This is a genomic window from Pseudoalteromonas sp. ND6B (genome assembly GCF_000764215.1).
GTDB lineage: Bacteria > Pseudomonadota > Gammaproteobacteria > Enterobacterales > Alteromonadaceae > Pseudoalteromonas > Pseudoalteromonas tetraodonis.
The window spans coordinates 57,672-115,342 of sequence record NZ_JQFL01000021.1 but is presented as its reverse complement, the minus strand read 5'-3'; the positions used below and the strand labels follow the sequence as shown (position 1 = coordinate 115,342).

The window sequence follows — 57,671 nt, the reverse complement described above, 5'->3', positions numbered from 1 at the left end:
TGGTCTACCAACACCAAAAGCAGCCATAAGCTCTCTTTCTGATGGTAAGGCATCACCCTCTGCGATTTCACCTTGCCTGATCATCCGCTCGAGTTCTTCTTCAACGGTTTCAGATAATTTTTTTCGTTCAACTGGGCGAGTAACTTTTAATGTCATTTAAAAACCTATCAACTATTTGGTTATTTACCTATTGTACCATAGCGCGATTATTTCGCTAACTCTACCTAAAATATACCTATTTAAGGGAAAGTTTAATTAATGCAGTCTTTTATCATTGCTAGCGTTTTTTGTATATATTTTATTCTGGTTGCTAACGATTGTTTATTAGGAAGTAATGATATTTTACAGCCGACAAAGTCTAATTTCGTGCCTGCTTGTAATTGCATACAGCGTTTAACTTGTTCTTCATTTAACACAGAGTCTCGATTATTTATACAATCAAAGTCATTGAATTGAGGTGGCATATGGCTATCTTTCCATACACCATAAACATCAGAAGTGTCGCTGGCACCTGAAAATATAAGCCCAGTTAATAAATCAGCCTTAATACACTGCTTTATGTGTTCTACAGGACCATTACAACTTTTAGCCTCTATTGCCGAGCGTCCCCAGTTGATAGAAATGCCGAGCCTCTGTTTAGCATGCTTATTAACCGTTGTGATAGCATCAATCTCATCTTCAATGCGCATAAACCCCTTTTCACTGTGTTGTGTATTTACTTGAGCATCACAATGTTCAATTACTAGTTTAGCACCATGCCAATCCCATTGTTGTAATTCGTTAAGCGACTTAACTAAGGCGCGAACTGAAGAGGGGACTTGCTCATTAATTGTCGGTGCACTATGGATTAAAACATGGGTAACCATTTGTTTATTAAAATAACTATTGAACTGTTGAATTTGTTGATTCGCTTGTTGGTAAAATTTAATGGCTTTACTTCGGCCTACTTCATTGTCTGAAGCAATACCAAAATAGGGATCTTTACTAAGTTCGGCCATTGTCCCTGGGATACAGGTAATTACACTGCGCCAATTTGAATTTAACTGTGCATAAAACCATTCATTACCAAACCTGTTGAGCTGCCCCGAAAATGGAATTTCCAACCCACTAATAGCGACGTCTTCTTTTAATGTTTTATAGAAAAGTTGCTCGGTTTGCTGATCCCAACTTGAGTCAGCGGGAACAGATGCGTATGCGCCTGAAAGTATGTCCATATTAATTCCTTTAGTTGTAGTAAAGCGGTAGCAGCAGAGCATAATCAATTTTTATTAGCCTAATTATTATTCTGTAGAACTAAGCATTTGATGTATTGTGGTGTAGCTGTTATACCAGTGGTGTATGGTTAACACAACTACTGATTTTTTAAATTAATAGATAGGTTTAAAAGTGAATATATATAAATACGGTGACGATTCGCAGCAATATGGCCAATTAATTAGACCAAAAAACAATCATTATTTACCTGTGGTTATTGTGATTCATGGCGGATATTGGAAAGATAACCACAGCTTAGACACTTACCCAACGAAGCATATTGTTGAGTATTTAAAAGACTTCAATATCGCTATTTGGAATTTAGAATATCGAAGGATGAATAGTCTAGGGGCTAATGTAACAGCGCCATGGCCAAGCATACTGAACGATGTTGGCGAAGGGGTCGATTTCTTATCAAGTTTAGCTGAACAGCATAAACTTGATTTAAGCAACGTGACACTTATTGGCCACTCTGCAGGTGGGCATTTAGCAACGTGGGCAGCATCGAGGGCTATGATTAATCCATGCTCGATTTTGTATAGGCCGAACTATTTAACAGTAAAGTCGGTGATTTCAATTGCTGGAGTCCTAGACTTAAGACGTGCAGAAGACTTAGGACAGCCAGAGCAAGTAAGTAAATTGTTAAACAAAAACAATAATATAAAAACAAGTGTGGCAAACAGTAATCCTGCTCAGCTAGTCGATGCCAATGTTAGGTATATCATCGTTCATGGTGATATGGATAAAGAAGTAAATATAAACCAAGCCTTGAGTTTTATAGAGTGCGCTTGCTTGAGTAAAGTGGTGCTGCACATTTTAAAAGAAGATGATCATTTCACGATGTTTCCTGGTTTTGCAAAAAATCAGCGGAGTTGGGAGCAGCTAAAAGAGATAATTTATACGGAGTTGCAGATAATAAAGGCTGGTAATTTCAAAGCCAGTGTACTTCAAAAGTAATGTGTATTTTACGCATATTTTCATGTCTGCTTTAGCATGTAAGCCCCTTATTAAATAAAAAAATTAAAAATAATCCAAAGATTGTTCGTTGAGCAATTACTGCTTGGCTTATTTTTGAGCAATAAATGAAATGTTTTTGCAGTTATTAAGTGCTTACTTTTATTTTCATATAACCAAATTATTTATTTAATGTGATTTAAATGTTAATTAAAATCTTGTTGAAGGTGTACTGGTATGATAGGTTGACTGTATAATATTTATTCACCTAGTTATATTACATTGTTATAATGAGAGAAAACCATGAAAAAAAATAAAGTTCAGCATCACTTATCCGCTTTATCGGTCTGTATTGCAGCCGTATTAAGCTCGCAAGTTATTGCGCAAGAGTCAGAGTCAAAAAAAGATATTGAGCGTATTAACGTTACTGGCTCAAATATTTTTAAAGGCAGTGCCAATTTTAGTTCGTCTTCACCGGTTGTTGAGCTAGGTAAAGAAGCTATTGAAGGGGTGGCTGCTATTTCAATTTCCAATACATTGAGCCGATTACCTTCAGTAACTGCCGGTACTAATGATGCATCGAATAATGGCGATGGCGGTGGCAGTTCAGGTATTAGTACCACGTCATTAAGAAATTTAGGCACAGCGAGAACGCTTGTATTAGTTAATGGCCGTCGATATGTGTCGGGTACATCCGCAGGTGATGGCTATGGTGTTGATTTAAATTCCATTCCCACCTCGATTATTGAACGAGTTGATGTACTAACCGGTGGCCAATCTGCAATTTATGGCTCTGATGCAATTGCAGGTGTAATAAATATTATTACCAAAAAGAATTTTGAAGGTGTTGAGGTTAATGTGTTTGGTGCTGATTCAGATGAAGGTGGCGCAGCTAGACAAAACATAGATTTTACTTATGGCAAAAACTTTGATTCTGGTAATGCATGGTTTTCTGTTGGCCTTGCTAATCAAGATGATTTAATGGCTAGGGGCAGAGATTTTTCAAGAAATAGTATTAATGTGCATGATGAAGACGGTGATGGTCTGCGTGAAACATTGCGTGTTAGAAACGGACCAATGCACGTAGATGGTGGCGCATTTCAGTTTGCTGATGTGAGTATTTTTGGTAACGGTGATGAGTTTAGCCAATTTGCGCCAAAAATAACCGCAGATGGGCAGCTTGATGGTGAGAGTGATTTTTATAATCAAACTTTTTATCGAAAAGCGATTGCACCTTATAAGCGACAATATGCAGCAGCAGGCATGACATTTGATATTTCAGATAAAGTATTTGCTGAGCTTGAAATTAATTATTCTGAAGTAAACTCTTCTACCAATATTGAAACTGCACCTTTGAGTATAGTAAATGATGTATTTGCTGTTAACCGAGGGGGAGTGACGGGAATTGATGTTGCTGATAGTCCATTTTTTAATGGTAGCAGTGCGCAAAGTCAATTATTACCGGCTTTACAAGCGTCGGGTGGAACGTCATTAGATCGGGTAAATACTTTTAGACGTTTAGCTGAGTTTGATAATTTAGGCGTAGAAAATCATCGTAGCACTTTTCGCATTGCGGGTAATTTAGATTATGAATTTGATAGTGGTCTCTTATTAAGCACCTCAGCAGTATATGGCACAACTAATCAAGTACAGAAAAACAGTGGCGATGTAAATTTAGTCGCACTTCGCTCGGCTTTGAATATTGAAGAAGATGGCAATGGTGGTTATCAATGTGCAGATGCTACAGATAGATGGCAAGGATGTGTGCCTATTAACCCATTTGGCACAACTGACAGTGAGTTAGGTTTAGCGGGTGTGACAGGTTTTTCTGATGAGGCAGTTGATTATATTGGTATTTCTACTGGTCAAACCGGGGTTATTAAACAGTATGTAGTAAATAGTGTTTTATCTGGTGAGTTACCTTTTACTCTTAATGATGAGTTTATCGGTTTTGCTGCAGGTATTGAATACCGCAAAGAAGAGGGAGCAGAAACGCCTGATGCGTTCCGTCAAGCAGGTATCACTCGAAGACTACAAGTGTTTCCAACAAAAGGCAGCTTTTATTCTTATGAGGCTTTTGGTGAAGTATTATTACCCGTTTATGATTGGCTTAATGTAAGTTTGGCGATGCGGGTTGGTGATTATTCGTCAATTGGCAATACCTCAACGTATCGTTTAGGAATTGATGCACCAATTAATGATTACGTGCGTCTTCGTGCAAGCCTTTCTAGTGCGGTAAGAGCACCTAATGTTAATGACCTTTACGCTGCAGGATCTGCAAGTGCAACTGGTGGTCATGATGTGTGTGATGGGGTAACTGCAAATTCTACAGGTAATGTAGCTGATAACTGTCGCTCAATAGATTCTATTGCACAACGTATCGCATCAGATGGCTCGTTTACACTGGTAGGCTCTGAAAGTCAGAATGAACGCTTCTTAAAAATGGGCTCTGAAGACTTACAAGAAGAAACAGCAGATACATATACCTTAGGTGCGGTATTCACGCCAATTGATTCACTTTCGGTTTCTTTAGATTATTACTCTATTGAAATTGAAGATGCAATTTTAAATGTAGGTGCTGGTGAGATCATTAATCGTTGTTACGATGTGTCGCCAACTGAATTTGACGCATCGTGTAATGGTAATGTGGTGCGTGCTGTTAACGGCCCTATTTTAAATATTACCTCCAAGGCAATTAATGAAAGTGAAGTTAGAACAAGTGGCGTAGACGTTGAAGTTTTTTACACCATGGATAAGTTAGACTTGGGTTTATCTGCATCTTACTTAGATGAGTATGTGACAACAAGTAAATCGGGCGTTGAGCGCGACTATAAGGGCGAAGTACTTTACCCTGAATTTAGATATACCTTTAACACGACTTATAACGTGACTGAAGACTTTAATTTATTTGCTCAAGTTACCTTTCGTGATGAAACACAAAATGATGTAAATAATGATGTTAATCAAACGCTATCTGATGACATAAATACATTGGATTCAGTTTATTACGTAGATTTACGTGCATCATATAGCTTTAATGAGTCATTTAATGTGTATGCAGGAACCAATAACTTGTTTAATGAAGAACCGGATATTATTCCTCGAGGCACTGTAACCGGTTCTGCTGCAGGTACTAACACTGAGCCAAGGGCTTACGACATCATTGGTCGTCAATTCTTTGTTGGTCTTAAATATAAGTTTTAATTCACTTTTTTTAAAAAAACCTAATCGCTTAGATTAGGTTTTTTTCATTTTAATTAAATAGTGAGGATGGTATGCATCGATTAATGATGTGGCTTAGTTGCTTAGTGTTAAGTGGTTTTTTTAGTGTGCCACTTGAGGCTAAAACAGATAGTGTGATTGCTAACTGGTCGAAAGTGGCTTCACTACCACTTTCAACTCAAAAAGGAGAACCGACGGGAATATCAGCAGCCTATATCGGTGTAATTGGTTCATATTTAGTTATAGCGGGAGGGGCTAATTTCCCTTATGGGCACCCTTACTTTGATGGTGCTAGCAAATATTACCATGACACTATTTATGTATACGATATTAGTGACAACCAATTTAAGTTAGTGGCTACCTCTAAGCTGCCTATGGCAATGGGTTATGGCGCAACAGTAACTAAAAACAACCACTTGCTTTTGGTGGGCGGTAAAAATAATCAACAGACGTACGACACGGTTATAGAGTTAACGCTAGATGAAAATCACATACCTCAAACCCAAATAGTCGCTAGACTGCCATTTGTTTGGTCTGATGGTGCAGCCGACATACATGATGGTTTTTTATATCTATTTGCAGGTAATGTAGATGGTAAAATTTCAAATCAGGTCTGTAAATTTTCTTTTGTCAGTGCGCGATGTGACACTGACATACCTGCATTACCCGCCATTGCGCGTACGCAATTTCCGGCGATAAGTATAAACGATGAGTTTATGTTATTTGGTGGGTTCAATCCGCAAGCAACCTCGCATAATTTTGCACTCACAGACGCTTATGCTTTTGATTACAGCACAGCGAGTTGGCATGCATTACCCAATACCCAACTGAATAATAAAGACGTCACCCTTGCCGGAGGTAGTGCCCTGCGTTTAACCAAAAATAAAATATTATTTTTAGGCGGTGTAAACAAGCAAATATTTGATAACGCAGTATTAAAATTAACAACATTGCAAGGCCAAGTGTTAGCGCAATTTAAACAACAGTACTTTTCTATGTCAGTAGCTGCATTTAAGTTTAACCGTAAACAAATCGTATTTGATTTAAAAAGCGGTACTTGGTCAGCACTCAAACAGCTTGTCCCCTTTGCTGGTGGTGCCGGGCCCCTCCAAACTGCGCAATATCAAGACACCCTATATTGGGTATCAGGTGAAGTAAAAGCCGTACAGCGTAGCCCTTATATATACAGCGCTAAAGTCACACATAATACTGAAAAGTAATCAATATATGGCATTCAATTTCTAATCGATATTTAAGATCAGGTCGTTGGCCATGTCACCACCATTATTCGAACGTTTTTGTTCGTTATGATTGGATGCTTAACCTATGGGGCTGTTGGTAATATACATTAATTTAGAGATGGCTCAGCTGCAACAATAAAGTTTAGCTAACGATATCTATATTAATAATAAATAGTTATTAAATAAAGGCAATGTTGAGTACTTTGTACTGCATTGCCTTTTTGTTTTAATTTGAAGCTAGTAAATGGGATTACCTAGTCATATCGGTAAGTTATTTACAATGCGGGTTTAGCCAATAAACGGGGATGAATATTGAATAAGTTTAACTTATTAGCTTATTAAATAGCCGCATTTATGCGGCTCATAGGGAGATATTAAATTTATTAGTGACTGCTTACTTAAGTTTAGTATGCAGCGCTTTAATAAGTCTTTATGACGGTTGATGATCCATAAAACCTGCGTGGCTCATTTTGGTCACAACATCTTGTTTTTCTTGCTCGCTTAATGCGCGTATTGGTAGACGAGGGTTACCCACATCAATGCCATGTAGTTGCATAGCGGCTTTACCAGCTGCAACACCGCCGTATTGCACTAGCGGGCGGATAATACTAATTACTTTATCCATCAGGGCAGTGACTGTCTCTTGGTCACCGCGTTTAAAAGCGTCAATAATATCGAGGTAAAGTGGTGCAGCATAATTATAGGTACTGCCTACAGCACCAATCGCGCCGACAGCCAACCCACCGGGTAAAAACTCGTCAACACCAAATGGAATATCGAATTTACCATCGCAAGCGCGTTTACAGCGCTGAAATTCGTACAAATCAACATGGTTAAATTTAATCCCTGCAAGATTAGGAATAACCTTGTCGGCTTTGATTAAAAACTGCTCCATATCAAACATCACGCCCGACATGCCTGAGTGATAATAATAAAAGGCTTTGCTAGGAGCTGCTGCTGCAACGCTCGCGCAGTAATTGACTAAATCATCAACAGAACCAGGTTTGAAGAAGCAAGGCGCAATAATTGATGTCGCAAAAATATCTAGTGTTTCAGCGTGTTTGGTCAGTGCTAGCGTATCTACAATTGAGAGTGCGCCGGTATGAACTGTAATGCTTAATTTACCTTTTGCTGCACTTACCCAACGCTGTGCAATTGCTTTACGTTCGTCAACAGAGCAATTAAGGCCTTCGCCAGTAGTGCCACAAATGTAAACGCCTTCAACGCCTTGTTTAATAATTAATTCTGCTAATTGATCAATAACCGGTAAGTTAACATCTCCATTTTCATCAAACGGGGTATGAGGGGCGGCGATCAGTCCTGTTAATTTATTCATAGTAAGCCTCTGAAATTTTAAAATATTGCTCTGCCGCTGATCCATGTATTTACAACATGTGGCGACGAATGTGTTGAAGAAAGTAGGGTTAAATCGGCATTTGAACCAACAGCTAATTGCCCGTAACAATCGGCAATACCTAAGAATTGGGCAGGGTATAAACTGGCCATCTTAAGCGCATCGATAAATGGGATATTTAGCATTTTTACAGCGTTATTTACTGCAGTGATCATATTTAATGCAGAGCCCGCTAATTGACCGGTATTGCTAGTTAGTTTATCGCCGGTTAAGCTTATTTGATGACCATCAAATTCAAGATGTGTTTGTTCACTACCTATGGTCGACATTGAGTCGGTAACCAACATCATTTTATGTGCAGCTTTGACTTTATAGGCTAATTTGGCTGTGCTTGGATGTACATGATGACCATCGAGAATAAGCCCACACCAGCTCTGCTCATCGAGCAAGGCTGCTCCAACCATATTTGGCTCGCGTGACTCGAGTGCAGACATTGCGTTAAATAAATGAGTAAAGCCGCTAGCACCGGCTGCTAATGCCGCTTGTGTTTGTGCAAACGTTGCATTTGAGTGCCCTAGGCAAACGTGTACATTACTTGCAACTAAGGTTTTGATAATGTCACAGTCGACACTTTCAGGTGCGAGAGTAACGACTTTAATACCTAAATCGTCACGACAATAAATATCTAATTCTTGCTGACTTATACCGCGAATTTGTTGGCTACTGTGAATGCCTTTTTTTGGCTCGCTAATATGCGGCCCTTCAAAGTGAACACCAATAATGCCGGGTGTATTTTGTGCTAAAGCAGTGCTTATTAAGTTTGCTGTTTGCTCTATCTTATTAACATCGCTGGTAATTAAGGTAGGGAGCAAGCTACTGGTACCAAATTTAGCATGCGCGTTAGTCATTGCCTTTAAAGTGTGTAAATTGGTGTCTTGATTAAGTAAATAACCGCCGCCACCGTTTACTTGTGTATCAATAAATCCGGCAGTTAATAAACCACTTACTTTATTCTCAATGGCGCCTTTAATGGTATCAAACGCAATGATTTTGCCATCTTCAATACTGATAGGGTGATTTTCATATAGTGTTTTACCATCAAACAGTTGCTCGGCTATTAGTGTGGTTCTCATGAGAGGGCTCTCGGTTTTTGCTGAAGTTGAGAAAAAGGGCTGAAAATTCAGCCCTTCTTAAATTGATACGTTAAATATCAAATTATTGGCTAAGTTACTGTTAAAATTAAAAATTCAACTTAACCCCAGCATAATAAGCGCGGCCGACTAAATCATAAGCGGTGCCATTTGTAAGCGTACCTTGCTGCTGATATTTATGACCTGCGGTTAAGTGAGGAGGTTGCTCGTCAAATAGGTTAGTAATACCAAAGTAAGCGTTAATTTGATTAGTAAGGTTATAACTAAAGCGAACATCGTTATAAACTTGTGAGTCAATAGAGTTAAGCTCTTCAGTGAGAACTGTATTGTCGTTACGGTCTTTAGCTTCATCCCAATAACGTAGTTGCCAATAAACATTGAAGTCATTGATGGTGTATGAAGCATTTATATTAAAGCGTAGCTCTGGAAATAATACTTCACCGGCCAGTTCTTGTTTGTCACCTGTTTCAAGGCCTGTAATACTGTAAGTATCTAAAATATTTGCAGCAAAACCTACGTATAAGTCACCATCACCTAAGTCGGTCATGTATGACACATCAATATCAAGCCCTTTGGTTTCAATTAAGTTCTCATTGCCTGAGGCTGCGTTTACTTCAAGGGCTGCACCTGAGCGTCCGTCACGTCGTACTAAGCCACCACAATTAGCGTCAAAGTCACTTGGATCTGCAGAGTAGCAACGATTTAAAATAACGGTTCGGTCAGTTTTTGCAATCGCATCATCTATTTCAATATCGTAATAATCGAGCGACATTTGCAGACCAGAAAATGATTCTGGAGTAAATACGATACCGGCTGTGAACGTATCTGCTTTTTCTTCTTTAACATCGGTAGAGCCGCTTAATAAGCCTGAGGTATTTTGGCGTTCTACTTGGGTTAAATTGAATGCGCCGTCGCTATCAATACGATTTTGGATTGCATTTATTGACCGACAGTTACTGGCAATATTCCCGTTATCAGTATTAGTAATACCATCACAAGGGTCGGTAACTAGTGCTGCGGTGGCCGTTCCGCCAGCGAATAAATCGCTTACGTTAGGTGCACGTACCGCTGTTGCTAAAGCACCACGTAAACGTATGCTATCTGAAATAGGCGCATCTAATCCTAATGTCCAATTTGTCGTACTGCCTACCGATGAATAATCACCAAAGCGGACAGCTGCTGATAGACTTAGTTTTTCGTGTAACGGAATATGTAATTCACCGAACACATCAACAACGTCAAAAGAGCCGCTTGTTTTGGCAATTGCCGCGCCACGTACAATACCAGCTTGGCGTAATGGATCAGGAGTTTCATGGCCTTTCTCTTCACGATATTCAACACCACCCGCAAAACCGATGTTGTCAACGTTATCACTAATTGCATAATCGAGTGTACCGGCCAAAATAGCGGTAACAACCACTTGCTCTATACTGCCCTCAAGGTTAGTGTCAGCCGCTAAGTACTCGACTGCTTCAGCTGAAATACCATCTAGAGCAAATGGATTAAATACAACACAGCCATTAATTCGTGCAATTTCATCTGCACATTGATTACCACCTGCGCCATCGTCTTCTACATTTAAGGCAAAGCGAGCACGGTCTAGGTTTATATCACCATGGTTAGTTTGTTGTTGATCAGTAACGCCATAGGTGCCACTGACGGTTAAATAAATATCATTAGATATATCGTATTCATATTCACCAGCAACTCTAAATGTGCTTCGAGTATTTTCAGCGCCACGATCACCAAACTCATAAAGACGTCTGAACGTTAAGCTTGCATCATCAAGATTTGTTATACCATCTGCAAGTAAGTTATTGCCAAGTTCTGTTCCAGCAAACCAAGGATGGCTGGCGATATCTATACCCGTAGAGCCTCCTTTAGAGAGCTTAAAAATATCATTTCGTGTATCTAGAGGGATTGGTTCAAAACGTGCACGAGAATCTACACGAGCGTAATTAGCAGTGAAGTTCATACGTGATTTATTACTTAGATCAAGAGATAAACCACTGGCAACAAAATGCCGTGTTAGTGGTGCTATCATTGAACGATAATCATGAAAGTTAAACGCATCAGAGGTGGCCGGATCGTCAGTACGAGTGAATAAGCTGCCATCACCGTTATATTTATCTATACGGCCGCCAAAAACATGCGATGAACCAACGTAAGCAGAGGTATCTCTAATACCATCACCATCAGTATCTACAGCATCTTTGTGTACACGAGAGTAATCACGATCACTTGCCATTAAGCCATCGTCTTCTGAGTAGCCCAAAGATAACCATGCATTGCCGTCATCAAAGTTTTTACCAATAGAAAACTCAATATCAGTGGTGTTCTTATCACCTTCGCTACTTTGTCCTGCCTGTGCTTTAAATGCAACGCCATCAAAATTTTTCTTGAGGATAATATTGACGACACCGGCAACGGCATCAGAGCCATAAGCGGCAGATTGGCCGCCAGTAAGTACTTCAATACTTTGGATCATGGTTGTGGGGATTGTGTTTAAGTCTACACCATAGCCAGACCCTACTGACATACCAGATACATAGCGCTTGCCGTCAACCAATACCAGTGTCCGTGATGAACCTAGATTACGCAACGCGACAGTATTTAAACCAGAGTCTTGCTCACTGATATTAGAGCTTGCTGAGGTGGTGTCTCCAACAACTGAAGGTATTTTAGCCAGTAAATCCCCAACATTGACTGCACCTACGCCTTCGATGTCATCTGCGTCTAAAATTTTAACGGGTGAGGCGGACTCAAAATCACCTTTGCTAATGTGTGAACCAGTAACAATTATTTTTTCAACTTTTGCATTTACTTTGATGTCCTGCTCATCAGCAGCAACTGCAGCGGTAGTTAGAGACGCAATACTTATCGCCAGTAGTGTCTTAGCAAACGTTTTTGATTTCATCATGATATCCCCAAGTAATATTTATATTTTTTATATGTTTATTTTTAATCAGATAAATGAATTACCTTGAAATACTTTAACGCAACAATGATGCAGTTAAAGCATACCATCAACCTGTTATACCAACATACCACTCGGGGATTTATATTGTCAAAGCTAAAATTGTTTTTTTACAACCATCCATTTACATTTTTTGCTAGCGTCTTAATTTTATTAATTTATTTGTATTTAAATATGAGAACCGGATTTGCAATGAGTTAGGGGTAAAAAGGAAATTATGATTGGTTTAATTGTGCCTTTGTGTAACATACCGATTAATTGTATTGATTCGAGTCGTAAAATGTTAAGTATTTCTCTTGGGCCTTTAGTTATTTCCATTTCTCAGTTGATCATTTTTTTAGGGTTAGGCATTTTTTGGGGGCTTACCTATTTATTAACACGCCAACATCCATTACAAAAAGCGATTTTAGACACTGTTTTTAAAGCAATTGTGGTGGGCTTTTTAGTCTCGCGTTTAGCGTTTGTGCTTACTATGTGGGATGCCTATCAAGGTAACTGGTGGCAGCTTTTTAATATTAGCGATGGCGGCTTTATTGGTTATTATGGCTGGCTCAGCGGTATAGTGGTTTTAGCATTTTATGCACGTGGTAAAAAAGCGGTAATGAAAAACTATGCTATTGCTGGGTTTGTTGGTTTTTGTTCAATGATTATTCCTAATTTTGCGCTGTCTATTTACCAAACGGGTGTGCAGTTACCGCAGTCTGTTGTGCATAATATTCAAGGGCAGCAAGTTAACTTACAAAACTTCAAAGGTAAGCCGGTGGTGATTAACTTTTGGGCGTCGTGGTGTCCGCCGTGTCGAAAAGAAATGCCGGTACTGCAAGCGGCTCAAAAAAATAACCCGAATATCACGGTGGCATTTGTCAATCAAGGCGAAGACTTACACACGGTAAAAGCGTTCCTTGATGAACAGCAACTCGACCTAAATCATGTGTTTTTTGATCAAAGTAGTAATGTGAGTCGCGAATCAGGTGCTGCGGGCTTACCAACCACTTTGTTTTATAATAGCCAAGGTGAGTTAGTTACCAGTCATATGGGAGAACTTTCTCATGCGAGTTTAGGCTATTATATTCAGGCTATTAGTGATAAAAAATAACGGTGTATTGCTGTTTAATCGCGTCATTCCTTTTTTATGCTCATTTAATAAGCAGCTAAATAGCAATTTTGCTGCTTAACTTCCTACCTTTATTCGAATTGACTATTTTTTGATAGTTTATTCAGTTGCTTATCAGTTTACATTAACAAACTATTAAGTTTGGTTGTGTAAAATGCAGCTACTTTTTTCGTATCAGCTTTAGCCGGTACGCTCATCTTTAAGTATTAACTGTATTTTAAATGGAACTGTTAAAACTATGACCGCTCATCGGATAACCCACGCTGCACATCACTCTCTTCCACTTTTTATTAAATCAACGCTATGCGTGTCTATTCTATCTGTTGTCAATCATGCATATGCTGATGAAGCAGAAGATAAAACATTAAAAAGCAAAGATATGGAAGTCATTGAGGTGCGTGGTATTCGTTCCAGTATGGCGGCTAATTTAGATATAAAGCGTTTATCGAGCTCTGTGGTTGATGCCATAACAGCAGAAGATATTGGTAAGTTTCCTGATAAAAATGTCGCTGATTCATTACAACGCGTACCTGGCGTGGTGATTGACCGTGACGGAGGCGAAGGCTCATCGGTAAGTATTAGGGGGTTATCATCTGAGCTAACCTTTTCTCAGCTAAATGGTAATTTTATTGCGTCATCACCAGGTGAGCCGTCTCGCTCATTTGATTATGCATTACTGCCCTCAGCCATGATTGAAAGCGTGGAAGTGTATAAATCGCCAGAAGCGCGTTTAGATGAGGGGGGCGTTGGCGGTACAGTATTAATGCATAGCCGCAAACCGCTGAGCATGGAGGCAAACTCTGGGGTAATTAACATTGAAAGCACCTATGCCGATGTGACTGAAGAGTCTGAGCCGCAGTTAACCGCGCTTTATTCTTGGAAGAACGAGGCTGATACCTTTGGCATGTTGTTTGGTTATACCTCACAAAAACGCACTAACCGAACTCTCTCAGGAGGCACAGATGCAAACGTATGGCGCTTTGCCGGTGATAACCCGGTAGATGCCAATGGCGAGCTGGTTGATAATAATAATCAGTGGGGTTCAATAAGTGATGCTCAGGGTAATAATTATAACGATGTTTGGTTTCCTCAAGTGGTTCGTGGCTCAATTGTAAACGAATTACGTGAGCGAGAAGGGGTGCAATTTAGCACGCAGTGGCGCCCAACCAGCCGTGTTGAAATTGGCTTTAACTATTTTGGATTTTCACTTGATAAAAATAGAACAGAGTCGGTGATTGATATACCTGAATGGTCTTTAAATCCTGACTTTTTAACCGATGTAAGTTTGGATGAGTCGGGCACTATTATCAATGGGATGCAATTTGATGCAGCTGCGAGTGGCGCAGAGAATGATATGCAATTGCCATGGATGCGAGGCCGTTATGTGCGTGAAGAGTCGACCTCAGACACCTTCGATTTTAATTTAACCTATGAAGGCGATTATTTTAAAGCCCGTTTTGTGGCGGGCAATACGCGCTCTGAAGGCGGGCCAAAGGAGAGTTGGGAAGCGGCGTATAAAAGTTCAAACGCCGGTGAAAATGAAAGCCGTATAGAAAATGCATCGCAAACAGCGGGTTGGCAAATTAATGAAAACGATATTAGTTTAAATATAGACCCTAATACGCTAGTTAACTTACTAAATGGTGTGGGCGGTGGGCGCGATCCAGGCTCGTCAAATTCAAGCTTTGTGCGCAGTGAACTCGAAGAAGATTACTACCAAGCTGACTTTGATATTTATACCGATTGGGGAATTTTAAGAACAATTAAAACCGGCGTAAAGTACCGAGAAGCTACGTTGCATCGCGAAACCGGTAATACCTTCTTTTTAGATCCTAATTTTGATATTGCTGCAGGAGAAGCCAGCGAGGGGGGGATCACACGTTTTGACAGTTATCAGTGGAACAACGGTATGCCACTAGCACAAGACGTGTTTATTAACGAAGGTAACATTGCTGGTGGTTTTAATATAAACCAAATGCCCGGTATTGATTGGCAAAAATATCGTGACATTGTGACCAGTCATTATGTGCCGTATACACGCAAAGAAGATAACTTTATTTATGATATTGAAGAGCAAATAGCGGCGTTTTATCTGCAAGGTGACTTTGAGTTTAATAGCGTGCGCGGTAATTTAGGGGTACGTGTTGTACGCACGAAAACCATGACATCATCAACCGACCTATATACTTATTTATTAGATCATACTGATGATGACAGCGGCGAGCCGGTAACCGGAGATGATCGATTTGTTGAAGACTATCAACTTATTACTCAAGAGAGTACCGATACTCAAATTCTTCCTAGCTTTAATATTGCTTGGGATATAAGTGATGATGTAGTGGTACGAGGCGCGGTTGCTAAAGTGATGTCACGACCTGATTATGCCGATTTAGGCGCACAACAACGCATTACGTTTGTCTCAGATGAGTGGGCAGACGATAGAGCTGAGTTTAATGAAATTCCGGGTTTTAGTGGCAGTGGCGGTAATAAAAACTTAAAGCCATTTGAGTCGGTGCAAGCTGATTTATCTATTGAATATTACTACAGCGAAGGCTCTGCCATTGGTTTAGCACTGTTTCATAAAACTGTTGATAATTTTGTTGTACCCTTAGTCATTGATGTACAACAAGATTTTGCTGGTAAAGAGGGCATAGTTGAGGCAGGAAATATTACTGTATCGCCATATAGCACAGTAGGTAATGGCACTGATGCCATATCTAAAGGGGCGGAAGTATTTATACAGCATGCCTTTGATAGTGGTTTTGGTTTTTATGCAAACTACACTTATAACAAAACCAATAAAGCCGATGTAGAAGTGGATGGTAAAGAGTTTGGTAAATCGCCACTAATAGGCAGTGCTAAGTATCAATACAATACCTCGATATATTATGAGGGAGATGCCTTTAATATTCGAGCTTCTTATAATAAACGCGGTGAAACTGTGTTGGGTTTAAATAGCGGCTTAAATGTATACCAAGACCCATACGAGCAAGTTGATGTAAATGCTTCGATTAATTTATTAGAGGATTTGAGTTTGACCGCTGCAGTTATTAATTTAACTAAATCTGAGTCGGTAAAGCGCCTAGGTAATGACACTGAGTCTCGGTTATTAAACTCAAGCTATTCGGGAAGACGTTATTATGCGGGCTTAAACTACCGTTTTTAAGCTGAGTGTGTTGAGTTTAGGTAAACAAGCTGTTTTGTTGCTGTTTTAGCTTTTTCTTGTAAGTTATTACTTTATAATGAGCGTTATAAAAATTATAGAATTAATATTAACAGGATTGAAATGAGTGATTTAACGGCAATAGCCAACTTATCTATTTTATTAGTTGAGCCTTCTGAAGTTCAACAAAAGCTAATAAAAAAATCACTGGCTCAGTGCGGTGTTACACAAATTGAAACGGCCAGCACTCAAGAAAACGCGCTGGCTGCTTTATCAAATTATCACCCTGATTTAGTCATCAGCAGCATGTACTTAAGTGATGGCACAGCTGATTCTTTATTACAGGCAATACGCAGTAATAGTAATACCGAGCAACAGGCATTTATGTTGGTATCGAGCGAGCGTAATAAGCGCCATTTAGAGCAACTTAGGCAATCGGGGGTATTAGCGATTTTACCTAAACCGTTTAGTGCCGACGAAATAACCCGAGCGCTTAAAGCGACTTTAGATATTATTAGCGAGCAAGAAGTGGAACTAGAGCACTTTGATGTGACGCTTCTTAGAGTGCTTGTAGTTGATGACAGCCGTTTTGCACGAAAACACATAATACGAGTGCTAGCGGGGATGGGAATTCCAGCACCGGTAGAGGCCGAAGACGGTAAACAAGCAATTGAAATGTTAAACAGCCAATCATTTGATTTAATTGTTACTGACTACAATATGCCAGAAATGGATGGTAAAGAATTAACTGAAACGGTAAGGCAATCGAATGCGTACTCGCATATTCCAATCTTGATGGTGAGCTCAGAAGCTAACGATACCCATTTAGCTAATATTGCTCAAGCGGGTGTGGACGCAATATGTGACAAACCGTTTGAGCCCGCTACTGTTCGCGATTTACTCTTTAAAATCATGAGCTAAAACATAACTATAAAAGCACTTTTAAAGTGCTTTTAAGTAACGCAATGAAAAATTGAGCAGCTTGGCGGCCGGCAAGGGCTTACTTAAATAAAATCCTTGAGCAATATCGCAGTTTAGCTCGTTGAGTAAATTTAGCTGCTCTTTGGTTTCTACCCCCTCAGCCACTACTTTTATTTCTAGGCTGTGTGACATAGCTATGGCCGCTTTCACTAAATTACAGTCTGCCTTGTTATCTGTTATGCCAGTAATAAAGCTGCGGTCAATTTTTAGCACATCAAAAGGGTATTCTCGTAAGTAACTTAATGATGAATACCCTGTGCCAAAGTCGTCCATTGACAGTTTTATGCCCAGCTCATCAATTTGCAATAAGGCATCATGAATTGACGCTTGGCTATTCATCAGCACCCCTTCGGTAATTTCCAGCTCTAAACATTCATTATTAATACTATTTTTATGCAGAGTGTGTTTAATTATATTGACCAGTTCAGGGTCTCTGAATTGGCGCGGTGATAAATTAATCGCCATGGTATAGTTTTGCTTGTTAATTGATTGCCATTCATTTAAAAAGCGTAAGGCTTGTTGAAGAACAAATACACCAATAGGCGTAATTAAGCCGGTTTGCTCTGCAATTGGGATAAACTCATCTGGTGTGATTTCCCCTAACACTATATTATGCCAACGAAGCAAGGCTTCAGCGCCAACGATGGTGTTTGTTTTTACATCTATTTGTGGTTGGTAATAAAGCTCAAATTCATTACGCTCCAGTGCACCATGCATTTGCTCTTCTATTTCAAAGCGGCGGCGCATGGCGACGTTCATTTGTGGGGTGAAAAAAGAGGACGTGTTTCGCCCCATGGTTTTTGCTTGGTACATAGCGGTGTCGGCATTTCGTAACAACACCGAGGCGCAGGTGCCATCCTTAGGGGAAATAGCAATCCCAATACTTAATGTCAGTATTAAGTCTCTACCTACAAGTTTAAAGGGTTTCCTAAATGCTTGAAGTAACCGCTCAGCAATCGCTAAAGCATCGTTTTCATCATTTAAATTGGATATTAAAACAATAAACTCATCGCCGCCCAATCGGCCTATTGTGTCACTTTTTTTAAGTGTTTGCTGTAATCTTGCTGCTGCCGCAATTAATAGTTCATCGCCCACTTCATGGCCTAAAGAGTCATTCACTTTTTTAAAGTCATCAAGATCTAAAAAGAACACCGCGGCTTTTTCGTGGCTCTTTTGTACTTCCAGTAATATTTGTGATAAGCGGTCTAGAGATAAAAAGCGATTAGGTAAATCGGTTAAACTATCAAAGTGGGCCTGATGACGAATTAGTTCAGCGGAGCGGTGTGGTTCGCTAATATCACGAATAATCACCATAATTTGGTTTTTTTTCGGCAGTAAACGCAATCTCGCTTCGTAATAAATTACGCCTTCAGGCATGCTTAATTCGTATTCAAAACTGACCATACTGTCTTGTGTTATCGTTTTTTCTATATGAACCTGAAACTTTTGCGCTACTTTTTCAGGTAATACATCCACCATTTTTTTACCAATAAACTGGTTAGGTGAAATATATAAATCGTTTTCATTATTTGCATGGTAGTCAGTAATAGTGCCATTTTGCTCTAGTACAAAAAATAAATCAGGAATTGCCTCAAATAAAGTTTTGAGCATGGTGGCATTAAATACGGCTTCTGCTTGTGCTTTGTGAACCTCAGACAGATCAATATCAATACAGTACATTTGTTTGGTATTGTACTGATTGGTAAACATAACATGGCTTGAAAATACGGCTACATCATTGCCATTTTTATGGCTGAGTATGAGTTCTGATGCGGGAATTTCAATATCATACTTAATCCAATTACTATGCGCTTTAATAACGGGCTCTCGCATTGGCGCGGGTATAATTAAATCTTCGAGTTTTTTGCCAATGGCTTCTTGGTGTGTATACCCATAAAGTAATTCGCTGCCTTTATTCCAATAAATAACACGTCGTTGCTCATCGTAACCTTGTACTGAAATAGAATCGACAGCATCAAAAAGTTGATGCAACGGGTCATTAGTAACATATTGATGAGCTGGCATATTATTAGTTTTATTGGGAGCCATTAAATGGGTTCCAGTTATTGAATTACTTTCTTTATATAATAGACATAAAGTTGTGATTTAGCATGGTAAGCGGCGTTTCAATAAGTGATTTTTTATTGATTGAATAGATAGTGATTTGGACAAAGCACAGGTAAGCACTTTTATAGTAAAGGCCAATAAATATTGGCCTTTATATTTTATTATTAGTTGGTGGGCATTAAATAGATTTCGCGTACGCTATTACGCTGATTAGCTTCAATGGCAAACAAAACGGCATCGGCCACGTCTTGAGGGTCGAGCTTATCTGGTTTTGCTTCATCAAAAAATGGTGTATTCACCATGCCTGGGGCTATGGTTGTACATCGGCCATGCCAAGGTTTCATTTCTTCCGCAAGGTTTTGACCAAAGCCATGAGCAAACCATTTAGTGGCACCATAAATAGAGCCATCAATGGGTCTTCGTCCTGCTGCAGAGCTGGTTAAAATAAAATGTCCTTGGTTTTCACGTAAATGAGGCAAAGTGAGTTTAGCAGTCCAAAGCAATGCTTTAATATTAAGGTCAACCATGGCTGACCACTCTTTAGGATCGCCATTCTCTGTACCAGGTGATGACACACCCATGCCGGCGTTAGCGAATGCTACGTCTAATCGGCCAAATTTTTCAACGCCTTTACTCACTACATTCTCAAGTTCATTAAATGCAGTGGCATCGGCTGAAACGCTAAATGCATTTTCATGGCCTAACTCGTCAACTAGTTTATTGAGTTTATCTTTGCTGCGTGCGGTTAAGATCACTTTGTGGCCATTATTAACTAATGTTTTAGCGGTTGCCTCGCCAATGCCGCTCGATGCGCCGGTAATTAAAATTACTTTCTGTGTCATAGTTCCTCCAAAACAAAAAGCCCGCAGGTGCGGGCTAGAATTTATAAAGTTGATGCTTACTGAGCAATATCAAATGTCACTTCGGTATCTTCACCGGCTATAACCGCTACCGGCTTAACTTGATATAGGGTAAACGCTTCATCTTGTAGTTCGGCATCATCAATATGTGCGTTACAGGTATAACCTAGCTGATAATCGCCAGGTGTAATAAATGCCAGTTCAAATTCATATTGGCTAGTTTGTGCGTTTAGTTCCACGTTTGCAGTAGCCAATGGCGCGTCTACAGGGGTTTCATCTTCGTTTACTTCGTAATTATCACGGGGTACTTCTACATCACTGTTATACAAATAAACAGCATGACCAAATGAGCCATCTTCTGCGGCAACATCTATATTATCGGTTTCACAATTGGCGAACAGCGATTCGCTAGTTGTGCCTCTAATATCTTGTGATTCCGCGAGGTTTTCAAGACGTACTCCGCGCGGCTTTAATACTATTTCGTCCCCATTTTGTGGCGCAACTAGTGATTTCTTAAGATCAAACTCAAGTACAAAAGTATTGTCTGTTTGATTAAGGGTAAAACCATCAAGTTGAATTTCGCCTATTCCGTCATTGCCTTTTCTATTTACAATTAACGGTGCAGTGCTGTCATCTTCATAAACGACATGCGAAGTTTCAGTTAGGTTGTTTATATCACCATTTATCACGTCGGCACGTATCCATGAGTATTCACCTGCAGGTACGTCTTCGCCTTCTAGTAAGCCAAAAACATCATCGCCGGTGTACTCTAATAAGTTAACCATTTCAGCTTTGGTTGAATCGCTGGCTTCACGGGTTTCGAAGCTAAAATCTTCGCCACCTTGTGAACGAAGGGTGATAGAGTCAAAAACTACATTAACCGCTTTTAAGCCGGTTACTGGCGCATCTGAAATTCCTAAACTGAACGTTGATTTTTGCGGATCGGTAGGAGTAATAGGGGAGTCATCATTTGATGAACCACAAGCCGTTAATGCTAATAAGACGGCGCTACTGAGTAATGTTGATTTTAAGTTCATGTTAGGTTTCCAAATACTTTAAAGTATCACCAAGTATAGATACAAAAACTTAACCTACATTGAATCAATTTTATTAGGACATTAAGGATGTAGGGTTTGCAGTAAGCTTGCAAACCCTAGTAGCCGAAAGCAATTAAGCTTCTAGTTGAAATGGGTATACCGATCCTAGGCTAAGTAACTGGGTTAACTCATCAAGCGCTTGATAACTTTCGGTTAATAACGCTGGATCGGCAAAATCGTTAGCACCGAGTTTATCGCGGTAATGGCGCGTAGCCCAATCACATAATTGGGTGTACTTTTGCTCATCTAAAATAACCTCAGGATTTACCGCTGCTAATTCTTGGCTATTAAGCGCCACGCGTAAACGCAAACAAGCAGGTCCGCCGCCATTTTGCATGCTTTGGCGTAAATCAAAAAACTGCACTTGATTTATGGGGTTATCGTCAATAATCATTTCTTCAATATACGCTTTTACAGCAGGATTACGCTGGCATTCTTGTGGGGCAACGAGCAACATTTTATCGTCACTAAGGCTAACCAGTTGGCTATTAAATAAATAGCTACTAACGGCATCTTGAATACTCACTTTGCTGGTTGGCACTTCAATAATATAAAGCTGTTTGTTACCTACATAGGCTTCGCGGATATCGTCTAATGCTTGCGTTTGATTTAAAAACGCCTGCTGATGGCATAATAAAACATTAGCGTTACCCACCGCGATTACATCATTATGGAACACCCCTTGGTCAATCACATCAGGGTTTTGTTGTAATAGTATTTGGCTGGTATCTTTTATATTGTGCAATCGACAAATGGCTTCAGACGCTTCCAAAGTTTGCCTTGCAGGGAACTTAACGGGTTTAACAAGCTGACTGTTGAAGGCACTTGCACCAAATACAAATAATTCTAGCCCGGTTTCACCATGGCTGTCGCACAGGCGAGTATGGTTTGCTGCGCCTTCATCACCAAAAAAACCTTGCTCAGGCAAATGTGAATGGTGTGCAAAGTATTGTTCGTTATTAAACATTGCTTTGAGCAAACGTGTAGTGGTGTTTGGCTCTAAAGAGCGATGAAATTTATTATTTAGATTAGCCGCAGTGAAGTGTACTTTGCCGTCGTTAGTATCAGGTGAAGGCGATACGGTGGCTGCATTAGCGGTCCACATGGCTGAGGCAGAGTAACAAGCGCGCAATAAAATAGGATCGGCTTTAAAGGCTTTATTAATGACTTGTGCATCGTTGCCAGTAAACCCTAAACGCCGCAATACATTTAAATCTGGGCGAGCATGAGGCGCAAATACCCCTTGGGTTAAGCCTTTATCGTGCATGGCTTTCATTTTAGCCAAGCCCTGCAATACTGCTTCTTGCGGATTTGAAAAGCTCGCCGCGTTGTTTAACGAGGCAACATTTCCATACGACAAACCTGCGTAGTTGTGAGTAGGGCCGACTAAGCCGTCAAAATTAACTTCTAAAGCATGCATACACGTTCCACTAACCAATTAAATAGTCTTTTACAATACAACGCTATGACTTAGCTTGCAAAGTCTGTTCAAAAATAGTTTTAACGCGAGTAGATACGCTCTTTCTCACTGGTGGTATGCGTATTTGTTGGCTCATTAACTTGCCACACTGTGATATCTAAGCGCCATAAAAAATAAAGAGTGTTGTATAAATTAGACATAATTTTTTTCCTTGGTGTAACTAATGACAATTAAATATAAGGAAGAAGTATGCCAATTGTTTATTGAATATTTTATGAATATAAATCAGATATTTACTATTATTTCTTTAATACCTAGTTTGGTTGAGGCACCAAATTGGGGGAGTAATTATAAAATATGCACTTTTTTGGTGTGATGTTATAAAGCCCTGCATTACATGACAGGGCTAGGGTAATTGCGTTAGGTTATTAACGACCTACTTTACCTTTTACAAGGGGCGTAAACGACATCACTTTAAACTTATTAGGGTTTTGAGTTTTATCATTGCTTAACACCAGCGAGTTGTGCAAATCGTTTACTGTAAAATATATTTTATGATCTGCACCATAACTAAAGCCATCTGGCCAGCTTAGGCGATCATCTTTAAATAACACTTCATAGTCGCCATTTGGTTTTACGACGCCAATTGCACCATTGGTTATATCGGTCACATAGACGTTACCGCCCCCATCCACCGTAATGCCGTCGGAAATGGGTTTAGTGCCGTAGCGCATTACTTTAGCTTCTAGCGCTTTTGCTGAAAGCTGCTCGTTGTTAATTGCGCTGGTGGCAATACGATAAACCGAAGTCCCCGACATTGACCCAAAGTAAAGCCAGTCTTCGTTAGGATCAAGCGTAATTGGGTTAACACCTAAACGCGCAGGTTGTCCGCCCAGGCGCATTGTTCGGCCATTAATAACCATATCAATATTTTCGGCGGTGGTGTATTGGCTATCTTGTAATACTCTTCGCGCTTCACCGGTTTTTAGGCTTACTATAATAATCGCAGCCTGAGTGCCTTGTGCTGTATCGGCAATGTAAATAACGCCGTGTTTATTATCGATAACTAAATCGTTTAAAAACGAGGTATCGGTAATTGTTGGCTTGGCTAGGTAAATAATTTTATGCAGTTGCTCTTGGTTGGTATCCCAACCAACTAATCGCCCCGCATGATCGGGCCCTGAGGTATCAAGCATCCATAGTATGCCGTCACTTGATACATTAACACCGAGTACCCCGTAAAAGCCCTTACTTTTGTTATATGCGTAAGCCCATTGCTCATTAGGGTAGGGTTTAGTGGTGCCATCACTTAATAGCTCCATGATTTTTTGATTTTGCCCATAAAAACCATGTATAGATAAAAACTTACGGCCAGATGGCGTAATGGCTATGTTGCCAGGCGGGTGTTGTGCATCAAATGTCGCAACAGTGGTTAATTCACTATTATTGGCAAGTGCTCCATTACTTACCAGTAATGTAATGCTGTAAGTAATAGCAATAAGTCGTTTTTTTAAATGAGTCATTAATTAACGCCTTGTTTGTTAAGTTATAGCTGGGTAAAGCTGGGTTTTTAGTCGGTCAGATCATTGACCACTAAGTCGAGTAACTGCATTAATTGTTGTGCTTGGGTTGTGTCGATACTGTCAAATTTGCAAAAAATCCTTTTTGGGATGTCGGCAGCTTCAAGTTTTAAAGAGTGACCCGTGTGAGTCAGTTGCACCAAACGCTTACGCTTATCGTGTTCGTCTTTTATAACGTTAAGTAATGACTTGTCGGTCATTTTTTTTAATATTTGAGTAAGCGCGCCACCATCAATTGCGGTTTTATCTATTAGCTCAGCGATGGTTACTTCATCTTGTTCCCACAGCGCCATCATAACAACATACTGAGGATAGGTAAGGTTAAGCTCAGCTAGAGGTTCTCGATAGGCACGGACTATGCTGTTGGACGCCATATATAAACGATGGCATAACTGATTTTTTAATTTTAACTGTTCAAACGACATCGCTTTATCCTTCATTTCAATACAAAGTATTTTAGTTTGCATACAAAGTATTTGCAATCGGAATTTAGTTGATCTATTATTTTGCATGCAAAGTAATTAACTTAAAAATTTTAATCTTAGGAGTTCACTATGAATGTATTACAAAATGTAGCTTATACAGCAAAAGCAACGGCAACAGGCGGACGTGAAGGCGTTGCTAAATCGGATGATGGTCGTTTAAATGTTAACTTATCAACACCTAAAGGGTTAGGTGGTGACGATGGACAAGGCACTAATCCAGAGCAATTATTTGCAGCAGGTTATGCTGCCTGTTTTATTGGTGCACTTAAGTTTGTAGCGGGTAGCGAAAAAATTGCGTTACCAAGTGATACTTACATTAACTCTGAAGTGTCTATTGGTGCGATTGATGCCGGTTTTGGTATTGCTGTAAAATTGGCTGTATCACTAGGTGATATGGACAAAGCAGCGGCACAAGCCTTGGTAGAGAAAGCACATCAAGTATGTCCATATTCAAATGCAACTCGTGGCAATATTGAAGTAGAGCTGTCGGTTATTTAATTAACCTCTTTATATTGTTTATAAAAACACGCCATGAGTGATCATTGCGTGTTTTTTATTGGGCACACCTCTAAAAGCCAAACTTGAGTTGACGCGGAAAATAGATAACTTTACCTGAATATATGGAATTTCATATATTCACTATTCCATATGTCTTTCTTTTCATATATTGTTGTTGTATGCAAAACAAGACTACACTGTATGAATCAACTAAATCCTCTGCATTTTTTTAAATGTATCGCTGACGACACCCGCTTAAAGACAATACTGCTTATTGCGCATGAAGATGAGTTATGTGTATGTGAATTAGTGGCGGCACTTGATGTAAGCCAGCCTAAAATTTCACGGCATTTAGCTGTATTACGTCAATGCGGTTTGCTTGCTGATCGTAAGCAAAATCAATGGGTGTTCTATAGCTTAAATAAATCACTACCTGATTGGGCGAAAGATGTAATTACAAAAACATTACATGCAACCCCTACATTTTATGAGCATCAATTACAGCGTTTAAATGTGATGGGCAAGCGTCCTGAGCGAATTTTAAAATGCTGTGACTAACTAAAGGAATTTTATAATGACAATTAAAGTAGGCATAAATGGTTTTGGACGAATCGGACGTTTAACCTTACGAGCGGCAATTGATTGGCCTGAGGTTGAATTTGTACATGTTAATGATGTGGCTGCTGATGCGAAAACACATGCTCATTTATTAGAATTTGACTCGGTTCACGGGCGTTTAAAATATGAGGTGCAAGCCGATGATAAAAGTTTTTCTGTAGCAAAACATACGGTTAAAGTAACGAATAATAAATCGATTGCAGAGACTGACTGGTCACAATGTGATGTGGTGATTGAAGCCAGCGGTAAAATGAAAACCACAGAATTACTCAACGCTTATTTAGCGCAAGGTGTAAAGCGTGTGGTTGTTACTGCCCCAGTTAAAGAAGAGAGTGTTTTAAATGTGGTAATAGGGGTGAACGATCATCTTTATAATCCGCAGTTACATAAAATTGTTACCGCGGCTTCATGTACAACAAATTGTCTAGCGCCTGTGGTAAAAGTATTGCAAGAAAAAGTAGGGATTAAGCATGGATCCATAACAACGATTCATGACATTACCAACACCCAAACCATTATAGATGCACCTCATAAAGATTTACGTCGCGCGCGCTCATGCGGAACAAGTTTAATTCCTACCACTACCGGCAGTGCAACGGCTATTACGCAGATATTCCCTGAGCTCAAAGGAAAATTAAACGGCCATGCAGTTCGAGTCCCCCTAACCAATGCATCAATTACTGATTGCGTGTTTGAACTAGAGCGTGGTGTAACCGAACAAGAAGTGAATGGATGGTTTAAGCAAGCGGCTAATAACGAGCTAAAAGGCATTTTAGGCTATGAAGAAAAGCCATTGGTATCTATTGATTATAAAACAGACCCTCGTAGCACAATTATAGATGCGCTTTCGACAATGGTTATAAACCATACTCAACTTAAACTCTATGCTTGGTATGACAATGAATGGGGTTATGCCAACCGGACTGCTGAGCTGATGCTCAAAGTAGGACAAAGTGATTTAGTAAACTAGTTCAGGGTATTGAAGATGTTTTCGCAAATCGCCAATTTACCATCGGCTTTAAAACAGTATGGTATTATTACGGGTAATTACTGGGCTTTTACACTAACAGATGGCGCACTTCGCATGCTGGTGGTGCTGTATTTTCATCAGTTAGGGTATGGCGCGCTCGCGATTGCCATGCTGTTTGTGTTTTATGAGTTATTTGGGGTTATTACTAACTTAATTGGCGGTTGGTTAGGTGCGCATTTAGGTTTAAATAAAACCATGAACATAGGATTAGGGTTGCAAGTTGTGGCTTTAGCTATGTTGTGTGCACCAAGCGATTGGTTATCGGTAAGTTATGTAATGTTAGCGCAAGCCTTAAGTGGGGTTGCCAAAGATCTCAATAAAATGAGCGCTAAAAGTGCGATTAAATATTTAGTTCCCGAAGGTGACAATCAGCAAAGCCAATTATACAAATGGATTGCTATATTAACGGGCTCTAAAAATGCATTAAAAGGAGTTGGCTTCTTTTTAGGGGGGCTATTACTTACTTTACTAGGATTTGTTGGAGCGTTAGTTGCTTTAATTATGCTTTTAACTATCGCTTGGATCATTAGCTTAGTGTATTTAGAGGGTGATATAGGCAAAGCTAAAAATAAACCAAAATTTAAAGCGTTATTTTCTAAGTCTAGGGCAATTAATTTACTCAGTGCCGCTCGGTTTTGTTTATTTGCTGCTCGTGATGTATGGTTTGTTGTTGCACTGCCTGTTTATTTAGCCTCGCAATTTAATTGGCCACACTGGTGGGTTAGTGGTTTTATGGCACTATGGGTGATTGCTTATGGGGTAGTGCAATCTCAAGCACCAAAAATTACAGGCAAGTCACTTGTCAGTAATGATGCGATAAAGAAAGCGTATTACTGGGGGGGAGTATTGGCGTGTGTCACCTTGTTATTAGCTTGTTTGATGCAGTTGAATATAGCTGTAAACACTACGCTAATTGTTGGGTTATTTATTTTTGGTGCTGCATTTGCTATTAACTCATCATTACACAGTTATTTGATTGTCAGCCTTGCTAAAAGTGATGGTGTTTCTCTGGATGTAGGTTTTTATTACATGGCTAACGCTGCAGGAAGACTGGTCGGGACAGTACTTTCTGGTTTTATGTATAAAGTATATGGACTGCAGGCCTGTTTGTGGGTAAGCGCTAGCTTACTTTTTCTCGTTTGTTTACTCACTCAACGGTTAACTAAACAAAGTTAGCCGAACACTAAATACTAAAATAAGTCACTAAACGGTATTTCTGAAATATTTTATAGTATGTTCTTTTAATTGGTCTAAACTAAAAAATACATATGTAAGGTAAGGTAATTTTAATGCGGGAAATAGCGTTAGCAAAAAAGTTATTGTGGATAAGTGTTGGAAGTATACTTTTAACGGTTGTACTATTTTCAGGAATATTGTGGTCTAAATTATCATCAAGTAATGCACAAACCTCTTCAGAGGCAGAAGCATTAATTGTCAGTGAAGTAGATGGTCGCTTAACCGCAAATGCAGCAGCATATGGTGAGAAAATTGCGGCATTTATCAATGAAGCTTATCGGATCCCATACTCTCTTGGCAGTATTTTAGAAGACGCCGATAAAACATCCATAAACAGAGAGTCTGTTGTTCTACTAAATCGCTCAATACTAGAAAGCAATGATGTTATTTCTAGTATTTACTCACAGTTTGAAAAAAATGGCTTTGATGGCAAAGATAGTGATTTTACCCAAGGGTACGATCATTCAGTTGCTGGAGCTGGCACACTAGAGGTTTATCTAACGAGAAGTTCGAACGGCGTTGTTGAACAACAAGTAGTAGAAGATGCCTCAGAAAAATATGTTGATAAAATTAATGAATTCGGTTTACGTGAAGCCGAATGGTACTTATGTGCAAAAGACAAATTAAAACCCTGCATTATGGAACCCTACCTCTATGAAATAACACCGGGTTATTCTGAAATGATGACCTCTTTAGTGGTACCTATTATTAAATCAGGCCAGTTTGTAGGGGTAACAGGCGCGGATATTACACTACCTGTATTTCAAAAATTGACAGAAGAGCTTTCAAAAGCGCTTTACGATGGTAAAGCAAAAGTAACGTTACTTAGTCATTTAGGTTTAATTGTAGGTACGAGCCACTACAAAGAAAAACTAGGTCGCCCTTTAAAAGAAGCGGTTAGCGCTAAAAGTTATGAGAGTTATAAAGCTCTAAAAGGCACCAAAGGAACAAACAAACAAGGCGCTGAAATAATGGTGTCTTACCCGATTGAAATTAAGCTTGCTGATGTGAAATGGATGCTGCTAATTGAAGTACCCGCTGAACTTGCCTTTGAAGGACCTATTCAATTAACTGCTGGGATGTCTGAGGCTGCAAAAGAGCTGGGTGTGATTATTTTGATCACGGGGACTGTGATTGCGGTATTGGCATTTATAGTAATGAAGCTTGTAGTAGGCAGTGTTGTAGCGCCACTTAAACAAATACAAGAACGTGTAGATAACCTAGCCAGCTCTGAAGGTGATTTAACACAAACACTACATGTTGATACGCATGCTGAGCTTATAGCTTTGGCCGGAGGATTTAATAAGTTTTTATCAAAACTGCGTGAACTTATTAGTGAGCTAAAAGCGGTCTCGGATCAAACCAAGCATCAAGGCGAAGTTACCTCAAATATTGCCGTAGAAACCAAGCATAATGTTCAGGCACAGTTTAAAGAAATTGAAAGTGTTGTGACGGCAATGAACGAAATGAGCGCGACAGCACTTGAAGTGGCAAAAGCTTCTGAGCAATCTGCGCAACAAGCTGATGAAATCAATACCTTAGTGGTTAGCAGCGAGTCGAGTTTATCTTCTGCGATGACCCAAGTTAAAACAATGTCTGAGGAAATCAAAGAAGCCAACCAAGCAGTCGAAAAAGTGGCCTCACGTAGTAATGATATTACGCAAATTTTGGATGTGATCCGAACTATTTCTGAGCAAACAAATTTACTGGCATTGAATGCCGCCATTGAGGCTGCACGTGCAGGTGAACATGGCCGAGGTTTTGCTGTTGTTGCGGATGAAGTTAGGGCTTTAGCGTCTAAAACTCGCTCATCCACCGATGATATTAGCAGCCTAATTGATAGCTTGTTATCAGAAGTAGGAAATGCCTCAACTGTCATTGAAAAAGGCGTTGTACGTGCTGAAAATGCAGTTGATGAAACTTCTACTGCCTTTGATGCACTGCACAGTGTTGTTGTAAAAGTGGATGAAATAACTAACCAAATCACCCATATTGCAACCGCAGCTGAAGAGCAAAGTTTGGTCACTGAAGAAATAAATCGTAATTTAACTATTATTTCTGATGCGGCATCTCAGCTCTCTGATTTATCTGCTCAGGCAGGCGATAGCAGCCAAGAACTCAATAAGTTGGTTGCACAGCAAGACGCTGAGCTGAATAAGTTGAAAACGTAAATTTTTATTTAGAGTTAAACAAGCGGCTAATTTAATACAGATTAGCCGCTTTTTTATACGGTGAATAATCAAACGGAATATAAAAAGAGTTTATTTAAGCGCAAAGACAAGCACCCAATAGGATTACAGTTTTTTGATTAGTACAAACATTTGGTTGATCATCGGCATCGCCAAATGCTCGACTGCAGGGCGATTAAAGTAACCTCGTAATCCTGTAAATTGCACTTGGAAAAATTGTGCGTATGCAGTTGCAGTTAAATCACCGCTTAGCTCACCATTTTCAATAGCGCGGGTAAACAATGTGGTTAAATAAGATTCAAATTTAGTCAGTAAGCCTGCGCTTAACTCACTTAAAGCCGTGTCTTTTTCAGCAAATTCGGTATTTGCTTTTACTAACATACAAATAGCACTTGGACTGCAGTCCTTGGTTTTAATAATTACATTTTCAACAAATGCCCGCAAACCACCTAAAATCGAATCAGAGTTTGCTATAAAGCCCTCAATTTGGCTTTTCATCTGTACGGTGTAGTCTTTTAAAGATTCGCTGTATAACCCCTCTTTAGAGCCAAATGCAGAGTAAATACTTCCTGGTCGCATATTTATAGCTTCCTGCAAATCGCGGGTAGAAGTGGCATGAAAGCCTTTCTCCCAGAACAGCTGACTTGCCACGCGAACAACATGTTCACGTTCAAATTTAATTTTATTGGCCATAATAGTTTCTATTAATTTGAGCGACTGTTCAATTTTAACTTGAGCGACCGCTCAAAATCAAATAATATGTTTCTCAACACGACTTAATACTATTTATTATATAGGAGCAAACTATGGCTGAATTTACCTTATACACGCAAGAAAATGCATCAGCAGAGGCAAAACCTTTATTAACAGACTCTGTCGCCGCTTTTGGAATGTTGCCTAATCTTCATGCTGTGATGGCTGAGGCACCAACATTGCTAAAGGGTTATCAAGTACTGCATGAGTTATTTCAAAAAACATCGTTTAATGCACAAGAGTTAACGGTTGTTTGGCAATCAATTAATGTTGAGCACGAGTGCCATTATTGTGTGCCAGCACACAGTGGTATAGCGGCTGCCATGAAGGTTGATGAGAATATTGTGGATGCATTAGTCAATAAAACCCCGCTTGCTGATCCTAAACTTGAGACACTTCGTGAGACAACGCTTGAAATGACACGAGAACGTGGTGTGTTAAGTCAGTCACAGCAGGAAAAGTTTTTTGCAGCAGGGTATACAAAACAACAGCTTCTTGAAATTGTGTTGGGTCTTGCGCAAAAGGTGATGAGTAATTACACCAACCACCTTGCAGATACGCCTGTTGATAATGCGTTTAAAAAATTTATAAAGTAACTTAAGATCAGTGTTCTAGTTCAAAATCGTAATTATTAATGGCTAGAACACTGTTTTCAAAGAACTAATACGTTTTTAGGTATTACAAGGCAATAAATAAAACTTATTTAAACTTTACTTCTTTATTGCTGCGATGGTAGGTGCGAATTTGCGGCTTAGTCCATTCACCTTTTTTTAAATAACTGGTGGAAACAACAAATTGCTCATCCTTGAATTCACTAGTTGATTTAACTTTAGTGATGCCCTCTTGGCTGCCAGTGACGTCTTCATAAGCAACAAATTGTGTTGGGCTCAACACTTTCATGACTCCTTTGGTATAAAAGCCAGCCGTAGTAAAATAATAAAATACTAATGACTGTTTTTTTCGATCATAGAAAATCATTGATTCGCCCCCATACTCACCTTCATTTATAGAATGCGTAGTGCGAATGGCTTTACCATTTAAGGTGCGCTCCCATTTGGTCACATCTTGGGTTGGAAGCGGGTTTTTATCTATATGAAAATCAGCTTGCCAAGTACCTAAGTAAGGAGTGAATACCGCAAGCTCAGGCTCTAGTAAATCCGTTTTATTATTTGCTTGAATACTGAATATACATAGTGAAAACAGCAGCATCGAAGCCTTTAAATATGTCATAATTTAACCTTGGTGTTTCTTTTAATTATCTTCATTATAGGCGATTATTTTTTGATAAAAAGTAGCTTAATTATATTTTCCAGCTTGTTTATAGCCTTATTTTGGTTAGCTTACTTAAATAATGAAGTTGAAATGTACTTACCCATATATGTTTCTTTGATCAGCTGTATTACATATATATATTACGCATGGGATAAGCGAAAAGCGGTACAATCAAACCATAAAAAAGTCAGTCGTATACCTGAACGACACTTACATCTATTGGCTTTATTTGGAGGATGGCCCGGTGCACTTATAGCGCAGCAAAGTTTACGGCATAAGTCACAAAAACGAGTTTTTATTGCAGTGCTATGGGTATGTATTGTAGTTAATATTAGTGTAATTAGTTATGCGTGGTTTGCCTATTACCGTATTTAAAATACCTTTATTGAGCGTAGTAAAGGCATTTTAAATTGATAATTCGCTTATTGCGCAGACTGGCTTAGCTGTTTTTCATCTAGCTCAATAGTTAAGATGGTTTTTTTGTCAACCGTTACCCATTTTCTATAAGTCACATAGCCTGCCTTACTTACTTCGATATCATATTTACCTGCATCTAGTTCTATAGCGTCTTGATATACAGGCACTATATTCATAATGCGTACTCTAGAGTCTGCAGGGTTAGTAATAACAGTCAGTGATATCGGCGCATTCTCTTCGCTAACTTGAGGCGTTGGCTCAATAACTACTTCCTCTGTTTTATTTACACTAGAAGTTGTCGAACAACCCGTAAGTATAACGGCTGCAGCTAATAAGCTTAAATTTTTCATAGGTACTCCATTAATTATAAAAAGTCTAAATATTTTAAAATCTTGGCGGAGTGTATGATGATGAAAATGCACTCGTCGTCCTTGACTTTATTATGTATATTTTGGGTTAGTCTAATAGCTAACTAATCTATATTCAATTATATCTGTGTTATTTTTGAGCAATAAATAAGAGTTGTTTAAAGCATATTGTCTAACGATTGCGTGATGGCCTCACTTTTTTCAACCAAACGTTCAGCTGCTTTATACATTCTTTTTTTCATTAAATCGTTCGCTGTACTAATGTAACGTCTCGATAATTCTTTTCTAAGTGATACTAAAAGAGAAAAATCGTTGGGTAGTGCTGTCGATTCGGATTTAATAAACTCTTCAAATTCCATTAAAGCTTTATGATCTTCAATAGTTTCTAATTGTGCAGAAAAGCGTTGAAACTTTGGACCATAAAAAATGACCGCATCGGCACGAGGAAACTCGGCTTGTTCGCCTAAATTAATCTTTTGTTGGTATGCGGTTAGTGCATTAATTGCAGACTCACGCTTCATTAAATTAGCAAGAAGCTCTTCTGCTTTTTTGTTATTTGAAAATACAATTTTACCCACATTTAAAAGTACTTTTTGTGAGATGACATCATCGCTTTCTATGGCTGTGTTTAACGCAACAGTAAAGTTATCAAGATGCAGATCTGTTGGTTGATAACGGTAAGTTTTATCTACTTCTTTTAGATCTTTAACGAGATGAGCAATACTATTGGGCTGGTCTTCGTTGTAGCGTGATTGTTCGAGTAATAAATCTATTCTCGCGGTAATATCAAAAATAATTGATTGGCGCTCTCTCAATACACTTTCTAATTGCATCGAAAGTTTTTCTGAATCGGGATAGTAGTTCAGTGCATTAGAATAGACCGCTATTATTTTATCAAAATCTTTAAATTTACGGCCCGCAATATTATTAAACTGGCTTGCTTCATCATTAAAGCTATCTAATATACTTTGCTGATTTGATCTGAGTAATCCTTGTTTAAGCACCTCATACTGTGGCGGAATTTGTTCTAGCTTGTTTAAAATAGTAGGGCCTTGCCAAGACATCCATGCTTCCACTTGTTGGTTGATTGCCTTGGCGTTATCAAGTTGAGCCTGTAATTGCTTGGTATTATCTGAGCTTGAAAAATAATTTTGAGTGATTAAGGCAATAATTGCCACACTAGCCACACTGGCAAAAATAGCGGGTTTTAAGTTCACTTTTAGCGTTTTTGAAATTTGTTCTAGTGAATCGAGTCTTTGGCTGGCGCTTAAAGATAATGCTTTATGTAAATTTTTCCATAAAAGGAGAGGGCAATTACTTGGTTTTTTTACAGTAGTATTTTTAGGGACTTTATCTGCAGCAATGCGGTTAAATGGGTGCTTACTGCTCAGAAGCTCATAAGCAATACAGGCAAATGAAAATACATCATCTTTAATGGATGCTTCGCCGCCTTTTAGCTGCTCAGGGCTAGCATACGTTGGAGTATAACCACCAATGGTTGCAAACTCACTTTCGTTTTTAACAGCATATTGGTCGTCCAAACTTTTGTGTTTAGCAATACCAAAATCAAGCACTTTGAGGTTACCATTAGAGTCAAAAATAATATTCGAAGGCTTAAGATCATTATGTATTACGCCACGTGAGTGGGCATATATAAGGGCGTCAGTTAATTGCTCTAAAATAATTTTCGCTTTTTTAAACGCTAAACCTGATGGTTTATTTCGCTTAATAATTTGTTCTAGAGTTTCTCCCTCAATGAGCTCCATAGTGACATAATATAAATCGCCATCAGAGTCTGCTGAGTACACTTTTACAATACTAGGGTGAGCAAGTTGTTGTGTTTTTGCTGTTTCATCTTTCAATAATGAAATAGCTTCTTCAGAGTTGGAAAACTCTTCTTGGAGCACTTTTATAGCGACCGATGCTTCAGAGCGACCGCTGTTTTCTAAAAAGGTATCTCGCGCACGATATATATAACACATTCCACCTTGCCCGATGAGCTCTTCAATTAGGTAGCGATCGGATATCTTTTTGCCGAGGAGGTTTTGTTTATGGATGCTTGATGTTTTTTTTGTGCTGGAGTCTAGAGAAGCAATCTGAGTTTTATCGTTGTTATCATTAATATTGCTCATTAAAAAATCCTTTTATTGTGTTTAGTTAAATAATTACAAAGGTAAATAATCTCTACTTACCTATCAATTTTCCCTCTGATATAAGCATGTATTTTACAAAAATATACAATTATAGCAATGCCTGAATAGCATATTGTTGCCGGTGAACTCGCTTTATAGTGAATTGAAAAAGTCGGTTTAAAGCCAGAAGATGTCTCTAAAGTGTTTATTTTTGGCCTAGTTAAAAAGCATTAAAAAGAAAAGTAACAAACGCCGTCGATGAGTATATAGGGCGTATTGTTTTAGAGACAAAATCTACAATGCGACATTTTCCTGTGTTAATTTCAATGTTGACAATAGTTTCGCTTCTACTTTATCCTGTTCACAATAATGCTATAGGGACTGACTTATCAAATGGAACTGATACTAAACATCACTAGTTATCACAGACTTTCGCCTGAAATCGAAGCTACCAAAACGGTAAAAGATTCACTCACTTTTGGCCGTTCTGAGGGATGCGATTGGCATCTCCCCGATCCTGAAAAAATTATCTCCAGTAAGCACGGTAGAATTGAAAAAGAAGGCGATTCTTTTTATATATACGATAATTCAACCAATGGTTTGTTTATTAATTTTGCAGTGGCGCCTTTAGGTCAAGGTAATAAACAACGTTTGTCAGATAGTGATGTCTTAACTATTGGTGATTTTCAGGTTGATGTTAGTTTAGCTGATGAGCCACACGCAGATATTAGTAATCCTATTACTTCAAACAGTTCTCAACAAGCAAATACATTTGCTTCACATAGCAGTCAAACTGCAGAGTCTGCGCCGTTATTCAATGATTCAATTATGAATGAGTCTATGCCTGCGGTATCTGTAATTTCACAACAAGCAACAGTGGATAATCATATTCCAGAAGATTGGGATGAACTAACTCGCCTTATGAATACCGATGAGTTTGATCTTGGTAATGACGAAGTGAATTCTTCAGCGCCAGTTGACACTCCAGCTCCAATAAAAGAAAGTGCGCCGACTAAACGTTATAATGCTGAGCAGCAAGCTGTAAAACAAACAGCGCCTGTAAAAAGCTTTGCTCAAAATGATAAAGTGTTTTGTGATGCCTTTTTAAACGGATTGGGGATTAAGGATGAGCTTAAAAGTGCTCTAGATAATGAAAAGCTGTGGTTTGAGATGGGGCAGGGCTTAAGTTTATTACTGACAGAGCTCATGGAATCTTTACGCCAACGCGCGATTGTAAAGAACAAATTAAGACTGAACCATACAATGTTTCAGACCGAACAGAACAACCCATTGAAGTTTTCTGCCAATATTGATGATGTTATTCAGAACTTGTTCATAAAAAATAGTGCAAGCTTTCTGTCTTCGAATGAATCTATTAAAGAAAGCTTTGTAGATACACGCAAGCACGAGCAAGCACTGCTCGCTGGTGCAGATGGCGTGCTCAAAGGGATGTTATCGCAAGTTTCTCCCGTGCAAATTAATCAACAGGCAAACGATAATTCTAACGTGTTAAAAATTATTCCAGGCCAAATAGAGTCTAAATGCTGGAAGTTATATCAAAGTTTATATGATGATATTTCTCAGGAAGTTAACGCGAAAGGCGCTATGGCTATGTCTGATGATTTTTTAAAAGCATATAACGATCGAATCAAAGAAACGCTCTAGAAAGGAAAGTAAATAATGCATAAAGTTAAGCTCTATTTAATGAGTTTTAGTTTACTATTTTTGGTACTGGGATGTACTACGATGAATAAAATCGTACCTCCTTCTACAGATCTGATCATCAATGTATCTAAAAATGTTAATCCGGATACATCAGAACGCCCTTCTCCGGTGGTGATGAAAATTTTTGAGTTGAGCTCAAGAACAATTTTTGACACGCAGGATTTTTTTAGTTTATACGATACGCCAGAAAAGATATTAGGCCCTGATTTATTGAAAAAGGATGAGTTAGAGCTTCAGCCTGATTCAGTACAGCAATATAAAATGAGCCTTAATCGTAATACTCGTTATGTTGGGGTTGTTGTTGCTTACAGAAATATAGACCAAGCAAGGTGGAGAGCGGTTATTGAAGTTGACCCCACCGGTTATGACGACATCAATGTAAATGTAGAAGCGATTGCTACATACATGAGAGAGCAATAAAAAAGGATTTTTAAAATGAGTGATAACACTCGTGTTGCTTGGACTGAGGGGATGTTTTTAAGACCTCAGCACTTTCAGCAATCAGATAAATATATTTCAAATGTGATTAAGCAAGTATGCAGTGGAAACCTTGCTGATCCATGGGGAATAATAGATATTAGTATTGATAATGAATTACTTAACAGTGGTCAATTCGCTGTGGATTCATTAACTGCAATTACCCCGGATCTACTGCCAATTGATATGCCTCAGTCAACCTCTTTACCTGAGCCTTTAGTGGTTAATAAAGATGTGTTTGACGAAGTTGTTTATTTGGCTATTCCTGCGCTAAAAAATAGTGGCGTTAATATATCGTCAACTGACGATAATATGGTTACTCGCTATAAGCTTAACGATTTGGCAGTGAGTGATGACTTATTGGGAGCGCAGTCTCAAGAAATAATTCAAGTTGCAAAAGTATACAGTAAGTTGATGCTGTCTTCTGATGATCATTCAGGGTATATCGTGTTGCCTTTAGCACGAATAGTGGATGTGAGCAGCGAAGGGCAAATAAAGTTAGATGCAAAGTACATTCCTCCCTCTTTAAAAGTAGGGCAGTGTAAACCTTTATCGGGGCTAGTGAGAGAAATTGGCTCAATGATAAAGCAACGCGCTGAAAGCATTGCTGCTAGGTTGTGCCAAGGTTATGCGGGTAGTACGTCAGTTGCAGATTTTATAATGCTGCAAACACTAAATAAATATGACGCGATATTTAATAATTTGCTCAGCGTTAAGAGTTTACATCCGAACGTGTTTTATAGCCGCTTAATTGAACTGGCAGGTGAGTTATCAACCTTTAGCACGGCTAATAAAAGAGTGCCTAAATTACCTAATTATGATCACACAAATTTAGGGCAAGTGTTTAGTGAAGTGGTTAACTTTTTATACCAATCATTAAGCCATGTAATTGAGCAAACCGCGACTGAAATTAAGCTTGAACAAAGTAAGTTTGGTATTTCGTTTGGTGCCTTAAAAGATAAATCTATTTTAAATTCAGCGCAGTTTGTTTTAGCAATTAAAGCGAGCGTTCCGCATGAAGAGTTGAGAAAAATTCTACCTTCGCAAATTAAAATTGGCAGCGTTGAAACCATTCGTGATCTTGTTAACAACCAGATCCCAGGTATTACAATTAGTAACTTGCCAACAGCGCCAAGACAGATCCCTTACCATACTGGTTTTCATTATTTTGAATTAAATCGCCATGGTGAACATTGGGAAAAACTGCGCTCCAGCGGAGGAATTGCTATCCACCTCTCAGGAAGTTACCCAGAACTCCAATTAAGCCTTTGGGCTATTAGAACTTAACTTTTTAAAAGGAAGAGTTTCAATGGACGAAACCATTATAAAACCACGCCCTGGCCGACTAGGGCGAAATACCCCAAGCAGTGGTGCAGCGCAAAATGATGCTGATAAAACCGTTATGTCGGTTGAGCCACCCTCTGCAAAGCCGATGAGCAATAATAAGGTATCAATTTTTAAAAATCCCTTGTTAGAAGCAGCAACAGATTGCTTTTCTCTTGTGATATCCATAAATCAATCGCTTGAAATGAGCAATCTAGCAGCGCTCAAACACCGCTGTGTTGAGGCTATAAAGCGTTTTGAAGTGGAAGTCCGTAACCAGCACCTATCAAAAGAAGTGATTAATAATTCACGCTATTGCCTATGCGCTATTCTTGATGAGTCTGTATTGAATTCAAAGTGGAGCTCAATGGAGTGGGCTGATGAAAGTCTGCTGTCGACTTTTCACAAAGAAACCTTTGGTGGTGAGTATTTTTATACTCTACTTGATGCTGGGTTAGGGCAACCTGAAAAAAACAAACAGTTTTTGGAGTTGCAATACCATTGTTTAAACTTAGGATTTAAAGGGAAATATCGATTAGATGCCGGCGGCGATACAAAAGTCGAAGAGTATCGTTCACAGCTTTATCATTTACTCAATCAGCTTGATGGCCCGATTAATAATAAACTATCTCCAAACTGGCAACAAAGAGTTGCTGCAGGTGTTGAACTAAGAAATCAAGTGCCACTGTGGGTCATATTTTCTGTGCTGGGGCTGATATTATTGATGATTTATCTATCAATAAATATGAAGCTAAATAACGATGTTTTTGCGATTAATGAAAAACTAGCGGGCATTCATCCTTTAGCTGTTAATCAAACGGTTGATAAAAAAGATCAGCAGCTGCGTGTACTTGAACAGTTACTACAAACAGAAATTAAAATGGGGATTGTTGCTGTTGCAAAAAATTCCGATGGGATCCGCATAACGATAAACAGTGAAAATTTGTTTAAACAAGGGGATTCTCAACTACTTCCATCATTTCAGCCTATTTTAGAAAAGTTAGCGTTAAGCTTAGAGGGAACTAAAGGGCGAGTGCTTATAACGGGCCACACAGATGACTTACCAATTAGTACAGATAAGTATCCTTCTAATTGGCATCTTTCTTTAGCCAGAGCAACACAGGTTGCTAATTTAATGGCTAAAAGTACCAACTTAAGCGGTCGTTTATGGCCAGAAGGAAAGGGCGCTGCAGAGCCTATCGCCAGCAATTCAGATTCAGCTTCTCGGTCATTAAACCGACGAATTGAAATCGATCTATTATTTTAATGAGGCTGCAATGAGTTTCTCACAAAAATTTAAAAAAATAACCTACGCACTAACATCACGAACCGCTATATTAATTATCGGCTTTTTAGCCTTATCATTATTAATTTGGTTTGGTGGCCCTTTAATCGCAGTGGCAGACTATGTACCGCTTGCAGGTGTAGCATCACGATTATTAACTATTTTATTGGTATTATTAGTTTTTTCAGTGACCAAAATTTATCGTCTTATGCAGCAAAATAAGCGCGATGAAAAAATGGCGGATGAGTTAATTGATAACAATGATGCCAATAGTAGTGAAGTAAACGAAGAAATTACTACTCTTAAAACGAGAATGAATGAAGCTATAGATTTACTAAAAGATGTAAAGCTATTTAAAGGTAAAAATATATACCAGTTACCTTGGTATATTATGATTGGCCCTCCGGGTGCAGGTAAAACAACGGTTATTCATAACTCAGGCCTCGATTATCCATTAAAAGATAAGCTAGGCGTTGACTTAGTTCATGGTGTAGGCGGTACGCGTAATTGTGACTGGTGGTTTACCAATAAAGCGGTATTAATTGATACCGCAGGGCGTTACACAACACAAAGTAGCCACGCAAAACATGACTCAAGAGCATGGGAAGGTTTTTTAGGGTTATTAAGAAAGCATCGCCCGTTACGTCCTATTAATGGCGTGATGATCAGCATGGGTATTTCTGAGCTAATGAGCCAGACCAAAACTGAGCGAAACCTACATGCTCGTGCTATAAAACAGCGTCTTCAAGAACTACAAAACCAACTAGGGATGACATTTCCTGTTTATGTTATTTTTTCTAAAGTTGATTTAATTGAAGGCTTTAGAGAGTTTTTTGCTGAGCTAACTGAAGAAGAATGTGAGCAGGTTTGGGGAATTACCTTTGAACTTGATTTAGATAAAGATACTCAGGTAGATGCGTTCAATAAAGAGTTCCATGCTTTAATTTCTAAGCTTACAGAGATGTTAAATCGTCGGCTTATCAATGAGCGAAACGAAGCTATTCGTGCCAAGATTTTTGAATTCCCTCGACAGTTACGGGTATTGCAGGGCGTAGGTGATGACTTTTTAAAAGAAATTTTCACCCCCAATGCCTATGAAGAATTACCCATGTTCAGAGGGGTGTACTTAACCAGTGCGACGCAAGAAGGGACACCGTCAAGCTTTTTAAATGATGCGAGCGCAGGGAAAACAGATTACATAAATCAATCTAAAAGTTTCTTTATTAAGAATGTTTTAGAAAGTGTTATTTTTCCTGAGCAAAACTTAGCAAGCACTAACAAACATCATGATAAGCAAAATAAATGGCTTCGCGTTGCAAGTATTTCAACTGCGTGTGTTGCTTTATTAGGTTTTTCAGTTTCGTGGTACTTTAGTTTTGCATGGAATAGCAACTTAATAGACGCCACCGATGAGGCAATTACTACTTACCAAGAGCTCGATGCCTCTTCGTTTGATAGAAATAATTTATTGGTGTTGAACGACAGACTAAATGCACTGAGAAATCTACCTGCTACTAACTCTGAGCTTATTAACCCTGAGGATGCTTCATCAGTTGGTTTTAATAAGTTAACCGAAATTAAAGAATCTTCTACTAATGCTTACAAGCGTTCTTTACAAACGTATTTAGAGCCATTTGTTGCTAATACTTTAATTAAGGAAATGGAAGCGCATCCAGAACACCTAAGCTATTTATATGAAACGCTAAAGTGTTACTTAATGTTGTTTAAACCTGAATACTTTGAAAGTGAAGATATTGTGGTGTGGTTCAGTGCTTATTTAGACAGAAACTTACCCGGTGATTTGAATATGCAAACGCGTGGTGAGTTAATGAATCATATTTCAGCTTTACTCAATGAGGGAATCACGCAAACCGAAATAGATAACCAAGCTGTGCGAGTTGCACGTGCAGAGTTAACTAAACTACCGATTGCGGAAAGAGCATACCAGCGTCTTCAAGCTGATTTTCTCGATAGTAGTATTCCGCCTTTCAGACTAACCGATATTATTAGCTTTGAAAGTGCACAAAAGTTTACTTTTCGTAATAACGGCGACTTAACGCGAAGCATTCCAGGGTTATACACTTTTAATGGTTTTCATGGCATTTTTAATATTGAAAAAGGAAAAATGCTTGGCAACTTAATGGCTAGTAGCTGGGTTTACGGGCAAGAAGCCTCAGGAACTTACGATATTTCTAAAGCGGAGATAGAGAAGAAACTAGAGCAGCGCTATTTCCAAGATTACATTTATTATTGGCAGTCATTTTTAGATGACTTGAGTCTTAATCAATACAGCTCACCCGCTGAAGGCGTCAATATTACTGATGTGCTAGCAGGCTCTGAAGCACCGATTAAAAATATCATTAATGCGGTGAAAAAGAATGTTCAGCTTACTAAACTACCAGTATCTGAAAATCAAAAAGTAGCTGGTGATGTGGCAGCCAATGCCGCTAAAGTCGCTATGCAAACTAAAGCAAATCGAATTAAGCGCTTTTTACCTGATGAAGCTCCAAAATTTGAAATTGATCTACCAGGTTACCAAGTAGAAGAAGCCTTTGAAGATATTATTGATATTGATGTTCAGCAACTTGATAATATTCAGAAAAATTTAAGAGAGTTAAATATTTATTTAACCAAGCTTGATAGAGGCGATCAGCTTAAGTACTCCATTAAAGATCAAATAAGCGGTAAGAGTAAACCTAGCTTTATTCGCCAATTAGAGTATCAAAGCAGCGACTTACCTTATCCATTTAATAGTTGGTTACTGGATATTAGTAGAGATACTAGCAACATAACCAAAAATAGTGCTAACAGGCATCTAAATGAAATTTGGAAAAGTAAAGTTTTACGCGAGTATAACGCGGCGATTGTGGGCCGTTACCCATTTGCTCCGCAGGCTGAAAAAGAAGTCAGCATTAAAGACTTTACCCGCTTCTTTGGTCCTAATGGCACCATAGACAACTTTTTCAATAGCTACGTAGCCCCGAGTGTGGACATGAGCTCAACCCCTTGGAAGTTTGAAAAAGATATCGGTATTAGCAACAACACGTTAAAAATGTTCGAGCATGCTTACAAAATTCAAACCGCATTTTTTGACCGTGGTAGTAATACTCCAAGAATTGAGTTTGGCTTGCGTACCTTTAAATTAGACAAAACGGTCTCAAGCTTCATGATTGAAATTGATGGCCAATCTATGATTTATCGTCATGGTCCGCTTAAGGTGACCAATTTTGTTTGGCCTGGTGCAAGTGGTCAAAGCAAAACTCGAGTGGTGTTTACTCCACCAAATGGTGGGCGTTCAATTAACACCACCTACCAAGGTGAGTGGTCACTATACAGAATGTTAGATGAACTGAGTGAAAAGCGAAGTAAAACGCGAGAAGACTTAGAGCTGCATTTCTCACTAATGGGTAACAATGCAAAAGTAGAATTATTGCCGAGTTCAATCAGGCATCCTTTTTGGAATAGCAGTGTAGAGAAGTTCTCATGTCCGACCCGATTGTAGATATTGGTTATCTTGGCAAAGTCCCTTGTTTAGGCGACTTTGTTCAAGATAATGTTACTAAAGAGTTTTCAGAGCATTGGGAGCAATGGCTTCAGGCTGCCATTGCTGTAAGTAAAGAACAGCTTGGTGATGTTTGGCAAGAAAACTATTTAACAGGTCCCGTTTGGCATTTTGCCTTAAGCCCAAATATTGTGGGTGATACTGGCGTTATGGGCACGTTATTGCCAAGTATGGATGCTGTGGGGAGGCATTATCCTCTCACGGTAACGCGAACAACACATATTGCTCCTGTCGATGTGCTTCATTCTGGTGTTTTTTCGTTGGAGTACGAAGATGCAGTACTCAAAGTACTTGATGGCTCCGTTGATTTATTTTCTTGGCGCAAAGAGTTAGCTAATACTTTGAGCGAAATTACTTCAACTAAAAAGCAAGTTAGTTTTGCAAACTCGCTAGATAAGAATAAACAGGCTACAGCATTGGAGTTTTCTGGTACCGAATTAAGTGATCACATTTTACAAGATGCCATGCATGCCATTTTATATAAAAAGTATGGTGATTACAGTGTTTGGTGGACTCATGGCTCATGCAATATTAAGCCTATGGTGTTGATCACTTCGGCTCTACCGCCTGTAAATCAAGTGGCCGCTATGCTAGATGGACGATGGAAACATTGGGAATGGAATTTTACACAGGTAAAAAATAGTGATTAATAATTTAAGCTCAAGTTATGCCATTACCCACCGAGGTGCTGTTAGGCAACTTAACGAAGACGCGCATGTAGAAATTAACAGCCATAATTTATGGGTAGTAGCTGATGGTATGGGAGGACATGAAGCGGGTGAAGTTGCCAGCCAATTAGTTGTTGATGTTATAAGAACCCATGTTGAAAAGTTTAAACTAGAAGATTTAAACGTCAGTGACATTGTTAAAGCCATTGAAGATGCAAATAAACAATTAACTGAATATAGCGCGCAATACTTAAGCAACAAAACAGCGGGCAGCACGGTGACAGCTTTGTTTGTTAAAAATGAGCGCTATTACATTTTATGGGTTGGCGATAGCAGAGCTTATTTGTTGCGCAATAGTAAGTTGACTCAAGTTTCTAGAGATCATAGCCAAGTTAACGACTTAATAGATGAAGGAATGATTTCTGTTGAAGAAGCTAAAAATCATCCACTATCTAATGTAATTACCCGTGCCGTAGGGGTAATGGATGAAGTAAAAGTTGATGTTGTTGAAGGGGATATAAACACAGGCGATATATTTTTACTGTGCTCAGATGGTCTTACTGGCGAGTTATCAGATGAAGAAATATGTTTGTCATTAGAGCCCTCTAGTATTATTGATTCAGGAATGGCGTTAATGCATTCTTCGTTAGTCAGAGGAGCCAAAGATAACGTGACCTGTATTTTAGTAAAATATGATGATGTGGATGCCAATCAATCGATACAATCTTGCAATTTGCAAGATGAGGCAACGATTCCATTGTTCACTAAGTAGCTGATTAAGCCTGTTTTAGTATAATCAAGAAAAAAAGTTGTAAATAAATCAGGAACAAAAAAACTGTTATTTCAATTATTTATAAAATAACATTAGCCAGCTTATCGGCATAATAGCGTCAAGGCTTGTAATTTAATTTAAAGAATGTAATATAATTTCCGCTTTGCTTCTTAGAGCACATGGATAATATTTAGGACAATGGAATGTTTTTATTTGAAGAGTATATTTCCCCTATTTCAGATGCTGAGTTTGCAGGTATTGATCCGCGCTCAGACGTCTCTCCAACGTCTACTTACTATGCCTTAAAAGATTTAAGAAACCAACTTCGTGCGGCTGAAAGAAATGCCTTAGTCGATGAAGAGGGAATTGCTTCACTTTCGCGAGATTGGCTGCCATTACTTGAACAATGCAGTGAGGCAGTTAAAAGCGAAAGCAAGGATATTGAATACCTTGCATGGCTAATTGAAGGTTTATGCCGCGTTCACGGGTTTAAAGGAATAGCGTTTGGTTTTCGCGTTGCCAAGTATTTGCTTGAACACCATTTTGAATCCCTTTATCCAACACTTGATGACGGTGATGAAATTTCAGACAAAGTGTCTGCCTTAGTTGGCTTAAATGGTACAGCCGGTGAAGGCACGTTGATCATCCCAATAAAAAGCATTTATATGACAGACAGTGTCAGTATGGATCCTTTTTCTTTTTGGGAGTATCAGCAAGGGTATGATATTTCGCGTTTAAATGATGAAAAGCGCGAAAAGAAAATAGCCCAAGGCGCAGTTGATTTTGAGCAATTAGAAAAAAGTGCCGCTGAGACCAGTACCGAATTTTTTGTGTCTTTAAAAAACGATATTGAAGATGCGATAGAGCAGTTTGCTGCCTTGAGCGAAGTTATGGATGAGGTGACAGGTGAGCCACAACCGACGTCTAACATCAAACAAGCATTAGAAGTGAGCTTAGCGGCGGTAAAACACGTAGCAGCAGATAAGCTTGAAGCAGCGCAAACTGCACTAGATAAAGCTAACGCTGAGCCTGAAGAGGAACTCGTTGAGGATGCGATTCAAGCTGACTCAGAGCAACCTAAAAAGCTTAGCAGTGATGAGATTAATTCAAGAGAAAACGCAATTAAAAAACTTCAAGAAATTGCGACTTTTTTCAGAAAGACTGAACCTCATTCACCGATGTCTTACACGATAGAACAAGTTATTCGATGGAGCGAATTATCGCTACCTGAGTTATTAAATGAGTTAATTACAGATAGTGATGCTAGGACTGGATACTTTAAGTTGTCTGGCATTAAGATCAGCGAAACTGAAACATAGTAAAAGGAGTTCTCAATGAGTATCCATGATAAGTTAAAACGAGTTCGTAAACCTAGAGTACATATCACTTATGATGTGGAAACTGAGGGCGCGGCAGTAAAAAAAGAATTACCCTTTGTAGTGGGTGTAATGGGCGATTTTTCTGGTGATAATACAGAAGCGCTTAAGCCACTAAAAGATAGACGTTTTATTCAAATTGATCGTGATAACTTTAATGATGTTTTAAAGCGTATGAGCCCATCTCTGCGTTTAAAAGTAGACAACACATTAACGGATGATGGTTCTCAGTTTGAAGTTAACTTGAACTTCAAATCGATTGACGATTTCGAGCCTGCAGCCGTAGTAAATCAAGTAGAGCCGTTACGCAAATTGATGGAAACGCGTAACAAGCTTCGTGACTTGATGACGAAGATTGACCGCTCAGAAGAACTTGAAAACGTACTAGAAGAAGTTTTAAGTAATACAGCAAGCTTAGACTCGATGGCGAAAGAACTTAACTTAGAGGAGACTGATAAATGAGCACTGAACAATTAGCAACAGAATCAGAATCGGTAGCAGAAGTTAGTTCTTCACTTTTAGAGCAAGCAATTGGTGCGACTAAACAAACAGAGTCAAGCCGTGCTGAAGAGTTACTGAAAACGTTAACTGAAGAAGCATTAAAAGGCACAGTTCAATGGAACAAAAACATGACTGTGACGTTTAATGAAGCAATTCAATTAATCGATCAAAAAATCTCAAAGCAGTTAAGTGTCGTAATGCACACGGATGAGTTTCAAAAACTTGAAGGCTCATGGCGCGGATTACATCACTTAGTGATGAATTCTGAAACTAGCTCAACATTAAAAATTCGTGTTTTAAACATGAAAAAGAAAGAGCTGCATAAAGACTTAAGTAAAGCTGTTGAGTTTGATCAAAGCCAAACCTTTAAGAAAATATATGAGTCAGAATTTGGTACCCCAGGTGGTGAACCGTATGGCACGATTGTAGGTGACTTTGAATTTACGAATCACCCAGAAGATGTTGAAACATTAAGCTTAATGTCTAATGTTGCAGCCGCTGGTTTCTGTCCATTTATTGCCGCATCATCACCGTCGTTATTTGGCTTTGATAATTGGGAAGAATTAACTAAGCCACGTGATTTAGAAAAAGTGTTTGAATCACTAGAATACACTAAATGGCGTTCATTTAGAGACAGCGATGATTCACGCTTTGTATCACTTACTATGCCGCGTTTCCTTTCGCGTTTACCTTATGGTGCAGCGTCAAAACCAGTTGAAGAATTTAACTACGAAGAGTTTGAAGTTGAAGCGAAAGATGGCCGTTCAGTCAGCACTGATAATAGTGATTACTGTTGGAGTAATGCCGCATACGCTATGGCAACAAACATGACCGCTGCTTTCTCTCAATATGGTTTCTGTACTGCTATTCGTGGCGCAGAGGGTGGTGGTAAAGTAGAAGGCTTACCAACGCACATATTTACGAGTGATGATGGCGACCCAGATCTTAAATGTCCTACAGAAATTGGCATTACAGACCGTCGTGAGGCTGAGCTAAGCCAGTTAGGTTTCTTGCCTTTATGTCACTATAAAAACACTGATTATGCTGTTTTCTTTGGTGGCCAAAGCTGTCAAAAACCAAAAATCTACTCAACACCTGATGCAACCGCTAATGCTGCCATTTCAGCACGCTTACCTTACTTAATGGCGACTTCTCGTTTTGCTCATTACCTTAAAGTAATGGCGCGCGATAAAATTGGTAGCTTTATGGAAGCAGAAGACGTTGAATCATGGTTAAACCGTTGGATTCTGTCTTATGTAAATGCGACAGAGGGCGGTGGTCAAGATATTAGAGCACGTTACCCTCTTGCTGATGCGAAAGTATCTGTAAAAGAGATCCCAGGACAACCTGGTGCTTATAACGCTGTTGCTTGGCTTAAACCTTGGTTACAAATGGAAGAGCTTACCTCTTCTTTACGCCTTGTAGCTAAAATCCCAGAGATCGGTTAATAATACCGCTCTCTCGCATTAAGGATGATGCAATAGAATGAATCACGAAGAGTTTTCATTTATCAATCAAGACTTCACTTTTCAACAAAAGTCGCAGTCTCGAATAAGTGATAATGACGCTTTACTCGATAGGTTTTTGAACGAAAAAAACCTAGATAAAGCGTTATTATTATGGCTTGAAGGCTCTTCTGATTCTCCACTTTCTTGGAATAAGGAGTCATTGAGTCCTTATTTACAGCGTGTGATCATTGAACTCGATCAACTGATTTCTGCACAACTCAATCATATAATTCATGCGAAAAGCTTTCAAAATTTAGAAGCTAGTTGGCGAAATCTATGGTGGCTATTATTACAAACAGAGCAACAAGACAAAGAAAAAAAAGTAAAAGTTAAATTGCTTAATTGTGACTGGCCAACGCTCTCAAAAGACGTAAATAAAGCGATAGATTTCGATCAAAGTACGTTTTTTCAATTACTCTATCAAAACGAATTTGACAGTGCCGGCGGCGAGCCCTTTGGTATTGTGATTGGTGATTATGAAATTAGTAATGGTTGCTCAGCGGGCACTATTTACAACGACATAGATACTATTAAAGAAGTGTCAAGAACGGCTGCCGCCGCATTTTCTCCTTTTATATGTTCGGCATCGGCTAACTTATTTGGCGCAGATAGTTTTTCCGATTTAGGTTATTACTCTGATTTATTTAATCATTTTGAGCAGCCTGAATATATAAAATGGCAAAGCTTTAGAAAAATGGAAGAAGCTAGATTCATGGGTTTTACACTCCCTCATGTGCTAGTTAGGCCGCCTTATGCTAATGACGGTAAGCGCCATCAAGAATTCTATTTCAAAGAACAAATTATTAATCCAGAAACTGATATGCTGTGGGGAAATGCAGCCTATCAATTTGTATCGACAATAATCAGAGCTTACTGCGATAGCGGCTGGTTTGGGCATATACGTGGTATAGAGCCAGGGAAAGTGTCAAAAGGCTTAGTCACAGGGCTAGCTCGCGATAGTTTTGCTAATGATACTTATCAAAAAGAAGCTAAGCCGCCACTGGATTTGTTAGTAACCAGTAAGTTTGAAAAGCAATTTTCTGAACTCGGTTTTATCCCAGCCTCTTCGGTTACAAATACCGAACATATTGTTTTTTACAGTAATGCGTCGGTTCAAAAGACAAAAAATTACGACTCAAGCGCTGCTAATATCAATGCGCGCTTATCGTCTATGTTGCAATACATTTTATGTGTATCGCGCTTTGCGCACTATTTAAAATTATTGGCCCGAGACCGTGTTGGTTCTTATAGCACAGCACAGGCCTGTGAAAGAGATTTACAAGCGTGGATCAATAACTACACAACCGCGTCAGACTCTGCGTCTGAGCACATTAGAAGTAAATACCCACTCAGTAATGCAAAAATAAAAGTAAGTGAAAACAAGGCTAATCCGGGTCATTACTTTTCGGTTTTGCAGTTACAGCCTCATTTTCAGTTAGACCAAATGGTCTCGAGTATTAAGTTAATAACAGAGCTCAGTCCTCATCATAAAATAAAGGAATAGTAATGAAAAAAATACACAGTTTAATTCGCGAGGGAAAACTTGCTGATGCTTTATTATGTTGCGCTACAGAGTTGCAAGATGAGCCTTTAAATTTTGATATTAGAAGTCTTTATTCTGAATTACTTTGCATTAACGGTGAACTTGAAAAAGCAGATAAACAGCTAGATTTTATGGTGCAAAAGAACCCTGAATTTGCTGTAGGTGCGGTTAATCTTAGGCATTTAATTCGCGCACAACAATCGCGTGTAGATTTTTATCAAGGTAAGGGCATTCCTAAACTCTTTCATGAAGCTAATGAGCTAGACACCTTGTTCTTAAAAATGCACGTAGCCTTACTTGAAGGCGAAACATCTGAAGCGGCAACGCTTGCAAAACAAATGGAAGTACTTCGTCTTGAAAGCGTTGATGATGAGCATTCAGCAATTAGAGATTTAGATGATAGCTTAAGCCCATATTTAGAAGTGCTAGGCACGAATGGCGAGTTTTACCTTGCAAACTTTAATGAAATTGAAACATTAAAAGTAGAACCTGTAGCGTCTTTATTAGAGAGCATTTGGTTACGCGTTGAGATCACTATCAAAGACGGTCCGTCAGGTACTGCACACTTACCATTGGTTTATGCAAACTCAAATACTGAGCTTGAAAAGTTAGGTCAGGTTTCTGATTGGGATGAGCTACAAGATGAGTTTATTGTAGGTAAAGGAATGAAAATGTTATTTGTCAACGATGAGGCAATCACCATTCCAAGTCTAAAAATCAACGCCGTTGAAACAGCAGAGTAAGTGCAATAAACGATTATGATTGAACATAAGCAGCAACTCCAAGCATCTATTTTAGATAGGCTCATTGACGATGAACCTGACTTTCAAGATGCGCCTTCTCGTACTGAGGGGATCAGCATTAGTGAGCTGAGAAAAAATGTGCGTAGAGACATAGAAGCGCTGCTAAATGCTCGAATTCAGTGGCATACCTGGCCATCACAATATGCTGAGTTGTCGACTTCGTGTTTATCATATGGTTTGCCTGACTTTTCGAGTATGTCCGTAAGCTCACACGAAGGGCGTGCACTTTTATGCGAAACCGTAAGAAATACAATTTTAAAATTTGAACCACGGTTTATTGAAGTAGAAGTGTTTACCGATGATGAAGTACCCGTGAACAGAGTATTAAACCTAAGGATTAACGCCTTGTTGTATGCCGATCCAGAACCTGAATTTATCAGCTTTGATTCTGAAGTTGAGCCGGTTAATTTAGGTATGAAGATTATTGAGGCTTCTTTATGAACGATGAATTATTAAAATATTACAATCGTGAATTGGCGTTTGTTCGTCATATGGGTAAAGACTTCTCTGAAAAATACCCTAAAGTTGCAGGGCGATTAAAGCTAAGCGATGACCATATTGAAGACCCTCATGTATCTAGGCTAATCGAATCTTTCGCATTTTTAACTGCTAATATTAGGCAAAAACTCGATGACAGCTTTCCAGAGCTAACTGATGCTCTATTGGGACAGATGCTGCCAGACTACCAAGCGCCTATCCCTTCTATGTCGGTGGTAAAATTAGAAGCTGAAAATCTGTCCACCACGGGTGTGGTCATTCCAAGAGGCAGTGAAGTAGAAACCAATGTTGAGTCGATGAAGCAATGTAAGTTTCAAACCTGTTACGAAACTTATTTATGGCCGGTTGAGATCACAAGTGCCCAATTTGATAATAGTCCGTTTGTTGCCCCTAAGCCTCGTTGGCATGAAAAAGCTAAGTCAATTTTCAAACTTGAGCTAACCGGTGAATATCCGGGTGTATCATTAGCTGAAACCGGGCTGGAAAAATTACGATTATTTATAAATGGCCAATGGCATCATACGCTTAAAGTGTATGAACTATTATTTAAACACGCTATTGGTATTGCTTTTGATAATGGTGAAGAGGGTATAAAGTACCTTTCTAAAAACCAGTTAAAAGCCGTAGGCTTTGATGCAAATGAAGCGGTGGTGCCCTATTCGCAGCGCTCAAGTGCTGGTTATCGGTTACTGGTGGAAAACTTTACCTTTCCGGAAAAGTTTCGCTTTGTTGAGCTTGAAAATATTCGTTCATCACTGCCTAAAAAGTCTAACAAATGCAGTGTGTATATTTACCTTGATTCAGAGTCAACCGAGCTTGAAAAGCAAGTAGACAAAAATATGTTTTTAATGGGATGTACACCCATTATCAATATGTTTGAGCAAGAACTAGAACCGATTCGCCCTGAGCTGAGTGAATACGAATACCAATTAACACCACGCTATATGGACTCTGAAATCTCAGAGGTGATTGGTATCTCAGAAGTTATTGCGTTTGATCACAAAGGGAACAAACAAATAGTGTGTCCTTTTTATGGGCAGACTCATCCACGATACCAAGGCCATGATGATTTATTTTGGCACATCCGCAGAGAAACCGCCTCATGGGCCGGTGGCTATGTTGAGTCAGGTACGGAATCGTTTCTATCATTAGTAGATGCACGATTTGAAAATAGCGCTATGGATTATGCTGAAGGGAACACGGTATTAACAGTACGTGCTAATTGCAGTAATCGAAACCTTCCTGCTAGCATGCCTTTTGGAGATGATGAACTCGGGCTTTTAATGCCTGAACGTGGCGATGTAATTAAAAAAATACGTTGTTTAATCCCATTTACTCATGCAGTTAGACCGATATTAGCCGATGCAACTCGTTGGCAATTAGTTAATCATTTAACCCTTGATGCGTTTAGTGGAGATGATGCATGTAACAAGCTTAAAGAAGTGTTACGGCTGTATGACTTTAGAGCTTCACCGCAAACAAAAGGCCTTATCGATAATATTTACCGCGTGATTGTAGAACCAGCAACGGCGCGTGTTGTACAAAAAGGACGAGTAAGCTTCGCAACGGGAAGCGAAATAGAAATTACCTTTGCCAATGATGATTTTTCGGGAAGTGGTATGTTTTTCTTTGCTTCTATCCTCGATCATTTCTTTGCACAATTTGCGGCAATAAATAGCTTCACGCGTGTTAGTTTAAGGCTCAAAGAACAAGAGCAAGTGTATTATCAATGGCCTGCTCGAGTTGGGGAAAGCCCGTTAATATGATCCAGCATATTATTTCTCAAGCGTCACAAGTTGATTTTTATAAAGCTGTTTTCATTATTGAAAACCAGCTGAAAAAGCATGGCTTAGAGTATCGCTATGTAGGGTATGACAGTAGCCCAAAGCAAGAGTTAATTAAATTTACCGCAACACAAAAATTTGGTTACCCAGGTAACGCTATCACAAAATTAGAGCAAGCTAGCTTTGAAGATGGGTTGCATAAGGTCAACATGCAGATCTCTTTTATGGGATTAACGGGTTGCTCAGGTGCTTTACCCCAATTTTACAGCGAGCTGGTGATGCAGCGCCTTCGCTATAAAGATACCACCATGCGTGACTTTTACGACATGTTTAATCATCGTTTGGTGTCTTTATATTATCGAGCGTGGAAAAAATATAAGCCGTCTTTAAATCATGTGAACAAAGATAAAAACAAAGACCCATATACACAAATATTGGGACTTTTAAGTGGCGGCTACAATGATCATCAGTTGCACTTTTCAGGCCTTTATAGCCGAAAAATTCGTAACGCTTTTGATTTAAAAAGTGTATTGAGCTCTTACCTTGGTTGTGATGTTGTCATCAAACAAATGGTAGGAAAGTGGCATGATTTGAAGCCACAAGAACAAACTTGTTTAGCAAGTGAGCGCCTATATGAGGGACAACATGCTCGCTTAGGCGTTGATACCGTAATAGGTAAAAAGATATGGGATATTTCTTCTAATATTGAGATTCATATCAGCACTACTGATATTGATAAAGCAAAATCCTTGTTACCGAAAGGCAAGTTATTTGAGTTAGCTACAAAGATTGTAAAAGATTATGCGGGCAATGCGATTTCATTTCGACTTATCATCGAATCAGATTTTCAACAACTTGATGCGGTGCAGTTGTCTAAACGGGAATGCCAACTTGGCGCTAATAGCTTTTTAATGGCGAGTAAAAACACCCCTAAATTTAACCCTATTAAGTTATCGTTTAAAGGATAATTAAAAATTAAAAGGAACAGTGTATGTCAACGATGACATTAAATAAATTAGTTGAAAAACTAAGTCCAGATTGTAGAAAAAGCTTAGAGGCAGCTGTTGCAATATGTAATAGCCGCAGCCATTTTACGGTTGAATTAGAGCATTGGTTGTTAGCTATGATTGAGCAGCAACTAGACGATGTTAGACTCATATTCGGTTCTTTCGATATTGATATTGATCAGGTAAAGCAAGATTTAAACCAATCACTAGAGTCATTTAAAACGGGCAGTGATTCATCGCCTAGCCTATCAGTGCATGTGACTACCTTATTAAGGCAGTCATGGTTAAGTACCAGTATTGAGTTCACCGATGAGCAAATTCGTAGTGCTTACGTTATTTACACGCTCACAAAAGATGATACCTTGTCTAGTTTAGTAACGCGTTGTAGTAAGCTTTTCAATAATATAGAACCTGGACAACTGTTACACGCATGGCCTGAAATTGTTGCCCAATCGCAAGAACGTAATACCAGCACTGCAAGTGCTACAACACCTGCAAATGGTTCATCTAAAACACCAAGCTTAGATCAATTTACAGTTGATTTAACCGCTCAAGCAAAAGCGGGGAAAATAGACCCTATTCTAGGTCGTGATTTTGAAATACGTCAAATGGTTGATATTTTAACTAGACGTCGTCAAAACAACCCAATCTTAACGGGTGAAGCGGGTGTAGGTAAAACCGCTGTGGTTGAAGGACTTGCCCTAAGAATTGCCCAAAAAGACGTACCTGCAGTATTACAAAACGTTAAGTTGCACAGCCTAGATTTGGCTTTGCTTCAAGCAGGTGCGGGCATGAAAGGTGAGTTTGAAAATCGCTTAAAGTCGTTAATTAACGAAGTTAAAAACGCTGTTGACCCTGTGATTCTTTTTATAGATGAAGCTCACACTATGATTGGTAGTGGCGGACAAGCGGGTCAAAACGATGCGGCTAACTTACTAAAACCTGCTTTAGCAAGAGGGGAATTACGTACAATTGCAGCAACAACGTGGGCTGAATATAAAAAGTTTTTTGAAAAAGATGCCGCACTAACACGTCGTTTCCAAGTGGTAAAGGTTGAAGAGCCAACGCCAGAAAAAGCGGTTGCTATGCTACGTGGTTTAGTTCCTGTTATGGAAAAGCATCATAAAGTGTTTATTTCAGAGCAAGCACTTGAAAGTGCGGTGCATCTATCGCACAGATACATTACTGCCAGGCAACTTCCCGATAAAGCAGTTGCATTGTTAGATACGGCCTGTGCTCGTGTTGCTATGAGCCAAGCATCGACACCTAATGCGATTGAGCAGTTAATGAATAGACTAAGTGAAATTGAAGCGCAAGTTTTAATGTTAAATCGTGAGCAAAAAACCGGTTTAGATCACAGCGAACAATTATCAGCACTTAAATCTGAACTAGTTGAGATTGAACAGCAACTTGAACCATTAAATGAGCAGTTCAACGTTGAAAAAGGCATCGTTGCAGAATTAAACCAAGCGCTTGAATCGATTAACACCAACGATGCAGACTCTTCTGTTGAAGTACTTGAGCAGTTAAAAGAAAGCAAGCTTAAGCTAGCCTCGTACGAACATAATATGGTGCATTGGCAAGTTGATGAAGAGTTGATTGCACAGGTTATTTCTGATTGGACTGGTATTCCTGTTGGTAAAATGCATGAAGATGAAATTCATGGCATTTTAAATTTAGCTGCGCAAATGAAACAACGTGTAGTTGGTCAAGATCATGCGCTTGAACTCATGGCTAAAGTAGTACAAACCTCCCGTGCTCAGCTTGCAGATGAAAGTCGCCCTAATGGTATATTTATGCTGGCAGGCCCAAGCGGAGTGGGTAAAACAGAGACCGCACTTTCACTAGCACAAGAAGTGTATGGCAGTGAAGATAACGTAACGGTTATCAACATGTCTGAGTTTAAAGAAGAGCATAAAGTGTCATTACTACTTGGCTCACCTCCAGGTTATGTTGGTTATGGCGAAGGCGGTATTTTAACCGAAGCAGTAAGAAGAAAACCATACAGTGTAGTGCTACTTGATGAAATGGAAAAAGCGCATCCTGGCGTGCAAGATATTTTCTATCAAGTATTCGATAAAGGCACCATAAAAGACGGTGAAGGCCGAGACATCGACTTTAAAAATACCATCATTATTATGACCTCAAATGTGGGTACTGATACCACAATGAGCTTATTTGAAGATGAAGAAAGTAAGCCAAGTATTAAAGGCTTATTAAAAGCATTACAAGATGATTTATTAGGGGCATTTAAGCCTGCATTTTTAGGACGAATTAACGTTATTCCATATATTCCGTTAAGTGATGAAATTCTTACCCAGATTGCTGCGTTGCAAATTAGTAAAATAATTAAGCGTGTTAAAAAGCACTATGATGCGCAATTAACGTATAACGATGATGTGATTGAGCACATTATTGCAAATTGTCAAAATGCCGGATCGGGTGCACGAAATATTCACACCATATTACAGAATAAAGTACTACCTCTATTGTCTGAGATCTTGCTTTCAAGCATGGTTGAAGGTGAAAAAGTAACATCTATCTCATTGTTAATTAAAGATAATGAGTTCGATGTTGAATTAACTAAAGTTAATTCAAAATAACTTGTTTTTAAGGTTGTTTCTTTAGTTTTAGGGCATTATAATTCGTGTGTCTTATATAGAAACAAGGAATTTCTGAGACATTGTCTTCATCTAGGGAAAGGAATTCTGAAGACCTTTTCATTGCTGTTTTAAAGATAATGATTTCAAGGAATTTTGGGTAACCAAAGTAAACGAATCCACATAATGGATAATATTGTTTAATAAAAAGGAGCATTATCAAATGCAAGCAAATACATATTTAAAATACGGTTCAATCAAAGGCGAAACTACTGCTGAGTCTTTCAAAGATTTAATTACAGTTTTATCTTTAGATTGGAACGTTAGCCGTGAAATTAGCGCAGCGACTGGTACGGCGATGGATCGTGAATCTAGCTCTACTCGTTTAGGCGATGTGACTATTACTAAACTTCAAGATAAAGCATCTCCGGATCTTTTCAAAGAAGCAACTATTGGTAAAGGTCTACCTGCTGTTTTCCATATCACTAAACAAGGTGATAAAGTTGAAGAAATCATGAAAATCGAACTTACAGATGCCATGATCTCTAGCTACTCAGTATCAGTTCAAAACGACCGTCCAATTGAAACAATCACTATCAGCTACACTGAAATGATGATGACTGTTACACCTACTGACGACCAAAACAACATCACTGCACCACTTGTATATGGTTACAGCGGTGTTAAAGGTCAACAAATGTAATATTTGTTACCCGATTGTAGCTCTGGGCTTTGCCCAGGGCTTTTTTTGATCTTCAGGATGGGAAAAGCAAGGAATGCAAAAAGCAACACAAGATAAAAACGTA

General features: G+C 39.0%; 46 protein-coding genes (2 of these 46 cut by a window edge). 31 read left to right on the top strand and 15 right to left on the bottom strand.

All coding sequences use genetic code 11. From position 1 onward, the window contains the following. Both ND6B_RS13215 and ND6B_RS13220 read right to left on the bottom strand, forming a co-directional pair. Positions 1-156, bottom strand: the 5' portion of a protein-coding gene (locus tag ND6B_RS13215) for a transcriptional regulator NanR (protein WP_008108685.1). Its footprint begins 549 nt before the window's first position; only the first 156 of its 705 coding nucleotides appear in the window; the start codon lies at positions 154-156; its stop codon lies beyond the left edge, outside the window. A 95-nt stretch (positions 157-251) separates the two neighbouring features. Then, on the bottom strand, positions 252-1,214 hold the full coding sequence (locus tag ND6B_RS13220) for a DUF4862 family protein (protein ID WP_033102999.1): 963 nt from the start codon (positions 1,212-1,214) through the stop codon (positions 252-254). A 172-nt stretch (positions 1,215-1,386) separates the two neighbouring features. Between ND6B_RS13220 and ND6B_RS13225 the strand changes: the two genes are divergently transcribed. The 3 genes from ND6B_RS13225 (at position 1,387) to ND6B_RS13235 (ending at position 6,650) form a co-directional block, all read left to right on the top strand. Next, a complete protein-coding gene (locus ND6B_RS13225) occupies positions 1,387-2,211 on the top strand; it encodes an alpha/beta hydrolase (RefSeq protein WP_051686687.1) in 825 nt (274 codons plus the stop codon). 300 nt (positions 2,212-2,511) lie between these two features. Further along, positions 2,512-5,412 (top strand): TonB-dependent receptor domain-containing protein, encoded by a 2,901-nt coding sequence (locus tag ND6B_RS13230; protein WP_033102998.1) that lies wholly within the window; start codon positions 2,512-2,514, stop codon positions 5,410-5,412. Positions 5,413-5,483: 71 nt separating this feature from the next. After that, complete coding sequence (locus tag ND6B_RS13235) at positions 5,484-6,650, top strand: kelch repeat-containing protein (RefSeq protein ID WP_033102997.1); 1,167 nt, start codon at positions 5,484-5,486, stop codon at positions 6,648-6,650. A 451-nt stretch (positions 6,651-7,101) separates the two neighbouring features. Here ND6B_RS13235 and ND6B_RS13240 read toward each other — a convergent pair whose 3' ends face one another. The 3 genes from ND6B_RS13240 to ND6B_RS13250 form a co-directional block, all read right to left on the bottom strand. After that, complete coding sequence (locus ND6B_RS13240) at positions 7,102-8,007, bottom strand: dihydrodipicolinate synthase family protein (protein WP_033102996.1); 906 nt, start codon at positions 8,005-8,007, stop codon at positions 7,102-7,104. 17 nt (positions 8,008-8,024) lie between these two features. Next, a complete protein-coding gene (gene nagA / locus ND6B_RS13245; protein WP_033102995.1) occupies positions 8,025-9,158 on the bottom strand; it encodes an N-acetylglucosamine-6-phosphate deacetylase in 1,134 nt (377 codons plus the stop codon). A gap of 106 nt (positions 9,159-9,264) precedes the next feature. Further along, positions 9,265-12,096 (bottom strand): TonB-dependent receptor plug domain-containing protein, encoded by a 2,832-nt coding sequence (locus ND6B_RS13250; RefSeq protein ID WP_051686686.1) that lies wholly within the window; start codon positions 12,094-12,096, stop codon positions 9,265-9,267. A 274-nt stretch (positions 12,097-12,370) separates the two neighbouring features. Here ND6B_RS13250 and ND6B_RS13255 point away from each other — a divergent pair, with 274 nt between their 5' ends. The 3 genes from ND6B_RS13255 to ND6B_RS13265 all read left to right on the top strand — a co-directional run bounded on the left by ND6B_RS13255 (position 12,371) and on the right by ND6B_RS13265 (position 17,351). Then, entirely contained in the window at positions 12,371-13,249 is an 879-nt protein-coding gene (locus tag ND6B_RS13255) for a TlpA disulfide reductase family protein (RefSeq protein ID WP_235420449.1), read from the top strand. A 256-nt stretch (positions 13,250-13,505) separates the two neighbouring features. Then, positions 13,506-16,433, top strand: a complete 2,928-nt coding sequence (locus tag ND6B_RS13260; protein WP_033102994.1) for a TonB-dependent receptor — start codon at positions 13,506-13,508, stop codon at positions 16,431-16,433. Positions 16,434-16,553: 120 nt separating this feature from the next. Continuing rightward, the gene (locus ND6B_RS13265; RefSeq protein ID WP_024602757.1) at positions 16,554-17,351 is read left to right on the top strand and encodes a response regulator transcription factor; all 798 of its coding nucleotides are present in this window, start codon (positions 16,554-16,556) and stop codon (positions 17,349-17,351) included. 21 nt (positions 17,352-17,372) lie between these two features. On the opposite strand, the gene ND6B_RS13270 is transcribed toward ND6B_RS13265, so the two are convergent. The 6 genes from ND6B_RS13270 to ND6B_RS13295 form a co-directional block, all read right to left on the bottom strand. Beyond that, positions 17,373-19,460, bottom strand: coding sequence for a bifunctional diguanylate cyclase/phosphodiesterase (locus tag ND6B_RS13270; protein WP_033102993.1), 2,088 nt, complete (start codon positions 19,458-19,460; stop codon positions 17,373-17,375). 182 nt (positions 19,461-19,642) lie between these two features. Then, complete coding sequence (locus ND6B_RS13275; protein ID WP_033102992.1) at positions 19,643-20,320, bottom strand: SDR family oxidoreductase; 678 nt, start codon at positions 20,318-20,320, stop codon at positions 19,643-19,645. A gap of 56 nt (positions 20,321-20,376) precedes the next feature. After that, on the bottom strand, positions 20,377-21,375 hold the full coding sequence (locus ND6B_RS13280; protein ID WP_028834249.1) for a DUF4382 domain-containing protein: 999 nt from the start codon (positions 21,373-21,375) through the stop codon (positions 20,377-20,379). Positions 21,376-21,508: 133 nt separating this feature from the next. Continuing rightward, positions 21,509-22,855 (bottom strand): N-succinylarginine dihydrolase, encoded by a 1,347-nt coding sequence (gene astB, locus ND6B_RS13285; RefSeq protein WP_028834248.1) that lies wholly within the window; start codon positions 22,853-22,855, stop codon positions 21,509-21,511. Positions 22,856-23,283: 428 nt separating this feature from the next. Continuing rightward, on the bottom strand, positions 23,284-24,378 hold the full coding sequence (locus tag ND6B_RS13290) for an L-dopachrome tautomerase-related protein (protein WP_033102991.1): 1,095 nt from the start codon (positions 24,376-24,378) through the stop codon (positions 23,284-23,286). 47 nt (positions 24,379-24,425) lie between these two features. Continuing rightward, positions 24,426-24,860, bottom strand: coding sequence for a MarR family winged helix-turn-helix transcriptional regulator (locus ND6B_RS13295; RefSeq protein ID WP_033103034.1), 435 nt, complete (start codon positions 24,858-24,860; stop codon positions 24,426-24,428). A 129-nt stretch (positions 24,861-24,989) separates the two neighbouring features. Here ND6B_RS13295 and ND6B_RS13300 point away from each other — a divergent pair, with 129 nt between their 5' ends. The 5 genes from ND6B_RS13300 to ND6B_RS13320 all read left to right on the top strand — a co-directional run bounded on the left by ND6B_RS13300 (position 24,990) and on the right by ND6B_RS13320 (position 30,473). Continuing rightward, positions 24,990-25,418, top strand: a complete 429-nt coding sequence (locus ND6B_RS13300) for an organic hydroperoxide resistance protein (RefSeq protein ID WP_013462947.1) — start codon at positions 24,990-24,992, stop codon at positions 25,416-25,418. Positions 25,419-25,619: 201 nt separating this feature from the next. After that, the gene (locus ND6B_RS13305) at positions 25,620-25,976 is read left to right on the top strand and encodes a metalloregulator ArsR/SmtB family transcription factor (RefSeq protein WP_013462948.1); all 357 of its coding nucleotides are present in this window, start codon (positions 25,620-25,622) and stop codon (positions 25,974-25,976) included. Between the two features lie 16 nt (positions 25,977-25,992). Further along, positions 25,993-27,006: an ArsJ-associated glyceraldehyde-3-phosphate dehydrogenase gene (locus tag ND6B_RS13310; protein WP_033102990.1), complete on the top strand. Its 1,014-nt coding sequence runs from the start codon at positions 25,993-25,995 to the stop codon at positions 27,004-27,006. A gap of 15 nt (positions 27,007-27,021) precedes the next feature. Next, positions 27,022-28,242: an organoarsenical effux MFS transporter ArsJ gene (arsJ, locus tag ND6B_RS13315; RefSeq protein ID WP_033102989.1), complete on the top strand. Its 1,221-nt coding sequence runs from the start codon at positions 27,022-27,024 to the stop codon at positions 28,240-28,242. 113 nt (positions 28,243-28,355) lie between these two features. Then, a complete protein-coding gene (locus ND6B_RS13320; protein ID WP_033102988.1) occupies positions 28,356-30,473 on the top strand; it encodes a methyl-accepting chemotaxis protein in 2,118 nt (705 codons plus the stop codon). A gap of 123 nt (positions 30,474-30,596) precedes the next feature. On the opposite strand, the gene ND6B_RS13325 is transcribed toward ND6B_RS13320, so the two are convergent. Then, on the bottom strand, positions 30,597-31,184 hold the full coding sequence (locus ND6B_RS13325) for a TetR/AcrR family transcriptional regulator (RefSeq protein WP_013462952.1): 588 nt from the start codon (positions 31,182-31,184) through the stop codon (positions 30,597-30,599). Between the two features lie 113 nt (positions 31,185-31,297). On the opposite strand from ND6B_RS13325, the gene ND6B_RS13330 reads away from it, so the two are divergent. Continuing rightward, on the top strand, positions 31,298-31,840 hold the full coding sequence (locus tag ND6B_RS13330) for a carboxymuconolactone decarboxylase family protein (RefSeq protein WP_033102987.1): 543 nt from the start codon (positions 31,298-31,300) through the stop codon (positions 31,838-31,840). Between the two features lie 103 nt (positions 31,841-31,943). On the opposite strand, the gene ND6B_RS13335 is transcribed toward ND6B_RS13330, so the two are convergent. Next, positions 31,944-32,474, bottom strand: a complete 531-nt coding sequence (locus ND6B_RS13335) for a hypothetical protein (RefSeq protein ID WP_013462954.1) — start codon at positions 32,472-32,474, stop codon at positions 31,944-31,946. Between the two features lie 51 nt (positions 32,475-32,525). Between ND6B_RS13335 and ND6B_RS13340 the strand changes: the two genes are divergently transcribed. Continuing rightward, a complete protein-coding gene (locus tag ND6B_RS13340) occupies positions 32,526-32,891 on the top strand; it encodes a DUF1294 domain-containing protein (RefSeq protein ID WP_013462955.1) in 366 nt (121 codons plus the stop codon). 47 nt (positions 32,892-32,938) lie between these two features. Here ND6B_RS13340 and ND6B_RS13345 read toward each other — a convergent pair whose 3' ends face one another. Both ND6B_RS13345 and ND6B_RS13350 read right to left on the bottom strand, forming a co-directional pair. Continuing rightward, positions 32,939-33,283 (bottom strand): PEGA domain-containing protein, encoded by a 345-nt coding sequence (locus ND6B_RS13345; protein WP_028834242.1) that lies wholly within the window; start codon positions 33,281-33,283, stop codon positions 32,939-32,941. Between the two features lie 176 nt (positions 33,284-33,459). Then, the gene (locus ND6B_RS13350; protein WP_013462957.1) at positions 33,460-35,433 is read right to left on the bottom strand and encodes a serine/threonine-protein kinase; all 1,974 of its coding nucleotides are present in this window, start codon (positions 35,431-35,433) and stop codon (positions 33,460-33,462) included. 393 nt (positions 35,434-35,826) lie between these two features. On the opposite strand from ND6B_RS13350, the gene tagH reads away from it, so the two are divergent. The 18 genes from tagH to tssI form a co-directional block, all read left to right on the top strand. After that, entirely contained in the window at positions 35,827-37,098 is a 1,272-nt protein-coding gene (tagH, locus tag ND6B_RS13355; protein WP_033102986.1) for a type VI secretion system-associated FHA domain protein TagH, read from the top strand. Positions 37,099-37,113: 15 nt separating this feature from the next. After that, positions 37,114-37,578: a type VI secretion system lipoprotein TssJ gene (gene tssJ, locus ND6B_RS13360; protein WP_013462959.1), complete on the top strand. Its 465-nt coding sequence runs from the start codon at positions 37,114-37,116 to the stop codon at positions 37,576-37,578. 15 nt (positions 37,579-37,593) lie between these two features. Beyond that, positions 37,594-38,922: a type VI secretion system baseplate subunit TssK gene (tssK, locus tag ND6B_RS13365; protein ID WP_033102985.1), complete on the top strand. Its 1,329-nt coding sequence runs from the start codon at positions 37,594-37,596 to the stop codon at positions 38,920-38,922. A gap of 22 nt (positions 38,923-38,944) precedes the next feature. Next, positions 38,945-40,225, top strand: a complete 1,281-nt coding sequence (gene tssL, locus ND6B_RS13370; RefSeq protein ID WP_013462961.1) for a type VI secretion system protein TssL, long form — start codon at positions 38,945-38,947, stop codon at positions 40,223-40,225. Between the two features lie 10 nt (positions 40,226-40,235). Continuing rightward, positions 40,236-43,745, top strand: coding sequence for a type VI secretion system membrane subunit TssM (tssM, locus tag ND6B_RS13375; RefSeq protein WP_028834238.1), 3,510 nt, complete (start codon positions 40,236-40,238; stop codon positions 43,743-43,745). Further along, positions 43,727-44,455 carry a type VI secretion system-associated protein TagF gene (gene tagF, locus ND6B_RS13380; protein ID WP_024602748.1) on the top strand — a complete coding sequence of 243 codons (729 nt, stop codon included), beginning with the start codon at positions 43,727-43,729 and terminating at the stop codon, positions 44,453-44,455. Before tssM ends, tagF begins: the two co-directional genes overlap by 19 nt. Continuing rightward, positions 44,448-45,245, top strand: a complete 798-nt coding sequence (locus ND6B_RS13385; protein WP_033102984.1) for a PP2C family protein-serine/threonine phosphatase — start codon at positions 44,448-44,450, stop codon at positions 45,243-45,245. The genes tagF and ND6B_RS13385 overlap by 8 nt, the downstream gene beginning before the upstream one ends. A 203-nt stretch (positions 45,246-45,448) precedes the next feature. Then, positions 45,449-46,564 (top strand): type VI secretion system protein TssA, encoded by a 1,116-nt coding sequence (gene tssA / locus ND6B_RS13390; RefSeq protein ID WP_024602746.1) that lies wholly within the window; start codon positions 45,449-45,451, stop codon positions 46,562-46,564. Positions 46,565-46,579: 15 nt separating this feature from the next. Next, on the top strand, positions 46,580-47,083 hold the full coding sequence (gene tssB, locus ND6B_RS13395; RefSeq protein ID WP_010389380.1) for a type VI secretion system contractile sheath small subunit: 504 nt from the start codon (positions 46,580-46,582) through the stop codon (positions 47,081-47,083). After that, positions 47,080-48,570 carry a type VI secretion system contractile sheath large subunit gene (tssC, locus tag ND6B_RS13400; RefSeq protein ID WP_013462966.1) on the top strand — a complete coding sequence of 497 codons (1,491 nt, stop codon included), beginning with the start codon at positions 47,080-47,082 and terminating at the stop codon, positions 48,568-48,570. The genes tssB and tssC (ND6B_RS13400) overlap by 4 nt, the downstream gene beginning before the upstream one ends. Before the next feature lie 37 nt (positions 48,571-48,607). Next, the gene (gene tssC, locus ND6B_RS13405; RefSeq protein ID WP_028834236.1) at positions 48,608-50,134 is read left to right on the top strand and encodes a type VI secretion system contractile sheath large subunit; all 1,527 of its coding nucleotides are present in this window, start codon (positions 48,608-48,610) and stop codon (positions 50,132-50,134) included. Between the two features lie 2 nt (positions 50,135-50,136). Further along, positions 50,137-50,916, top strand: a complete 780-nt coding sequence (locus ND6B_RS13410; protein WP_033102983.1) for a type VI secretion system accessory protein TagJ — start codon at positions 50,137-50,139, stop codon at positions 50,914-50,916. Between the two features lie 15 nt (positions 50,917-50,931). Continuing rightward, entirely contained in the window at positions 50,932-51,417 is a 486-nt protein-coding gene (tssE, locus tag ND6B_RS13415) for a type VI secretion system baseplate subunit TssE (RefSeq protein ID WP_013462969.1), read from the top strand. Further along, positions 51,414-53,240 carry a type VI secretion system baseplate subunit TssF gene (tssF, locus tag ND6B_RS13420; RefSeq protein WP_013462970.1) on the top strand — a complete coding sequence of 609 codons (1,827 nt, stop codon included), beginning with the start codon at positions 51,414-51,416 and terminating at the stop codon, positions 53,238-53,240. The genes tssE and tssF overlap by 4 nt, the downstream gene beginning before the upstream one ends. Beyond that, on the top strand, positions 53,237-54,226 hold the full coding sequence (tssG, locus tag ND6B_RS13425) for a type VI secretion system baseplate subunit TssG (RefSeq protein WP_033102982.1): 990 nt from the start codon (positions 53,237-53,239) through the stop codon (positions 54,224-54,226). The genes tssF and tssG overlap by 4 nt, the downstream gene beginning before the upstream one ends. Before the next feature lie 23 nt (positions 54,227-54,249). Beyond that, positions 54,250-56,868: a type VI secretion system ATPase TssH gene (tssH, locus tag ND6B_RS13430; RefSeq protein ID WP_033102981.1), complete on the top strand. Its 2,619-nt coding sequence runs from the start codon at positions 54,250-54,252 to the stop codon at positions 56,866-56,868. Between the two features lie 220 nt (positions 56,869-57,088). Beyond that, complete coding sequence (locus ND6B_RS13435) at positions 57,089-57,568, top strand: Hcp family type VI secretion system effector (RefSeq protein WP_013462973.1); 480 nt, start codon at positions 57,089-57,091, stop codon at positions 57,566-57,568. Positions 57,569-57,641: 73 nt separating this feature from the next. Further along, a protein-coding gene (tssI, locus tag ND6B_RS13440) for a type VI secretion system tip protein TssI/VgrG (protein ID WP_033102980.1) crosses the window boundary here: on the top strand, positions 57,642-57,671 show its beginning. 1,824 nt of this gene lie beyond the right edge of the window; 30 of the gene's 1,854 nt are visible here — the first part of the coding sequence; the start codon lies at positions 57,642-57,644; its stop codon lies beyond the right edge, outside the window.

Bases quoted from the DNA above. Each gene is read 5' to 3' on its own strand.
- tssH (WP_033102981.1), top strand. From the start codon at position 54,250: ATGTCAACGATGACATTAAATAAATTAGTTGAAAAACTAAGTCCAGAT.
- ND6B_RS13220 (WP_033102999.1), bottom strand. From the start codon at position 1,214: ATGGACATACTTTCAGGCGCATACGCATCTGTTCCCGCTGACTCAAGT.
- ND6B_RS13345 (WP_028834242.1), bottom strand. From the start codon at position 33,283: ATGAAAAATTTAAGCTTATTAGCTGCAGCCGTTATACTTACGGGTTGT.
- tssE (WP_013462969.1), top strand. From the start codon at position 50,932: ATGATTGAACATAAGCAGCAACTCCAAGCATCTATTTTAGATAGGCTC.
- ND6B_RS13320 (WP_033102988.1), top strand. From the start codon at position 28,356: ATGCGGGAAATAGCGTTAGCAAAAAAGTTATTGTGGATAAGTGTTGGA.
- tssG (WP_033102982.1), top strand. From the start codon at position 53,237: ATGATCCAGCATATTATTTCTCAAGCGTCACAAGTTGATTTTTATAAA.
- tssB (WP_010389380.1), top strand. From the start codon at position 46,580: ATGAGTATCCATGATAAGTTAAAACGAGTTCGTAAACCTAGAGTACAT.
- ND6B_RS13265 (WP_024602757.1), top strand. From the start codon at position 16,554: ATGAGTGATTTAACGGCAATAGCCAACTTATCTATTTTATTAGTTGAG.
- ND6B_RS13280 (WP_028834249.1), bottom strand. From the start codon at position 21,375: ATGAACTTAAAATCAACATTACTCAGTAGCGCCGTCTTATTAGCATTA.
- ND6B_RS13435 (WP_013462973.1), top strand. From the start codon at position 57,089: ATGCAAGCAAATACATATTTAAAATACGGTTCAATCAAAGGCGAAACT.
- ND6B_RS13230 (WP_033102998.1), top strand. From the start codon at position 2,512: ATGAAAAAAAATAAAGTTCAGCATCACTTATCCGCTTTATCGGTCTGT.
- ND6B_RS13275 (WP_033102992.1), bottom strand. From the start codon at position 20,320: ATGACACAGAAAGTAATTTTAATTACCGGCGCATCGAGCGGCATTGGC.
- ND6B_RS13270 (WP_033102993.1), bottom strand. From the start codon at position 19,460: ATGGCTCCCAATAAAACTAATAATATGCCAGCTCATCAATATGTTACT.
- ND6B_RS13305 (WP_013462948.1), top strand. From the start codon at position 25,620: ATGAATCAACTAAATCCTCTGCATTTTTTTAAATGTATCGCTGACGAC.
- ND6B_RS13300 (WP_013462947.1), top strand. From the start codon at position 24,990: ATGAATGTATTACAAAATGTAGCTTATACAGCAAAAGCAACGGCAACA.
- ND6B_RS13350 (WP_013462957.1), bottom strand. From the start codon at position 35,433: ATGAGCAATATTAATGATAACAACGATAAAACTCAGATTGCTTCTCTA.
- nagA (WP_033102995.1), bottom strand. From the start codon at position 9,158: ATGAGAACCACACTAATAGCCGAGCAACTGTTTGATGGTAAAACACTA.
- tssL (WP_013462961.1), top strand. From the start codon at position 38,945: ATGGACGAAACCATTATAAAACCACGCCCTGGCCGACTAGGGCGAAAT.
- ND6B_RS13290 (WP_033102991.1), bottom strand. From the start codon at position 24,378: ATGACTCATTTAAAAAAACGACTTATTGCTATTACTTACAGCATTACA.
- tagH (WP_033102986.1), top strand. From the start codon at position 35,827: ATGGAACTGATACTAAACATCACTAGTTATCACAGACTTTCGCCTGAA.
- ND6B_RS13410 (WP_033102983.1), top strand. From the start codon at position 50,137: ATGAAAAAAATACACAGTTTAATTCGCGAGGGAAAACTTGCTGATGCT.
- tssC (WP_028834236.1), top strand. From the start codon at position 48,608: ATGAATCACGAAGAGTTTTCATTTATCAATCAAGACTTCACTTTTCAA.
- ND6B_RS13310 (WP_033102990.1), top strand. From the start codon at position 25,993: ATGACAATTAAAGTAGGCATAAATGGTTTTGGACGAATCGGACGTTTA.
- astB (WP_028834248.1), bottom strand. From the start codon at position 22,855: ATGCATGCTTTAGAAGTTAATTTTGACGGCTTAGTCGGCCCTACTCAC.
- tssJ (WP_013462959.1), top strand. From the start codon at position 37,114: ATGCATAAAGTTAAGCTCTATTTAATGAGTTTTAGTTTACTATTTTTG.
- tagF (WP_024602748.1), top strand. From the start codon at position 43,727: ATGTCCGACCCGATTGTAGATATTGGTTATCTTGGCAAAGTCCCTTGT.
- ND6B_RS13325 (WP_013462952.1), bottom strand. From the start codon at position 31,184: ATGGCCAATAAAATTAAATTTGAACGTGAACATGTTGTTCGCGTGGCA.
- tssM (WP_028834238.1), top strand. From the start codon at position 40,236: ATGAGTTTCTCACAAAAATTTAAAAAAATAACCTACGCACTAACATCA.
- ND6B_RS13255 (WP_235420449.1), top strand. From the start codon at position 12,371: ATGATTGGTTTAATTGTGCCTTTGTGTAACATACCGATTAATTGTATT.
- ND6B_RS13240 (WP_033102996.1), bottom strand. From the start codon at position 8,007: ATGAATAAATTAACAGGACTGATCGCCGCCCCTCATACCCCGTTTGAT.
- tssC (WP_013462966.1), top strand. From the start codon at position 47,080: ATGAGCACTGAACAATTAGCAACAGAATCAGAATCGGTAGCAGAAGTT.
- ND6B_RS13330 (WP_033102987.1), top strand. From the start codon at position 31,298: ATGGCTGAATTTACCTTATACACGCAAGAAAATGCATCAGCAGAGGCA.
- ND6B_RS13250 (WP_051686686.1), bottom strand. From the start codon at position 12,096: ATGATGAAATCAAAAACGTTTGCTAAGACACTACTGGCGATAAGTATT.
- tssK (WP_033102985.1), top strand. From the start codon at position 37,594: ATGAGTGATAACACTCGTGTTGCTTGGACTGAGGGGATGTTTTTAAGA.
- tssA (WP_024602746.1), top strand. From the start codon at position 45,449: ATGTTTTTATTTGAAGAGTATATTTCCCCTATTTCAGATGCTGAGTTT.
- ND6B_RS13295 (WP_033103034.1), bottom strand. From the start codon at position 24,860: ATGTCGTTTGAACAGTTAAAATTAAAAAATCAGTTATGCCATCGTTTA.
- tssF (WP_013462970.1), top strand. From the start codon at position 51,414: ATGAACGATGAATTATTAAAATATTACAATCGTGAATTGGCGTTTGTT.
- ND6B_RS13235 (WP_033102997.1), top strand. From the start codon at position 5,484: ATGCATCGATTAATGATGTGGCTTAGTTGCTTAGTGTTAAGTGGTTTT.
- arsJ (WP_033102989.1), top strand. From the start codon at position 27,022: ATGTTTTCGCAAATCGCCAATTTACCATCGGCTTTAAAACAGTATGGT.
- ND6B_RS13260 (WP_033102994.1), top strand. From the start codon at position 13,506: ATGACCGCTCATCGGATAACCCACGCTGCACATCACTCTCTTCCACTT.
- ND6B_RS13335 (WP_013462954.1), bottom strand. From the start codon at position 32,474: ATGACATATTTAAAGGCTTCGATGCTGCTGTTTTCACTATGTATATTC.